The following is a 57,671-nucleotide window of genomic DNA, read 5'->3' as shown; positions in this document are numbered from 1 at the left end:
GTGCTCCGCCTCTCGCGGGTCACCCTCGACGCCGACGGCCGGTCCATCCAGGTCGACATGATGACCATGCCGGCCCACCGTCAGCGGCTGCGCTACGAGATGCGGATCGGATGACCGTGCCCAGGACCGAACACGACGCATACGACCGCCGTTCCCTCCACGAACGGATCGCCGCCGACCTGCGCGACGAGATCATGACCGGCGATCTCGCGCCCGGTGCCCGTCTGCCGTCCACCGCACAGCTCAAGGACCGGTTCGGCGCCTCGAACGCCACCGTGCAGAAGGCGCTCCAGCTCCTCAAGGACGAGAGGCTGATCGTGGGGCGGGCGGGAGCGGCCGTGACCGTAAGGGAACACCGGCAGCGCACCGTACGGCCCGCCTCGTACATGGCTCCTGCTGCCAACGGTGAGCCCTACCGCTGGCTGACCGAGACCGCGAAGCACGGTGGGGAGGCTCGGAGCCGGCTTCTCTCCGTGGCCGAGACTGCACCTCCGGCGGACGTCGCCGAGTCGCTTCGGCTGCCCGAGGGCGGTACGGCTCTGCTCCGGCATCAGGTACTGATGCTCGACGACGAGCCCGTCGAACTGGTCCATTCCTACTACCCACTGGACATCGCCCGAGGCACCGCGCTGATGGAACGCCGCCGTATCAAGGGAGGAACCCCGACGCTGCTGGCCGAACTCGGCCACCCGCCCCGGCTCAGCGTCGACCGCGTCTCCGCGCGCGTACCCACGCAGGAACAGTACGAAGCGCTCCGCCTGCCGGGCGATCTGCCGGTACTGCGGACGCTGCGCGTGGTGTACGGGGACGGCCGGCGGCCCATCGAGGCCACGGTCATGGCCAAGGCGGGCCATCTGTACGAGCTGCGCTACGAGTTCACGCCGGAGTGAGCCACCGACGGGCGCGTCGCACGCACGCGGCCGGAACCCTGGGGTGGGTTCCGGCCACGGGCGTCTTGTGCCGTACGGGATTCGGTACGGGCTCTCGGTCAGGCTGCGGCTGAGATGGGGACCTCCGCCGGGGACAGGGCCAGGTCCAGGACCTGGCGGACGTCGGTGACCGGGTGGACGGTCAGTTTGTCGAGGATTTCGGCCGGGACGTCGTCCAGGTCGGGCTCGTTGCGCTTGGGGATCACGACCGTTGTGATGCCCGCGCGGTGGGCCGCCAGGAGCTTCTGCTTGAGGCCGCCGATGGGCAGGACGCGGCCCGTCAGGGAGACCTCGCCGGTCATGGCGACGTCCGTGCGGACCAGGCGCCCGCTCAGCAGCGAGGCGAGTGCCGTCGTCATCGTGATGCCCGCGCTCGGGCCGTCCTTCGGGACCGCGCCCGCCGGGAAGTGGATGTGCACGCCACGGTCCTTGAGATCGGCCACCGGCAGCTCCAGCTCCGCGCCGCGCGAGCGGAGGAAGGAGAGCGCGATCTGCGCCGACTCCTTCATCACGTCACCGAGCTGTCCGGTCAGCGTCAGTCCGGAGCCGCCCGTCTCCGGATCGGCCAGCGACGCCTCCACGTACAGGACGTCACCGCCCGCGCCGGTCACCGCGAGGCCCGTCGCCACGCCCGGCACCGCCGTACGGCGCTCGGCCGGATCCTGCGCGGACTCGGGCACATGGTGCGGCCGTCCGATCAGCTTGCGCAGATGCTCGGCGCCGAGCGTGAACGGCAGCTCACGGTCGCCCAGCTCGTGCTCGGCCGCCACCTTGCGCAGCAGCCGCGCGATCGCGCGCTCCAAGTTCCGTACGCCCGCCTCCCGTGTGTACTCACCGGCCAGCTTGCGCAGCGCCTCGTCCTCCAGCGTGACCTCGCCGGGCTCCAGGCCCGCGCGCTCCAGCTGCCTGGGCAGCAGATGGTCCCTGGCGATGACGATCTTCTCGTCCTCCGTGTAGCCGTCGAGCCTGACCAGCTCCATACGGTCGAGCAGCGCCTCCGGGATGGCCTCCAGGACGTTCGCCGTGGCGAGGAACACCACGTCGGACAGGTCGAGTTCGACCTCCAGATAGTGGTCGCGGAAGGTGTGGTTCTGCGCCGGGTCCAGGACTTCGAGCAGCGCCGCGGCCGGATCGCCGCGGAAGTCGGAGCCGACCTTGTCGATCTCGTCGAGCAGGACGACCGGATTCATCGAACCGGCCTCCTTGATCGCCCGGACGATACGGCCCGGCAGCGCGCCGACGTAGGTACGCCGGTGGCCGCGGATCTCCGCCTCGTCCCGTACGCCGCCGAGCGCGACCCGGACGAACTTCCGGCCCATCGCGTGCGCCACGCTCTCGCCGAGAGAGGTCTTGCCGACACCGGGCGGCCCGACCAGGGCCAGTACGGCGCCGCCGCGACGGCCGCCGACCACACCGAGACCGCGGTCCGCGCGCCGCTTGCGCACGGCGAGATACTCGGTGATCCGTTCCTTCACGTCCTCCAGGCCCGCGTGCTCGGCGTCGAGGATCGCCTGCGCGCCGCGGATGTCGTACTCGTCCTCCGTGCGCTCGTTCCACGGCAGCTCCAGCACCGTGTCGAGCCAGGTGCGGATCCAGGAGCCCTCCGGGCTCTGGTCGGAGGCGCGCTCCAGCTTGTCGACCTCCTTGAGCGCGGCTTCACGCACCTTCTCCGGGAGGTCGGCCGCCTCGACGCGGCTCCGGTAGTCACCGGACTCGTCCTCGTCGCCCTCGCCGTTCAGCTCGCGCAGCTCCTTGCGCACGGCGTCGAGCTGGCGCCGGAGCAGGAACTCACGCTGCTGCTTGTCGACGCCCTCCTGGACGTCCTTGGCGATGGACTCGGCGACATCCTGCTCGGCGAGGTGGTGGCGGAGCTGCTCGGTGGCGAGCTTCAGCCGGGCCACCGGATCGGTGGTCTCCAGCAGCTCGACCTTCTGGGCGGTGGAGAGGAAGGGCGAGTAACCGGAATTGTCGGCGAGCGTGGACACGTCCTCGATCTGCTGGACGCGGTCCACCACCTGCCAGGCGCCGCGCTTCTTCAGCCAGTCGGTGGCGAGCGCCTTGTACTCCTTGACCAGCTCGGCCACCGAGCCGGGCAGCGGCTCGGGAGCGGTCTCGTCGACGCTCACGCCCTCGATCCAGAGGGCCGCGCCGGGCCCGGTCGTACCGGCACCGATCCGCACGCGGCCACGGCCGCGGATCAGCGCGCCCGGATCGCCGTCGGAGAGCCGGCCGACCTGCTCGACGGTCCCCAGCACACCGATCCCGGCGTAGGTCCCGTCGATGCGCGGCACGAGCAGCACCTTCGGCTTGCCCGTACCACCGTCGCCGATCCGCGCGGCGGCCTGCGCGGCCTCCACCGCGGCACGGACTTCGGTGTCGGACAGGTCAAGAGGCACCACCATGCCGGGCAGCACGACCTCGTCGTCGAGCGGCAGCACGGGAAGCGTGAGCGGTGTGGACATGGCAGCCATGATCTCCCCTTCGGCAGTCAAGTTGAGCTATACCGACTCAATGCTTGTGAGCCTCTGGATGTTCCCCCGGTCGCGTTCGCTCTGAGCGATCACGCTGCCGCTGTCCTGTATCGGTGAACCTTGCGAGGTCCGGTTCAACGTTGCGAGGGATCTTGCGGCCGTCCGAGGCGACCTTGCGAGATGCCAGGACGCCTCCACCGGACGCCGTCAGCCGAAGGTGCCATCGTCACGGGCAGAGAAACGCTCACAGCCGTCATGCTCGAAACGCACCCACCCGTCGAACGGCGAGCCAGCACGAGTGCAGGCTCCCCAGTCCAGGCCCAACTCTCCGCTCAGCGCGATCCAGAACCGGCATCCGCCGCACTGCTTGTCGAACCATTCATCCCGATAGCCGGGCTCTCCAGTGGAGCGATTCAGCAGCCGCAACCAGCGCTCATGGACCTCGCCGTCGCCTCCACCACCACCACCCGCCTGCGGTCTGCCGGACTCCATCAGCTCCCGCCCTTCTCGCCGAATTCGCAAGGTCAATCTGCACGGAGTCGACGCCCAGCCGCCAGCTGATTCCTGTGAACCGCAGCCCATCGGCTCAAGGCGTCGCAGACATCACATGCGAAGGACAGCACTGTCCTTGAGTCATGACCTTGCGAGGTCCGAGGTGACCTTGCGAAACGGGTGCTGTTAGGTCGGCGTGGGCCAGGGACTACGTGCTGTACCCGGCGGGGCTGTACCCGGCGGGGCGGCAAGCCCTCCCACCGAAGGTTTTGAGGTCGCGTACACCGATCCGGGCGGGTCGGAGATGCGGCGCCTGGAGCGCGATCATGTGATGCTGCTCGACTTCGCTCCGCCGGTGGTCGGGATGCCGGACCCGATCCGCGTCGGAAATGTGCGGTGGCCGGCGGGCTACCGGCATCCGCGGCACCGCCTGGAGCCCGTCGTCTCTTCTCCGAAGAAGAGCGGCGCAGCCCGATCGTGGTGACGGCCGTGGCGGCCTGTCAGGCGCGGCTCGGTGCCGACTCCGGCTCGGAGAGAGGGGCTGCCGCGCGGCGGGGGAGCAGCAGCGGGGTCGCCAGTAGGAGTACGCCGGCCAGGCCGATGGCTGTGCGCGGGCCGAGCAGGCTGCCCAGTACGCCCCAGACGGCCGTCAGGAGCGCGGTCGTGGCCTTGGTCGTCACCGCCCAGGCGGACAGTGTGCGGGCGGCCCGGTCGGTCGCGGTGCGTTCGAGGCGGTAGGTGGCGTGGACGGGGTTGAAGACCCCGCAGCAGAAGATGAGCCCGAGCTCGACGCCTATCACGAGCAGCAGCCCGCCGGTGCCCGGCCCCAGGAAGGCCAGGCCGACGGGCCAGATCGCGCGCAGCGTCCCGGCCACGACCAGGACCTGGTGCTGCCCGAACCGGGTGACGAGCGGCCGGGCCAGCCGCGAACCGAGCAGCCCGCCGATCGAGGGCACGGCGAAGGCGAGGCCGTACTGCCACGGTGTGAACCCGAGTCGGCCGAGCATCAGGACGGCCAGCAGCGGCTGGGCGGCCATCACCAGGCCGTTGAACAAGGCGGTGTTGAAGAACAGCGGACGCAGCGTCGCGTCGGCGAGGATGTACCGCCAACCGTCGAGCAGGTCCCCGACCCGCATGCGCGCGGCCTCCCGGCGCTCGGGCAGCGGTTCGTGCCCGCCCATCGCGCGGATACCCAGGGCCGAGAGCAGGTAGCTGACCGCGTCGGCCACCACCGTCGCCACCGGACCGAGGAGCCCGATCGCCGCGCCGCCCAGCGGCGGTCCGACGATCGTGGTCGTCCAGGCCGTGGACTCGAATCGGGCGTTGGCGACGAGCAGGTCCTCGGCCGGCAGCAGCGTCTTCAGGTACGCGCCGGAGGCGGCGCGGAAGGTGATGTCGGCCGCCGCGACGACGACCGAGACCAGCAGGAGCTGAAGGAAGGTGAGCACGCCGAGCGCGAACGCGGTGGGGATCGTCAGCAGCGCCGCGAACCGCACCAGGTCCATCGCGATCAGCACGGTCCGCTTGCGGCGGAACTCCACCCACGGGCCGAGCGGCACCGCCACGGCCGCGCCCACCGCAGCGCCCACGGAGGAGAGCGCGGCGACCTCGGCCGGTCCGGCGTGCAGCACCTGGATGGCGATCAGCGGGAACGCGCCGAAGGCGAGCCACGTGCCGAGGGCGCTGGTCCCGTACGCCCCCCAGAGCCACCCGAACCGCCGCCCCAGCCGATGTCCGAGCAGATGTCCCAGCACATGTCCGAGCACATGTCCCAGCCGGTACCTGCTCCTCATGCCCGACGCCCCTCACCACTCACCCTGCACAACCGATCCGCGATCGGAAGCATCAAACCGAGCGCCATAGCAGGGGATCAAACAACCACCGGGCCGCTGGCCACAACCAACGGTTGTGGCCATAGGGTGTCGGCGTGGACCTCGACACCGTCCGTACCTTCGTCGCCGCCGCCGACGCGGGGCAGTTCCGGGAGGCCGCTGCCGAGCTGGCGGTCACCCAGCAGGCCGTCTCCAAGCGCATCGCCGCGCTGGAGCGCACCCTCGGCGTGCGGCTGTTCACCCGCACCGCGCGCGGCGCCGAGCTCACCATCGACGGGCAGGCGTTCCTGCCCCACGCGCGCGAGCTGCTGCGCGTCGCCGAGCGCGCGGTCGCGTCCGTGCGCACCGGCCGCCGTCCGCTGCGCGTCGACGTGATCGCCTCGCGTGGCGCGGCGGCGGGCCTGATGCGCGGCTTCCACCGCGCGCACCCCGAGATCGAGCTCGACGTGCTGATGCTGTTCGACATCGAGACGGCCGTCGCCGCCATCCGGTCCGGTGCGATCGACGCGTCCTTCCGCGCCGTCGCCGTGCCCGGCCGGCCCCTTCCCGAGGACATCGAGTCCGTCCGGGTGCTCGACGAGCCGCTCCAGCTCCTCACCGGCCCCGCCCACGCGCTGGCGGGCGCCCGGTCGGTGACCGTCGCTCAGCTCGCCGGGCACCGGATCTGGATGCCCGGCATCGTCCCCGGTACCGAGTGGGCCGCCTACTACGACGACCTCGTCGCCGAGTTCGGCCTCACCATCGAGGCGACCGGCCCCAACTTCGGCTCCGACGCGCTCCTCGACACCATCGCCGACACCCCGGCCCTGGCCACCTTCATGGGCGGGCACACCCGCCTCGTCTGGCCCGCCGGCCACGGCCTGCGCCGTATCCCGGTGACCGACCCGACGCCCGTCTACCCGCACTCGCTCCTCTGGCACCGCGACAACCCCCACCCGGCGCTGGCCACCCTCCGCACCCACCTCGCCGCCACAGCGACCGCCCACGACGCCGCCGGGACCTGGGCGCCGAGCTGGGTGATTCCGCGCTGAACAGCCGCCGCGTCCGCGATCACCGTGGCCGAGCCGACAGCCGCCGACTGGAACAGGACCGATCGGTCCGGCACCCTCAGCCTCGAATGCTCGCCGCTCAGCTCGGCGCCGGTCATCACGGACGTGCGTCACTTGCTGTCACATGGCGCGGAAGGCTCAGCGTTCGACGGAGTTCACTGAGGAGGAGGGAATCCCGAATTCCGTCAGGCGAACCGCAGCGCGCTTCTCTCGTGTTGACCTGAGCCTTTTGGACACCTGTCGTTCGGACAGGTAAATAAACGAATAGGTGAATAATGGCCGGGAAGTGGTCGCCGGGTATCGGTGGCACTCCAATGCTATGGCATCACAGAATTCAGGGAAAACGCGAGACCCGGGTGCAGCCTTCACTGCTTTCCCAATCGAACGGCTACGCCGCGGAAGATGTCAGGGCACATTTCGTCAGGCGTTCCCACGCTGCCGACAGGTGCGCGTCAGTGAACATGCGCTGCTTGCGGGGCGTCCATTCCTTCACATACGCGGCGGCGGTGGCGTAGGTCACCGAGTGTGGCGTAAGTGCTTCCGCCGCGAAGAGCAAGGTACCGAGCAGTTCCATGCCGTAAGGATGCTCATATCCGTCGATGAGACGGTCAAGACGTTGGATCGCAGCATTGAATTGCACGTCTGCGCCAAGGAATTCAGCAGCCTGGGCAACAGCATCCGGCTCAGGTGACAAGGGAGCCGAGGATCCTCTCGTACCGTCTCCGTAACCACTGACGTAATGGCCCTCAAGTGCCGCGATGGCACGGTCCAGGCCGACCGAGTACGGGCCATAGTGCCCCTTGGTGAAGCCCAGGCCGAAATCGAATCCGACACGCTGCAGTAGGTACATAATTTTATGCGCCTCCAGCAGTGTCGCCTGCCGCTCGATAATGAATCCCCCCGCCAGTCCTCGTTTGATGTACCAGTCGAGGGCCACCAGGAAAGCCGCTCGCTCGCGGTTGAGCGCGGGACGCGTCTGGTTGTTCGGCATGGCGGTTGCCGACGGGGCGCCCTGCGGGGCGTAAACACGCACCTCGACGTCTGGCAGGTCCCCCAGTGCAGTGATGATCAACGGATGGACATCGTCCCAGGCCAACCCTCCATTGCCACACCCCAATGGAGGAACCGCAATGCTGCGGATCCGGAGGTCGACGATGACACGCCGAAGGTCCTGCAGTCCCTGCCGCACATCTTCCAGACGGGACGGCGAGCGCCAGTGCCTCTTGGTCGGAAAGTTCACCACATACCGGGGTTTGGCCAAAACACCTCGGTCGTGTACGTGCATGAAGCCCGGCTTCACTTCACCCGCCGTACACGCCTTCTCATAAGCCACGAAATTGTCTGGATAGGCTCGCTTGAACTGCAAGGCGATGCCCTTTCCCATGATCCCAACCGTATTGACGGTATTGACCAGGGCATCCACTTCCGCAGTCAGGAGGTTACCCTCCGCATAGTTGATCACGGCTGCCTTCCTCCTTCTCCCTGCTCGACAGCTTCAGTCTCAGTAATACCAAGTGGGTCTGACAACCACATCGAGCGTGCAGCCGTGGCTGCTCAGAAGCTGCCGCACGGCGTCCGCACGCGACTGCCTCCGCACCGCCAAGTGGATGACGGCGGTGACGGGGACACGTTCGTACACGAGGAACTCCGCCATGCGCCGCCGCATCCGGTCAGGATCCTCGGAAGTATTGTTCCACCGCTCCAGTCGCATCACCGGCCAGTCCACATGGCTTCCCAGGAGTGTCAGATCGCCTTCGATGGCAGTAATGTCCGCTGCACAGTTCCCGTCGCTGAACACACTGTCGCAGCCGGCCGCCGCCAGCCTGCGAGGCGTCGTCACCAGGTAGATCAGCGGATCCTGGCCGTCCGCATAGGTTGGCACCGATCCTTTACTGATCTTGTACAGCATGGGCGAGCGGGGTGCGAAGTAGAACGGCACATAGTCTGCGACTACTCCGCCTGGGGGCGGATCAACCTTCCGTGAGCGTCGCCGTTCCTTGATGTCCCGGTCCCCGCACTCGACCCGCAGACTGCCGTCCTCACGCACGATGCGGTCACAGTTCACGCAGCCCTGGTCCAGCACGCTGGGCAGGTTGCGCATGTGCGTGAAGTGATAGACATGGCGGTCCTCCGGAGGCAGCACAGCCGGAGGCTATCCGATCGCTTCTCCGGTCACTCATGCAATGCGCCAGTCCTCGTGTGTCTGTAACAACGTTCGCTGGTAGCGGAGTTCCTCGTTCCGTTGGCTTCGGGAGCGCACTTCACTCAACTGCACAGAGCCCGCTGACGCCTGTCGCTCACACGCGTCGACGGGCATGCTCGGTGGTGCCGGGACGGGATGTGGGCGGCGGACGGGGAGTTGGCGGGATGTGGCTGCGACGGGCAGGGCGGGCAGCGGGTGGAGTGCTGCTGGCGGGGCTGGTGCCGGCGGTGGTGCTCGTTGGGTGCGGTGGGAACGGTACGGACCGTACGGGCGGTACGGATACGCCGCCTGCCAGTGCGGCTCCTTCAGCGGCTACAGCCGCCCCGGCGAGCTCATCCGCCTCTCCGCCGCCGGCAGCCGACGGGACTCTTGTCGTCGTCACCAGGTCCGGTGGTATCGCGGGGCGGCACGACAGTGTCGTGGTGAGGAACGACGGTGGCTATACCGTCCTGTCCTCCGGCCGTGAGACCGGCTCGGGACGCCTGCGGGCCGCCGAGCTCACCGAACTGCGGCGGGCGCTCGCCGCGTCCGGTATTGAGCGGCTCCCTCGCGTGATGTTCGACCGGCCCGCGCCCGACGCGTTCATCTTTGCCGTCAACCACGCGGGCCACGAGGTCGCGATCTCCGAGGCGCAGCCCGTACCCGCCCTCCAGCGCGTCGTCGCCGCCGTGCCCCTCCCTTCGTAATCCCTCGTAATCCCTCGTAGTCCTCGCCGTGAACCGTCGGCGCCGGTGCCGGCGATAGAGAGGCGTGAGACTGTTCCGCCCCATGGAGGGTGACCGCGACGACGGCCAGCTGCTGCGTGCCGTCGCCAAAGGGGACGCCGAGGCGCTGGCCCTGCTGTACGACCGGCACGCCGGCTGGCTGCTGGCCCGGCTGACGCGGCGGTGCCCGGACGCCGAGACCGTACGGGAAGTCCTCCAGGACACCTTTGTGACCGTATGGCGCTCGGCCGCGAGCCATCACGGCGGCGAGGCGGGCGGCTGGCTGTGGGTGATCGCCGCGCGGCGGCTGGTCGACGCCCAGCGCGCACAGGCACGCGCCGAGCGGGCCGCCCGTACGGAGGCCGGGCGCGAGCCGGGCGACGTCGCGCCCTCCGCCGAGGAACGCGTGCTGGCCGGGCTGGAGTACGGAGACGTCGGCGCCGCGCTCGACCGGATCTCCCCCGAGCTGCGCGAGGTGCTGCGCGCCACGGTCGTCGACGGACTGACCACCCGCGAGACCGCGCGGCTCCTCGGCATACCGGAAGGCACGGTCAAGTCCCGTGCGCTGCGCGCCCGCAGAGAGCTGCGGGCCGCGTTGGCCCACATTGCCCCCACGGGAGGTACGGCGTGAACACCTGGCATGTGGATGACATGCTGGCCGCCGCCTACGCGGCCGGTTCGGCACCTGAGCCCGACGCCTGGTCGCTGGAGAAGCACATCGAGTCGTGCGGCGCGTGCGCCGTCGTGGTGTCGGCAGCGGTACGGAGAGGAGCCGCGGGTCCCGTACTCGCCGAGGTCCGGGAGGCGGTGCTCGCGACGGCGGTGAGGTCGCCGACCGCGCGGCCCGCGCCGCCCACGCAGCTCGCGCCGCCCACGCCGCAAATCGGGCTGACGGCCCGTGTCCTGTGGGCGGCCGGGCCCGCGCTGCGCGGTCCCTGGCTGGTGGCCCTGGTGCTGGTGGCCGCCGGTGCGGTCGGACTGGCGTACGGTGCCGGCTTCGCGGGCACGCGCCCGCTGCTGCTGGCGCTGGCACCGGTGCTGCCGCTGGCCGGCGTGGCGGTGTCGTACGGAGAACACGCGGACCCGATGCACGAGATCGGCGCGTCCACGCCGGGCGGCGGGCTGCGGCTGCTGCTGACCCGTACGACGGCGGTCCTGGCCGTGAGCCTGCCGCTGCTGACCTTGGCCGGAGCGCTGCTGCCGTCCTCGGCGTCCTCGGCGGCCTCCATGGAGGTGCCGGGCGCGGCGGCCTGGCTGCTCCCGGCGCTGGCGCTGACGCTGGCCACGCTCGTACTCGGCTCGTACGTGGGCTGCCGTACGGCGGCCGGTGCGGTGGCGGGCGCCTGGGCGGTGGCGATCGCCGGATCGCTGCTGAGCACATCGCGGCAGGGCAGCGGCGGCATGGAGATCGTGGAGTTCCCGACGGCCGAGCTGTCCGCGTATCTGACGCGCTTCCTGGCCGGCGCCGAGGCGCAGGGCGGCTGGGCCGCCGGCGCCCTGGTGTGCGCGGGACTGCTGGTCCTGCGGCGGCGGTCGTTCGACCGCCCGGCCCTCGGCGCTCCTGGGCACGTGTGAGGACGCCTGTACGCCCTGAAACGAAGACCGAAATGAAAGGAACGCGCGTGACAGCAACGAACACAGCGACAGACATAACGGCAGCGGCCATGGCGGTGGAGGTGCGCGGGCTGACCGTCAGACACCGCCGGACGGTCGCGCTCGACACGGTCGATCTCGGCCTGGGCCCCGGCGTACACGGACTGCTCGGTCCCAACGGCGCGGGCAAGACCTCCCTGATCCGGGTCCTCGCGACGGTCGCCGCGCCCGCCGAGGGACGGGTGGAGCTGCTGGGCCGGAATGTGTCCGAGCACGGGCCCCGCGCGGCCGTACGGCGGCGGCTCGGCTATCTCCCGCAGGAGTTCGGCTACTACCCGGGCTTCACGGTCCGCGAGTTCGTCTCGTATGTGGCCTGGCTCAAGGAGATGCCCGCGTCTCAGGTGCCGAGGGCCGTGGAGCGCGCGGTCGACCGGGTCGGGCTGATGGACCGTATCGACACCAAGGTGAAGACGCTGTCGGGAGGCATGGTGCGCCGGATCGGGATCGCCCAGGCGATCGTCAACGAGCCCGATCTGCTGCTGCTCGACGAGCCGACCGCCGGACTCGATCCGGAACAGCGCGTCGAGTTCAGGGCGCTGCTCCGGGACATGGGCTCCGCCTCCACCGTGATCGTCTCCACGCATCTGGTGGAGGATGTCGCGGCGGCCTGCTCGGAGGTGACACTGCTGGAGTCGGGCCGGATCGCGTTCCGCGGTACGACGGCGGAGCTGACCGCGCTGGGAGACGGCACGGGCGACGAGCCCGGCGACAATCCGATCGAACGCGGCTACACGGCGGCGGTACGAGCGGTACGGGCCGTACGGTCACACCGCGCCGCGTCCGAAACCGCCTCCAGGACCGCCACGGAGGCCGCCCGATGAGCGCCGTCGACACCTCCGACACCTCTGGCACCTCTGGCACCTCTGGCACCTCTGGCACCACCTCCCGTACCGCACCGTCCCTTCGCAGACCTCTCCGCGCCGAACTGCTGCGAGGCATCGGCCCATGGGCCGGTACCGCGGTCGCCGTGACCATCTGGGTGGTCATGTACTCCAAGGCGCCCCAATGGCAGGGGCGTTGGACGGAGACCACCGATCTGCTGCGCGTCGTGGGACTGCTGCTCTGCGGGCCCATCGCCGTCGCCGCAGGCTGCTGGCAGGGCGGACGGGAGCGGCGGCGCGGCACCGACGAGCTGTGGATGTCGTTCCCGCGCACCCTGCTGCGCCAGGCGCTCCATGCCCTGGCACCCGTCGCGCTCTGGCCGCCCGCCGGATATCTCGTCGGTGCGAGCGGCTGTCTGCTGGCGACCTGGCCGTACGCGAGCGGCCCGCCGCCGTTCGTGTCGCTGATCGCGGCGGACGTGGTGGCCCTCGCCGCCCTCGGTGTGCTGGGCTTCGTGGCCGGCCGGCTGATCCCGTGGCGACTGGCCGCACCGGTGCTGGCCGCCGTCACCTATATCGGGCTGGCCTTTCCGGCGTACACGCAGTGGGACATCCGCTGGCTGAATCCGGCCAACGACCACTTCTATCTCTGGGACCGGCCGGTGTGGTGGTTCGGACCGGCGAGCGCCGTATGGACGGGCGGTCTCGCGGCGGCGGCGCTCCTGGCGTACGCGGCCCGGCGCCGCGTCCTCGCCCTGCTCCCTCTCGTTCTCGCCGTCGCCGCCGCCGTACCGATCGCGCTGACCGGCGAGGCGGTGTGGCGCCCGGATCCGGAGGCGGCCCGGCTGGTCTGCGACAACGGCGACGACGGCACTCCGCAGGTGTGCGTGACGGCGGTCGACCGGAAACTGCTGCCCGCGACCTCGGCGGCGCTCGCCGGTACCAACGCCAAACTGCGCGGCATACCGGGCGCGCCCACCCGCTGGGTCGACGGCCGCTCGCACGGGCCGGAGGAAGTAGGGCTGCTGAGCCCTGCCTACCTGGCCGTACGCGGCCGGCTGCCCGATCCCGCCTACTACGCGAACTGGGCGGTCGGCGCTCTCCTCCACGCCGACTGCGGTCAAACCGAGTTCGAGGACCCCGGCGGGGAGCGGGCCTCCGCCGTCCATTCGGCCGTACGTCAATGGCTCGCCCCGCACCCGAGCTCGGCCCCGTCCTGGCCGGAGACCGTCGCGCACCTCAAGCGGCTCGAAGCCATGAACGCCGAGCAGGGCCGTGCCTATCTCACCCGCTATATCGCCGCCGACCGCTGCCGCGCCGACGAGGTGCCGATCCCATAAGCGGAGAACGCGGAACCCGCACGCGGGCGACAAAGGATTTGTCCCTCCCGCTCCCTCCGCACCAGGATGTTGGCGATGTGTTCCACCGACGGACACCGACGGAGAGGTCCGCATGCCCGTACCCGCCACTTCCGTACCCCCTGCGGTCCCCACCTCGGCGGTCCCTGTCCCGCTCCCCGGCCCGGACTCCGCTCCCGTCACCCTCGACCGCCGCGACGGACCGTACGGCGAGATCGTGCTGCGACAGCGCGGCGAACGGCTGGAAATCATCGCCAACGGATGCTTCCTGATGGACACCTCGGACGGCCGCTCCGAGCGTCTGCTGATCGACGCGGCGCTGGACACGCTGCTCGCGGCGCGTTCCGCACCGCAACCGGAACCGCAACCGCAACCGGAACCGCAACCGGAACCGGAATCCGAACCGGAACCGCCCGCGCCGAAGCCGTCCGTCCTCGTCGGCGGGCTCGGTGTGGGCTTCTCCCTCGCGCACGCCGCCGCCGATGCCCGCTGGGGCCGGATCGTGGTCGTCGAGCGTGAGCAGGCCGTCATCGACTGGCATCGCGAGGGCCCGCTCGGCCGGATCTCGGCCGCCGCGCTCGCCGATCCGCGGACCGAGATCCGCCGCGCCGATCTGGTGGAGTACGTACACACCGCCACGGAGCGTTACGACGCGCTCTGTCTGGACATCGACAACGGACCGGACTGGACGGTGACCGAGGGCAACGGGAATCTCTACTCGGCGGACGGTCTGGCCGCCTGCCGCGCGCGGCTGAAACCCGGCGGTGTGCTCGCCGTATGGTCGGCGCGGCCGTCGCCCGCCTTCGGCGAAGCGTTGCGGAATGCCGGTTTCACCGGGGTACGGGAGGAAGAGATCCGGGTTGCCCGAGGCGTACCCGACGTGGTCCATCTCGCTGTTCGCACTGCGTAGCCGGAATGCCGCCGCTGCCTCTACGCTGCACCACACACACATCGATCCACATCCGCATCGGGAACGTGGATCGCCGGAACAAGGATCGCGGAACGCGTACCAGGGGCGGGGCGATGGAGCAGACACACACCAGCCACAACGGAGTCGCGGCGACGCCCGGCGCCCAGCGCCGGGTCCTGGTCGTCGAGGACGATGCGACGATCGTCGACGCCATCGCCGCACGGCTGAGGGCCGAGGGATTTCTGGTGCAGACGGCGGTGGACGGCCCGGCGGCCGTCGACGCGGCCGAGGCCTGGCAGCCGGACGTGATGGTCCTCGATGTGATGCTGCCCGGCTTCGACGGCCTGGAGGTCTGCCGCCGGGTCCAGTCGCAGCGCCCGGTGCCGGTGCTGATGCTGACGGCCCGCGACGACGAGACCGACATGCTGGTCGGCCTCGGCGTCGGCGCCGACGACTACATGACCAAGCCGTTCTCCATGCGGGAGCTGGCGGCCCGGGTGCATGTGCTGCTGCGCCGGGTGGAGCGCGCGGCGCTCGCCGCGGTGACTCCGCGCAGCGGCATCCTGCGGCTGGGCGAGCTGGAGATCGACCACGCGCAGCGCCGGGTGCGGGTGCGCGGCGAGGATGTGCATCTGACGCCCACCGAGTTCGATCTGCTGGTGTGCCTGGCGAACACTCCGCGCGCGGTGCTCTCCCGGGAGCAGCTGCTCGCCGAGGTGTGGGACTGGGCGGACGCGTCCGGCACCCGTACGGTCGACAGCCATATCAAGGCGCTGCGCCGGAAGATCGGCGCCGAGCGGATCCGCACGGTGCACGGCGTCGGATACGCGCTGGAGACTCCCGCGCCATGAGCCGCGCCACGAGCCGCGCCATGGGCCGGTCGGGCTCCGGTGCGGACACAGCGGACACACACGGCACACACGACACAGACGCGCACGGCGGCGGTACGGAGACCACGGGCCTGCGGCCGTTCTCCATCAAGGCCAAGCTCGGCACCCTGGTCGTCGTCTCCGTCTTCATCACCACCGGTCTGCTGATGGTGGCCCTGCGCACCGAGACCGAGCTGCGCTTCATCACCGTCTTCTCGATGATCGCCACCCTGCTGATCACCCAGTTCGTGGCCCACGGTCTGACCGCACCGCTCGACGAGATGAACACCGTCGCCAAGGGCATCTCGCACGGCGACTACACCCGCCGCGTCAGCGGCGCCGACCGCCGGGACGAGCTGGGCGACCTCGCCTCCACGATCAACCGCATGGCCGACGATCTGGAGGCGGAGGACCGGCACCGCAGGGAGCTGATCGCCAATGTCTCGCACGAGCTGCGCACACCGATCGCCGCGCTGCGGGCCGTGCTGGAGAACGTCGTGGACGGAGTCTCCGCCGCCGATCCCGAGACGATGCTGACGGCCCTGCGCCAGACGGAGCGGCTCGGCCGGCTGACGGAGACACTGCTCGATCTGTCCCGGCTGGACAACGGCGTCGTACCGCTGAGGGCCCAGCGCTTCGAGGTGTGGCCGTATCTCTCCGGAGTGCTCAAGGAGGCCAATCTGGCGGCCTCGCAGCGCGCGACGAGTTCCGGCTCCGGCAACCACTCCCGTACGGACGTCCATCTGCATCTGGATGTCTCGCCGCCCGAACTGACCGCGCACGCGGACGCGGAGCGGCTGCACCAGGTCGTCGCCAACCTCATCGACAACGCCGTCAAACACAGCCCGCCGCACGGCCGGGTCACCGTACGCGCGCGGCGCGGCGCGGCGCCCGAGTCGCTCGAACTGGAGGTCCAGGACGAAGGTCCCGGTATCCCGGAGCAGGAGCGGTACCGGGTCTTCGAGCGCTTCAACCGCGGCACCGCGCCGTCGCCGCACGGTCCGGGCAGCGACGGCGGTACGGGTCTGGGACTGGCGATCGCGCGCTGGGCGGTGGATCTGCACGGCGGCCGGATCGGAGTGGCCGAATCGGCTCGCGGATGTCTGATACGCGTCACTCTTCCAGGAACAACCCGAGCGCACGGTTGACGTAGGCTTCGAACTGTTGAGGCACGTTCTCCGCACGATCCGGCACGTTCTCCATACGATCCCTCCGTACGATCCCGGAGATCCACGCCGGGACGTGTACCGCGAGAGCGCGGTGGAGGCCGGCCATCAAGGTGTGGCCCGGCCGTTACCCGCTCGTCGTATGCCCGCACGCCGCAGAACCTCGCTAGTTTCCCGCCATTTCAGCCACCGAAACCCGCCGTCGGATGTGACTTGCACGACGATGGCACGCCCGGTCTGCAACTGAAGGCCTGGTAGGCGTAGCCTTGATTCCCGCTGTCCATCACCTTGTGAAGCGGAAGAGGGCGGTTCACGCCGTGTCGTCTCAGTCCCCCAGTAACGCGAGCATCTCGACCGACGAAGACGGGCAGGGCAAGAACCCTGCCGCTGCCTTCGGAGCCAATGAGTGGCTCGTCGACGAGATCTACCAGCAGTACCTCCAGGACCCGAATTCGGTCGACCGTGCCTGGTGGGACTTCTTCGCCGACTACAAGCCGGGCACTCCCGGCACGGCGGGCGAACCCACACAGAACGGCGTGACCGCGGTCGCGGGGGCTGCGGTGACCACGACCCCGGCCGCCCCGGCCCAGGCCGCGCCCGCGGCTCCGGCGAAGCCCGCCACCCCGGCACCGGCCACTCCGGCTCCCGCCGCACCGGCCGTCGCCGTCCAGCCGCCGGCCGCACCCGTGGCGTCGGCTCCGGCTCCCGCTCCCGTACGGGCGGCCCCGGCAGCGGCTCCCGCCGCGCCCGCACGGCCCGCGACCGCCGCTCCCGCGGCTCCGGCCGCCGCCCCGGCCGCCAAGGCCGCTCCGGCCCCGGCGAAGCCCGCCACGGCGGCCGAGGGCCCGGAGTATGTGACGCTGCGCGGCCCGTCGGCCGCCGTCGTGAAGAACATGAACGCCTCGCTGGAGCTGCCCACGGCCACCTCCGTGCGCGCCGTCCCGGTGAAGCTGCTCTTCGACAACCGCATCGTCATCAACAACCACCTCAAGCGCGCACGCGGCGGCAAGATCTCCTTCACGCACCTCATCGGGTACGCGATGGTGCAGGCGCTCAAGGCGATGCCGTCGATGAACCACTCCTACGCGGAGCGCGACGGCAAGCCGACGCTGGTCAAGCCCGAGCACGTCAACTTCGGTCTGGCCATCGACCTGGTGAAGCCGAACGGCGACCGCCAGCTCGTCGTCGCCGGCATCAAGAAGGCCGAGACGCTCAACTTCTTCGAGTTCTGGCAGGCGTACGAGGACATCGTCCGCCGCGCCCGCGCCAACAAGCTGACGATGGACGACTTCACCGGCGTCACCGTCTCGCTGACCAACCCGGGCGGCCTCGGTACGGTCCACTCCGTACCGCGTCTGATGCCCGGTCAGTCGGTCATCATGGGCGTCGGCTCGATGGACTACCCGGCCGAGTTCCAGGGCACTTCGCAGGACACCCTGAACAAGCTGGGCATCTCCAAGGTCATGACGCTGACCTCGACCTATGACCACCGTGTCATCCAGGGCGCCGCCTCCGGCGAGTTCCTGCGGATCGTCAGCCAGCTCCTCCTCGGCGAGAACGACTTCTACGACGAGATCTTCCAGGCGCTGCGCATCCCGTACGAGCCGGTCCGCTGGCTCAAGGACATCGACGCCTCGCACGACGAGGACGTCACCAAGCCCGCGCGCGTCTTCGAGCTGATCCACTCCTACCGGGTGCGCGGCCATGTCATGGCCGACACCGATCCGCTGGACTACCTCCAGCGCAAGCACCCCGACCTGGACATCACCGAGCACGGGCTCACGCTGTGGGACCTGGAGCGGGAGTTCGCGGTCGGCGGCTTCGCCGGCAAGTCGATGATGAAGCTGCGCGACATCCTGGGCGTGCTGCGCGACTCGTACTGCCGCACCACCGGCATCGAGTTCATGCACATCCAGGACCCGAAGCAGCGCAAGTGGATCCAGGACCGGGTGGAGCGCCCGCACGCCAAGCCGGAGCGCGAGGAGCAGCTGCGCATCCTGCGCCGGCTCAACGCGGCCGAGGCGTTCGAGACGTTCCTCCAAACCAAGTACGTCGGCCAGAAGCGGTTCTCGCTGGAGGGCGGCGAGTCCGTCATCCCGCTGCTCGACGCCGTTCTGGACGCCGCCGCCGAGTCGCGGCTGGACGAGGTCGTCATCGGTATGGCCCACCGCGGCCGGCTGAACGTCCTCGCGAACATCGTGGGCAAGTCGTACGCGCAGATCTTCCGCGAGTTCGAGGGCAACCTCGACCCGAAGTCGATGCACGGCTCCGGCGATGTGAAGTACCACCTGGGCGCCGAGGGCACCTTCACCGGTCTGGACGGCGAGCAGATCAAGGTCTCGCTGACCGCCAACCCGTCGCATCTGGAGGCGGTCGACCCGGTCCTGGAGGGCGTCGTCCGCGCCAAGCAGGACATCATCAACAAGGGCGGCACGGACTTCACGGTGCTGCCGCTCGCGCTCCACGGCGACGCGGCCTTCGCCGGCCAGGGCGTCGTCGCCGAGACGCTCAACATGTCGCAGCTCCGCGGCTACCGCACCGGCGGCACGGTGCATATCGTGATCAACAACCAGGTCGGCTTCACCGCCTCGCCGGAGTCCTCCCGCTCCTCCATGTACGCGACCGATGTCGCCCGCATGATCGAGGCACCGATCATCCATGTGAACGGCGACGACCCGGAGGCCGTGGTCCGTGTCGCGCGGCTCGCCTTCGAGTTCCGCCAGACGTTCAACAAGGACGTGGTGATCGACCTCATCTGCTACCGCCGCCGCGGTCACAACGAGGGCGACAACCCGCAGTTCACCAATCCGCAGATGGTCCGGCTGATCGACAAGAAGCGCTCGGTGCGCAAGCTCTACACCGAGTCGCTGATCGGCCGCGGCGACATCACGCTGGAAGAGGCGGAGCAGGCGCTCCAGGACTTCCAGGGCCAGCTGGAGAAGGTCTTCGCGGAGGTCCGCGAGGCCACCTCGCAGCCCGCGCCGGCCCAGGTGCCCGACGCCCAGGCCGAGTTCCCGGTTTCCGTCGTCACCGGTGTCTCGGGCGAGGTAGTCAAGCGGATCGCCGAGTCGCAGGTCAACATCCCGGACACGGTCACCGTCCATCCCCGGCTGCTGCCGCAGCTCCAGCGCCGCGCGTCCTCGGTGGACGACGGCACGATCGACTGGGGCATGGGCGAGACGCTCGCCATCGGCTCGCTGCTGATGGAGGGCACTCCGGTCCGGCTCTCCGGCCAGGACACCCGCCGCGGTACGTTCGGCCAGCGCCACGCGGTCCTGGTCGACCAGGAGACCGGCGAGGACTACACGCCGCTCCAGTACCTCACCGGCGAGCAGGCCCGTTACAACGTCTACGACTCGCTGCTCAGCGAGTACGCGGCGATGGGCTTCGAGTACGGCTACTCCCTCGCCAGGCCGGACGCGCTGGTGATGTGGGAGGCCCAGTTCGGTGACTTCGTCAACGGCGCGCAGACGGTCGTGGACGAGTTCATCTCCTCGGCCGAGCAGAAGTGGGGCCAGACCTCCGGCGTCACGCTGCTGCTGCCGCACGGCTACGAGGGCCAGGGCCCGGACCACTCGTCCGCGCGCCCGGAGCGCTTCCTCCAGATGTGCGCGCAGAACAACATGACGGTCGCCATGCCGACGCTGCCGTCGAACTACTTCCATCTGCTGCGCTGGCAGGTCCACAACCCGCACCACAAGCCGCTCGTCGTCTTCACGCCGAAGTCGATGCTGCGTCTGAAGGCCGCGGCCTCCAAGGCGGAGGAGTTCACCGACGGCGGCTTCCGTCCGGTGATCGGTGACACGAGCGTGGACCCGAACGCGGTGCGCAAGGTCGTCTTCTGCGCCGGCAAGGTCTACTACGACCTGGACGCCGAGCGGCAGAAGCGCGGCATCACGGACACCGCGATCCTGCGTCTTGAGCGGCTGTACCCGCTGCCGGGCGCGGAACTCCAGGCGGAGATCGCCAAGTTCCCGAATGCCGCGAAGTATCTGTGGGCGCAGGAGGAGCCGGCGAACCAGGGCGCCTGGCCGTTCATCGCGCTCAACCTGATCGACCATCTGGACCTGGCGGTCGGCGCCGATGTGCCGCACGGCGAGCGGCTGCGGCGTATCTCGCGCCCGCACTCCTCGTCGCCGGCGGTCGGCTCGGCCAAGCGGCACCAGGCGGAGCAGCAGCAGCTCGCGAGCGAGGTCTTCGACGCCTGACGCTCGTACGTGCGGCTCGGCCCGGTTCCGCGGACTTCGCGGGGCCGGGCCTTCCGCGTATCCGTCGTATTCAGCCTTTCCGGGTCTCCGGGGTAGGCAGCGCTTCAGATGAGCAGCGGCTCGAAGTCCCAGTGCGGCCTGGCCCGTTGCCGTGCCTCGACCGTCACCGGGTGCTGCGGTCCCAGCGTGGCCGCCAGTCTGTTCAGCGCCTCCTCCTCCGCCCTCCCGGCCTCCTCGATCCGCCGCAGCGCCCGCAGATCGTCCGCGAGCCCCAGCAGGCAGAGGAGAGTCAGCGGATGTTCTCCGCCCCGCCCGCGGAGCGCCCGGCCCACGGTCTCGCGGCTCAGCGCCGCCGCGCTCTCCTCGTCACCGGTCCGGGAACGGGCGGCGGCGGTGTTGAGCGCGCAGCCGATGGCCCAGGGATGGTCCGCTCCGACCGCCTCGCACATCCCGGCGTACGTACGCTCGATCTCCTCGCGCCCCGCGTCCCGTTCGCCGAGAGCGAGGAGTGTCAGCCCTCGGTTGCCCCGGACGCCCACGGTGAACGGATGGGCCGGGCCGAGCATCGCGGTGTACCGGCGCTCCACCTCGTTGTGTCTGGTGAGCGCCGCGTCCAGGTCTCCCGTCTCGCGCTCCACCCAGGCGCGGCTCGTCGCGATCATCGTCGTGAGCGGATCGTCCTCGCCGAGCACCCGCTCACAGCGCGCCAGCACCTCGCCGAACAGTGGCCGGGCGCCGGCCCGGTCGCCCGCGTGGTACCGGCAGAGCGCCAGATTGTGCTCGGCGCGCAGCGTCTGCGGATTGTCGGCGCCGAGCACCTGCCGGTGCATACGGGCACTGCGCTCCTGCGCGGACTCGGCCTCGCGGTAGCGGCCCAGCAGCCGTAGATCGATGGCGTAGTTGATCTCGGAGAAGAGCGTCCAGGCGTGCCGTGGCCGAAGCCGTCTGGTCCGAAGGGCGAGAGTGCGCCGGTCGACCTCCAGCGCCTCCTCGTACCGGCCGAGCAGCCGCAGCGACACACCCAGGTTGTTCTGCGCGTTGAGGGTACGGGAGTCCTCCTCCCCGACGAGTGAGGCGAAGAGTCCGACCGTGGTGCGGGAGAGTTCAAGGGCGTCGTGGTAGCGGCCGAGACCGCGCAGATCGGCGGCGAGACCGCCGGCCGCGCGCAGATACTCCAGGTTCCCGGCACCGTGCTCGGCGCGCAGGTGTTCACTGGCCGCACGGTCGACGGCCTCGCTGCCGCGGTAGTCACCGATCGCGCGCAGCAGATTGCCGTAGTGATGGCTGAGGTCCCAGATCCGTGGATGGGTCGTGCCGAGCAGTTCCCGCCAGCCGGCCATGGCCCGCTCGGCCAGCCGGATACCGGCTCCGTACTCGCCCGAAAGGTACATGTAACGCAGGCAGTTGAGGACCAGGGTGTGGATCGAGGGATCGGTGCTCTTGAGTACATCGGCCCACTTGAGATGCGGCGTGATCTCCGCATACCGGGACCAGAGCCGCGGATCGGCCGGTCTGCCGGGATCCGCCGTCGCGAGCGCCCGCCGCGCCACCTCGATGAACTCCCGGTGGTCCTCCGCGGGCATGTCCTGGTGGACGACCTGATGGACCATCCGGTGCAGATAGAGCGTGTCACCGCCCGTCGTGCCGGAGAGTCCCGCGGCGCTCGCCTGATCCGGGACATCGCGCTCGTCGTCGCCCACGGCGCGCACCACCGCGTACTCGCGCAGCTTGCCGACCGCCCGCGCCCATGTCCCGGAGTCCTCGACCAGCGGGCGGAGCCGCTCCGGGAGCGCGTCCGGCGGCAAGTCCCGTATCAGCCGTACGGGAATGACACCGGGCGTGAAGAACGTGCACAGCCGCAGCAGGTCGACGGACTCGGGGACGGTCTCCCTGAGCGTGTTGAGCAGGATCGCCCAGACGGTCTGGAAGGCCATCGGGAAGTCGGCCGAGACCTTCAGGACCTCCTGTCCCCGGCCGCCGCGCAGCAGTTCGGTGTACTCGTCGATCGACATGCTGGACTCGTTGAGCCAGCCCGCCGTCTGGTCGAGCAGCAGCGGCAGGTCCTCCAGCGACTCCGCGAGCTGATCGGCCTCGGCGTGTGTCAGCCGCGGCGCGCGGCGGCGTACGAAGTCGACCGACTCGTCCCGGCCGTAGACCGGCACCTCGGCCACGGTGCTGCCGTGTTCGGCCCAGTTCGGGTTCCGGGAGGTGATCAGTACATGCCCCGTCCCGGTCGGCACCAGATCGGCGACCGCCTCGATGTCGTCGGCTCCGTCGAGGACCAGCAGCCAGCGTGCGTACGGATCGCCGCGCCGCAGCGCGTCCCGTACCGCGCGCAGCCGCTCACCGTATTCGGCGCCTGTCCGCAGCCCCAGCGCGGGCGCCAGGTCGGCGAGTTGCTGCCGGAGGATGGAGCGGCGGTCGGCGGAGACCCACCACACCAGGTCGTAGTCGGAGCTGAAGCGGTAGACATACTCCGCGGCGAGCTGTGTCTTGCCCACGCCGGACATGCCGACCAGGGCCACCTGGGCTGCCGATTCGCGCGCGTCCGCCAGCAGCCGGTGCGTCCGGCCCAGCAGCTCTTCCCGGCCGGTGAACCGGACGTTGCGGCGCGGCACTCCGCCCCATACCTCGGGAGTGTCGGCCGGATAGCGCGAGCCGGGCCCTGCCGCCTGGTCCGGCAGTGCGTCCATGGACATGCCGAGCCGGGCGAGCAGCCGGTTTTCGGCCTCCGTGGCTCCCAGATGGCGCAGATCCACCGGGGCGAGGACCGAGACGGCCGTGGGCAGTACGGAGCCCGTGACAGAGACGGCCGCGAAGCGCCCGGAGTGGGCGGCGGTCACCTCGCGCAGCGCCCTGTTCCACTCGTCGTGGCCGCTCGGGCCCAGTTGGAAGAACCAGTCGCTGAGAACGAGCAGGATCCGGCCCGGTGCCAGCGTCAGATCCCGCAGGGACTCCTCCAGCGAGGTCCTGGGAGGCGGATTCCACCGCTGATAGGCGACGCGCAGACCACGTCGCTCCAGCCGGTCGCCGATCCAGCTCGCCCAGGGCCGGTTGAAGCCCGCGAAGACGATCAGGAGTTCCTGGTCGGAGTGGCTTCCGGAACGCGCGGGCGCGGGCACGGGCTCAGGCGCGGGCTCCGGCTCGGCCTCGGATTCGGGCGAGGGACTCGATGGAGCCTCACTCAGTGGCGCCTCACTCCGTGGCGCCTCACGACGGGACTCGGCGGGATTGCGGAGTGCCCGGTCCAGGAGGGCGCGCAGCCTGCCGGGCCTGGGCCGTGGCGGAGCTTCCGGTACGGCTTCGGGCAGGGCTTCCGGTAAGGAGGCGGCGGGATCCTCAGCTGGGTCCTCAGCAGGTGCTTCCCCGGGCGCCTCCGGTACGTATCCCACGATCTCCGCGCCCGCGCCCTCGCCGGCACCCGACTCCCTGATCCGGCAGCGCAGTTCGGCCTTGCGTACGGGCATGCCCCACTGGTTGCTGATCGTCAGCCACAGCGAGGCCGGGCCCGCCGGCCGGCCCGCCGTCACGACGAAGCGCGCCGGTCCGTAGGTCCCGCCGAAGCGGTGCAGTACGACGCTGGGATCGTCCAGCACCTCGCAGACGAAGTGCGGAGAGCCGTCGAGCTCGACGGTGAACGTGAACTCCTCGTCCTGGTACGGCCAGTCGAAGCCGATGCCGACGCCGTCGGACTCGCCGTCCGGCCCGCCGCCCGGCCCCTCACCCGCCCCGAGCGGGCCCCGCAGATCGACCGTGACCAGATACGTACGCCCGGCCTCCGCCTCGCGCGGCCGGCTCACGACGGGCTCGATCAGCAGAGGCTGCTCCGCGCTGGTCACGGTCCGCCCCTTCCCGGTCCTTCGTCGCCCTGCCGGCCGGTGAGCAGGAGTGTGGTGAGCGGATGCCCGTAGTACTGGAACATGAAGCTGTACAGCAGCCGCAGGACCCGTTTCTGGCCGTCCGTGTCGAGTTTCCCGTCATCATGCTGGATACGCGGGATGTCCGACAGAGGGCCGAAGTCGTCCAGCGCACGGGCCCTGAAGGCGCGCAGCGAGTGGCTGACGGGCCGCTCGGGCTCCGCCGTCACCTCCCGTACCAGCCGCCCGATCAGATCACGGGCCTCGGTGTCGCCGACCTTGCCCGCGGTGACGATGGCACCGCCCGCGCCCTTGCGGAGGAAGAGTTCGGCGAAGCCGCGCAGCGCGTCCTCACCGCCCGCGCCGTTGTCCACGAACCGTCCGGAGTGACAGGCGTTGAGACAGACCAGTGCCTGGTCCTCGTGGAGTACGGCCATCGTCCGCTCGTCCAGCTCCGCCCAGGTCACCTCGGCGAGCGAGAGCGCGCTGAGCCGCTCGTCGTAGGTGCCGTGGGCGGCCATGTAGACGAGTCCGGTCGGTTCGCCCGGATGCTCGTCCAGGGCGTCGAGGAAGGAGCTCATCTTCAAATGAGGCTGGTGGGCGTAGGGCCGGAAGGCGGCGATGTCGTGCAGCATCTCCCGGTGGAAGTAGCCGAGCACCCGGCCGGCGCAGGCGCCGGGAGTGTGCGGCAGATCGTGGGCCAGCTCATGGATCGTCGTCCAGCGGGACATGACGACCAGCGCGCCCAGCAGCCCGCCCGCCAGGCCGTGTTCGGGCTCCGCGGGCAGCCAGAGCGTCTCCCAGGGAAGTTCGTAACCGGTGTCGTCCCAGATCAGCAGGTGCAGTCCGGCACCGTGCTCGGCGCGGGCCCGGTTGATCCAGTCGGCGAGCCGCCGCTGATTGGCCGACCAGCGGCGGATGGCGCGCAGGAGTTCGGACGGCGCCTCGCCGCCCGCGCGGGCGTTGCCGAGGCCGATCGCGGGCGGGCGCAGCTGGGTGGCGCCCGAGATGTACGGGAGCGGCGCGAGGCCCTCGCAGCGCGCGCTGAATCCGAACGCTTCCCGGCCGCTCGGATGGCGTCCCCGTACGACTCTGATCACCGCCATCCCGTGCGGGAGACGGGCGCCGGGATCCACCGGCGCCGCGCCCAGGGCCTCGGGCTCGCCCGGCTCGGCGTGCGCGGGTACGGGCGTACGGCGTGGCCGCTGCGCCTGCCCGGGCAGCCGCGCGCCCGCCGTACCGAAGAGCCGGCGGGCGAGCCGGCGCGGCTCACCACCCATCGTCGCTCACCGCCTCGGTGGTGATCCGTCCCTCGATCACACTGCCGCCGAGGGCGTCCGCGAGGAGATGAGGCAGCTCGGCGTACGGCCGGCACAGCGGATCGACGACGATGCTGTGCAGCCGGGTACGGTCCATACCGCCGATCCGGGCGGCCACGGCGAGGGCGTCCTCCACACCGCCGCGGCCGACCGGACCGTCCGCCGGCCGGCCACGGCGGCTCGCGTCCAGCGGCACATTGCCGCGGCCGTCGGTGACCACGACGAGCCAGGCCTCCACCAGACCGGCCCGATGGTGCTGGAAGGCGCGGCGCAGGGCCTGTGCCGCCTGGTCGAGGCCATGGGCGAGCGGAGTGGCGCGGCCGGGCGGCCGGACCAGCGCGGCGGTGATACGCGGATCGAGGACGCTGCGGGCGGCGAACGACTCGGCCCGTAACTCGCTCACCGCGTCCCGGCCGCCGATCTCCACCACATGCGCGGACGCCCGGCCGACATAGGCCCACTGGAGGAACGGTTCGAGCGCCTCCCGCCAGCGCCAGTCGCCTCGGCAGGTGTGATCGAGGACCAGGGCGAGCAGCCGCTCCGGCTCGGGAGCGCGCGCGTAGCCGCGCAGATCGCCGGGCGCGATCGCCAGCCGCTCCGGATTCCCGCGTACCGCCTGGTACTTGGCGGCCTCCATCGCCGTACGGACGAAGGCGAGATCGCGCAGATCGTGGGAGCGCCGTACGCCGATGACAGGTCCTCGCGCGGAGGCCGGTCCCGAGGCGCGGGGCCAGGGCGTGCGCAGGGAGGCCGACTCGGCGGAGGGCGCGGCCTCGTCCTCCGGATACGGAGTGGCCGCGGTGGCGGGCGCTCCGGCCTCCGGCGCGGGGCCGGGCCCGATGCTCTCCGCGGGCTCCGGCGCGAGTACGGGCCGGCCCGCGGGAATCCGGCGCTGCCCGTCGGGACCACGGTCCGTACGGCGCGGTGCGCGGCGGGGCCGGTCGCCGGGACGCGGCGGCTCGGGCGGTACGAGGCCGGATCCGGGCGCGGGCGCGGAGGCACCGGACGGGAGCGGCGCCGAGGGCAGTCCGATCAGCCGCGCGGCCTCGTCGGCCCGGGCGGCCGTCACCTCGGTGGCACCGTCGAGCCGGGCCAGCGCACGGGCGATCCGGGCCAGTGCGAGGGCCCGCCGATGACCGGTGTCGGGGCCGAGCAGCTCCAGTACGCGCGGCGCGAGGTCCTCGGCGAGCGCCGGAGGCGGCCGGTGCGCCTGCGGGCCCAGAGCGGCCCGCCAGGCGTCCGGGAGCGGGCCGAGAGGACCGGTGAAATTGTCGCCGGTGGAGTCGGCGCCCGGGAGCGTGCCGGGGCCCGGGAGCGTACGGAGTCCGGCGACGGAGAGGCGGACCGGGAAGCGGTCGAGGAGATGCGGCGAGACGCGTTCGGTGTCCTCGGCGCGGCAGACGGCCAGCCAGCGGGCGCGCGGCTGCCAGCGGTGCCGAAGGCCGGAGTGCTCGACGGTGGCGACATCGGCGCCGAGGAGCTGCACCACGGCCCGCATGCCGGACACACTGAGCCGGGCGAGATCGGGCACGACGACCAGGGAGGGCCCTGGGGGCGACTCGGTGAGCGGTCCGGGTACGAGCGTGAAGCTGATGCCGTCCGGGCCGCGCGCGAGCCGTGGCCGTATCCACAGGTCCTCGTCCCTGGTGGCCGCGCCGAGAGTGGTGAGGGACACGGCCCGGGCGCCCTCGTCGGCGTCCTCGGGCGTTCCGGCGGCCCCGCCGACCAGCCGGGCGAACACCTCGGTGACGGGAGTTGTCAGCTCGGGCGGCAGATCGAACAGCAGCACACCGGGCAGTCCGGGCTCGACGGCGGCACAGACCAGGGCGGTCAGCAGCCGCCGCGCGAGCTCGCCGGAGCCCGGGACCACAGCCGCAGCCGCAGCCAGGGACAGCGCCGCAGCCGGTGGATTCTCGGGTATCTCGGGTATCTCGGGTATCGCGGGCATGGGCGGTCAGCCGAACAGGTCCTCGACGCGCGCGTCGTCGTCGGGCCCCCACTCGAAGGTGCCGCCATGCATGGACTCGGGCCGCCGATGGCGCAGGGCGAACGGCAGTACGCGGCGGACATGTCCGGACTCGACCCGTGCGGCACCCTCCTTGGCGGCCAGGGCGCGGGCGGCCTGCACGGTGACGAGTTCACCGCGGTGGCCCACGGCGGAGACCCGGCCGGCGGCCTCGGCACACAGCCTGCCGATCTCTTCCGCCACCTCGACCTCGGGCAGCGCGGCCCTGGCGGCCAGCAGCGCGCTCCTCAGCGTGGCGCCCTCCGTCCCGGCGTCGGCCCGCCAGACGGACTCCGCCTTGGCCAGCTCCTCCTCGAAGGTCAGCACCGTCATGATCATGCGATGGCGTGCCTCGGTGTCCAGCTCGGCGGCGGTCACCATGAGCCCGAAGCGGTCGAGAAGCTGCGGGCGCAGCCCGCCCTCCTCCGGATTCATGGTGCCGACGAGCCCGAAGGAGAGATGCCTGGCCGCGGCGATGCCCTCGCGCTGGACGGAGAGCACTCCGGTGGAGACCACGTCCAGGATGATGTTGACGAGATGGTCGTCCAGGAGATTGACCTCGTCGACGTACAACAGCCCTTTCTCATGGGCCTCTTCGAGCAGCCCGGACTGTTCTCTGGCCTCGCCGCGCATCAGCGCGTCCAGCTCCCAGCCGCCGAGCACCCGGTCGTCGGTCGCGTTGATCGGCAGGGTGACGGGCAGCTCGCCACGGGACATCAGTGCGAAGGCCCGTACGACCGTGGACTTGGCGGTGCCGCGCTGGCCGGTGATCAGCACTCCGCCGATGCGCGGCGCGATGAAGTTCAGCTCCAGCGCCAGCTTGAGATCGTCCTGCCCGACAACGCGGCTGTACGGAAGGATCGGGATGGCCGGTACGGGCGCGGGCGCGGACGCAGCCGCGGGTACCGGTTCCGGCGCGGTTGGTTCGGGTACGGCCAGTTCCGGCGCGGCCAGTTCCGGCGCGGCTGGTTCCGGTGAGGCTGCTTCCGGTGAGGCCGGTTCCGGCGCGGCGGCTTCCGGTACGGCTGGTTCCGGCGCGGACGGTTCCGGTACGGCAGCGGCCGTCACAGGTCCGGAGCCGCCCTCGCCGTCGGTGGTCTCCTCGGTCACGGAGTCGCTCCCGCCGCGGCACCCGAGGCCTGTTCGCCCGTCGGCGCGGCCCCCGCGACGGCAGCCGGCGCGGCCCCCGGCTGCCAGCGGAAGGTGATCTGGAGCTGGGCCTCGGCACCGGCCTTCACGACCGCCGCCATGCCCGCGTCCAGCGTGATCGACACCTGTAACTCGACCTCGTCCGGGCGGAGTCCCTCGCCCAGGTCGCCGAGCCTGCGCATGGCCTGCGAGGCACAGCGCCGCGCCAGATCGAGACCTTCGCCGTACGAGTCCCTGGCCACCCGTAAGACCCGCTGGGCCGCGCCGTCCCGGGTGTCCTCGTCCTCGTACACGGCGTCGTACGCGGCGGCCGGACCTCCGGCCGGGCCCGCCGCGTATCCCGGCCCGCGCATGTCCACCACGACGGGAATCGGCCCGTCCTCCCCCGGTGCCGCAGGACCCACGATGACCGTCATGCGTCTCCCCCTCCACCGCTCAAGGGCCACTGTTCTACAGGACCGCTGACGGTGTTTCAGCGCTTTTCCCGAACCCGCCCACCACGGGCCCCGCCACACGCCCGGCCCGGGCCCGGCGCCCAGGACGCGGCCCGCCCGCCCATGCCACGGGCGGGACGCGTCCGGGCCCGAACCGGTCAGGTGGTCGGCGGTTCGAAGTCCCAGTAGGGCCGGGTACGGGAGCGGGCCGCGACGGTGTGCACATGCTGGGCGCCGAGCGTCCCGGCCAGATCGTCCAGCGCCTCTCCCTCGGCCTTCTCGGCGCGCTGCGCGTCGCCCAGAGCCCGCAGATCCGCCGCGTGCGCGATACGGGCGGAGAGCGTCAGCGGATGGCTACGGCCGAGGACCTCGGTGGCCCGGGCGATGGTGTCGCCGGTCAGCGCGGCGGCGCCCTCCAGATCGCGCACGATGTTGCGCAGCGCGGAGGCGTTGATGGCGCAGCCCAGTGTCCACGGGTGGTTCTCGCCCACGGCCCGTGTCATGTCCACGAGGGCGTCCTCGATGAGCACATGGGCCTGGTCCCGCTCCCCGACATTGCGCAGGATCAGGGCGTGGTTGGCGCGGGTGCCCGCGACAAACGGATGGTCCTCGCCGAGCATCGCCACATAGCCGTCGACGACATTGCCGCTTATGGCCAGGGCCTGGTCGATGTCGCCGTGCTCACGGGCGAAGCAGCTCTGGCTGGCCGCGAACATCATGGTCAGCGGGTCCTGTTCGCCCAGCACGCGCTCACAGCTCTCCAGGACCTGGGTGAACAGGGCACCGGCCTTGACGCGTTCGCCCGCACGGTAGAGGCACAGCGCGAGATTGTGCTCGGCGCGCAGCGTCTGCGGATTGTCCCGGCCGAGCACGATGCGGTGCACGCGCACGCTCTGCGACTGGAGCGACTCGGCCTCGCTGTAGCGGCCGAGCAGCCGCAGATCCGTGGCGTAGTTGATCTCGGAGAAGAGCGTCCAGGCGTGCCGTGGCCGCAGCAGCTGCCGACGGGCCTCCAGCGTGCGCCGGTTGAGATCCAGCGACTCCTTGTAGCGGCCGAGCAGCCGGTGCGAGACGGCCAGGTTGTTCTGGGCGTTGAGCGTACGGGAGTCCTGCTCGCCGAGGAGTTCGCGGAACGAGACCAGGACCCAGCCGGAGATCTCGAATGCCTCCTGGTACCGGCCGAGGCCGCGCAGATCCGCGGCGAGCCCGCCCGCGGCCCGCAGATGCTCCGGATCCTTCGGGCCCTTCTCCTCGCGCAGATGCTCGACGGCGGCCCGTTCGATGGCCTCCGTACCGGCGTAGTCGCCGACGGCGCGCATCACATTGCCGTAGTGGTAGCTGAGGTCCCAGATCCTCGGATGGGTCTCGCCGAGGAGCACCCGCCAGGTGTCCAGCGCGCGCCGGCCGAGGTTGATACCGGCCCGGTACTCGCCCGAAAGGTACATGTAGCGCAGGCAGTTGAGGATCAGCGTGTGCATCGCCGGATCGGTGCTCTGGAGTACATCGGCCCACTTGAGGTGCGGAGTGATCTCCGCATACCGGGGCCAGAGCCGGGTGTCGGTCGGCCGGCCAGGATCGGCCTGCACCAGCGCCCGCCGTACGACCTCGATGAACTCCTTGTGGTCCTGCGAGGGCATGTCCTGGTGGACGATCTGATGGACCATCCGGTGCATGTAGAGCGTGTCGCCCGCCACACCGGTGAGGCCCTCGCCGTTCACCGAGTCATGGACCTCGCGCTCGCCGACTCCGGCGGCGCGCACCACGGCGTACTGCCGCAGCTTGCCGATCGCCCGTGCCCAGCGCACCGGATCGTCGATCAGCCCGCGGAGCTTCTCCGGGAGCGTGTCCGGCGGCAGGTCCCGTACCAGCCGTACGGGGATGGCGCCGGGCGCGAAGAAGGTGCAGAGCCGGAGCAGGTCGACCGATTCGGGAACCGTCTCACGGAGCTTGTTGAGCAGTATCGACCAGCCGGTCTGGAAGGCGAGCGGGAAGTCGGCGGAGACTCTGACGACGTCCTGGTCGATGCCGTCCTCCAGCAGCTCGATGTACTCGTCCACCGACATGTCCGAGTCGTTGAGCCAGCCGGCCGTCTGGTCGAGCAGCAGCGGCAGGTCTTCGAGCGCCTCCGCGAGCTGGTCCGCCTCCGTGTGGCTCAGCCTGGGCGCGCGGCGGCGTACGAACGCCACCGACTCCTCGCGCTCGTAGACCGGGACCTCCATCAGCGCGCTGTTGTGCTCGCCCCACTCCGGATTGCGCGCCGTGATCAGCACATGTCCGGGACCGGTCGGCACCAGGTCCCAGATCTGGTCGGGCTCGTCGGCGCCGTCCAGGACGAGCAGCCACCGGCTGTACGGTTCGCCGCGGCGCAGCGCGTCACGCGCGGCGCGCAGCCGCTCGCCGTACTCCACACCGGTGGACAGACCGAGCGCCGGGGCGAGTTCGGCGAGTTTCTGCCGGCAGGTGACGCGCTTGTCGGCGGAGACCCACCACACCACGTCGTACTCCGCGCCGAAGCGGTACACATACTCCGCCGCGAGCTGTGTCTTGCCCACGCCCGACATCCCGTGCAGGGTGACCACTCCGGCGCCGCTGCCGGCCGCCTGGAGCGCGTGATAGGCGTCGTTGAGCAGGCCCTCGCGGCCCGTGAAGCGCGTATTGCGGCGCGGCACTCCGCCCCATACGTCGGGCGTGTCGGCCGGGTAGCGCGGGCCGCGCCGGGTGTCCACCGGCTCCGGGCGCGGATCGGCGGGCAGGCCGAGACGGGCCAGGATGCGCCTCTCGGCCTCCTCCTCGCCGAGCGTCGTCAGATCGGCGGCGGCGAAGACGGCGGTGGCGCCGGGCAGCGCGGAGGTGGTGATGGTGACGGCGGCGAACCGGTCGGACTCGGGAGCCACGACCTCACGCAGCGCCCTGTTCCACTCGTCGTGAGTGCGCGGGCCGAGCTGGAAGTACCAGTCGCTGAGGATCACCAGGACGGGACCGGGTGCGAGCAGCAGATCGCGCAGCGACGACTCCAGCGATGTCTCCGTAGGCGGGTCCCATCGCTGATAGACGACCGGGATTCCGCGCCGCTCCAGACGGTCCCCGATCCAGGCCGCCCAGGGCCGGTTGAAACCCGCGAAACTGATAGTGACAGCCTGCGGCCCGGTTGCTCCAACTGGCTTACGCACTGCGGGCATTCGGCCGTCTCCCTGCATCGTCATACGCCCTTTTAACATACCCCGGAGCGCCCTGATTCCATCCTCGTGCGCGCCGCTTCACGTTCCGTTCCTTTGGCGCCAGATCATCCGCGCGGTACGTACATATGCCACCGCCCGGGTGAGATGGCCGGGCGGCGGAGGAGTGTCCGCCAGCCGGTGGTAGACCGAGATCATCTCGTTGACGAGTACGCGGCCCTCCGGTGTCAGCGCTCCGGATCCGGCCAGCGCCGGCAGGACCGCGCCGACCTGTTCGCGGCAGCGGGCGTGCTCGGCCCAGGCCAGATCGCGGTGGGAGAGCCGCTCGGCGCCGAGCGCGAAGCGCTGCCAGTAGTCGGCGAGCGCGAGGTGCGAGTACGCGCCCTGGAGCAGTCCGTCGAAGGGCCGGGCGTCGGAGCGCCAGGGAGCGAAGTGCCGTGGCGTCGCGTCCTCGTGGTGCAGCGGGACGAGGGCGGCGAGCGCGGCGAGTTTGGTGTGCTGGAGCTCATGGACCAGCATGGACGCGAAGAAGGCGGCGGTGGCCGGGCGGCTGCTGAGAACCGCGCCGAACGCCTCGCGCCGGGTGCCGCTGGTGTGTGCCGCTCCCTCGCCGGTGGGCGCGGCGCCGGGCGGCGGCGCGAGCGGGACCACACAGTGCAGCAGGGCCGCCGCCTCGGCGGGACGGTGCGGTCCGCCGATCCGGAGCAGTGGCTCCACTCCGGCCCAGGACCGGGCCCAGGTCGTACGGTCGTCGTCGCCGAGGCTGGTGACGGCGGACAGACCGTGGCGCTCCAGGCCGCTGCCCGCCGTGCGGTACGGATCGAGGTCGTCCAGCGGTACGGGCGCGGCTCCGGGCCGTACGGCGGGCAGCGTGAGCACGGGCAGCCAGCGCGGATCGTCGGCGCGCGCGCCCTCGGCCGTGATCCGTACGGTGACGGGCGCGGCGCCTTTCTGACAGAGCGTCAGGCGCTCTTCCGCCAGCTCGGCGTCGACCGGCGCGGGCGGGCCCGGCTCGGTGCGCAGCGCGCCGAGCGTCGGCAGCGCGAGCAGCCCGTCGTGGGCGGTCAGCCGGGCGGTGAAGGGCAGCCGGGCGCGGATCGCGGCGGCGGCGGCGAGCGCGCTGAAGTGATCGAGATCGGCGCGGAGTTCGGGCGCGGGCACGCGGCCGGTGGCGGTGAGACCGGTGGCGGTGAGGCCGCGCAGACAGCTCTGCGCCCAGGGGCCCGCGAGTGGATAGAGCAGCACGGCCCGTACGGCGGCCCGGTCGGCGCGCTCGGCGGCCTCCAGCAGCGCCCAGTCCTGGCGCAGCCGGTCGAGCGCCTCGGGCGGACAGAGGGCGGGCGGTGCGGCCTCGGCGGCGTCGAGCAGGGCGCGCAGCAGGACCAGACGGCGGGTGTGCTGGTCGCGTACGAGCAGTCCGAGGGCCTCGGATCCGCCTTCGGTACGGCCGAGTTCACGCAGTACGGTCTCCGGAACGGCGAGGCTCACCGAGGACCTCCCGCGTGCGCCACGGCCGTTGCCGCCGATGCTGGTGCCTTCGATGCCGGTGCCGGTGCCGTCGTCGCCGTCGCTTCGGTGAGCCTGGCCGCCACATGGCGGATCAGCCGCTCCAGATCGGCGCAGTACACGGAGGGATGGCTGAAGCCGTCTCCCGCGCGGTAGCGATGCGCGTAGTTGCCGCCGCCGCAGACGGTGAGCAGCGGACAGCTCCGGCAGCCGGCCGCGAGCGCCGCCGCACCCGACTGCCGGGCGGCGACTCCGGGATGGCTCAGGGCCTCGTCGAAGGAGTGGCGGAAGATGTCGAGTCCGGTGGCGGCGGCCGTGTCGTAGGCGGACTTGAGCGAGTCGACCTGCTCGATGGCGCCGTCGGTCTCGACCACGACGGCGTTGACGGGATCGAGCCCGAGGGACTCGGTGGCGCCGGGCAGTCCCAGCAGCAGGGCGAGACACTCCTCGAAGAGCCGGATCCTGGTCTCCCGGCGGCCCGCCGACCACCAGCGGTCGAAGACCGCGCTCAGCCAGTCGCCGTACGGAGTCGGGCGGTTGACGCCAGGGCCGTGGCGGCGCGGGTCCATGGCGGGCAGACCGGGCGGCGGCACGGTCCAGTTGCCGTGCGGCAGCAGCAGATCGAGCGCGGGCGGGCCCAGTTCCAGCAGCGATTCGTACATCTCGACCGGCTCGGTCCGTGGATCGACCACGGTGAGGATGCCCGCGTACGCCTCGGGATGGTGCGCCGCGAGCAGCCGCGTACCGCGCACGGCGGCGGGCCAGGACGGGCGGCCCGCGTGGTCGGTGCGGAGTGTGTTGTGCGCGGGCCGGCCGCCGTCCAGGCTGACACCGACGCGTATGGAGTGCCGGGCGAGCGTGGCGATCCGGCGCTCGGTGAGCAGCGTGGCGTTGGTCTGTACGGTCGCGTGGACCGTACGCTCCCGGCCCGCCCGTTCGCGTACGAGACCGGCGAAGGCGGCCAGCCGTCCCGCGCCCGCGAGCAGCGGCTCACCGCCGTGCAGCACGAGGGCGAGTTCGCTCAGCGCGTGCGCGTCCGCGTGCTCGGCGATCCGGGTGGCGGCGCGGTCCAGGACCTCGGGCGCGGCTGCGGCGGGACGGTCGCGCCAGGTCCGGTCGGGGCCCTCGTACAGATAGCAGTAGCGGCAGGCGAGATTGCACCGGCCGTGCACCTTGACGATGAACTGCCCGAAGGGCACGGGAACCCCCATGAGGTACGGCGTCTGGGCAGCCGTGGCCGCCTGTCCGGGACAGCCGCGGGCGCCTGCGGACAACAACCTGGGGCCTGTCCGGCCGAGGTGTGGTTCCCGGGATGACCGGGCAGGCAAACCCATGGCGGCGAGGTTGTCCATTTCAGCGGTGTCCCGGACCGAAACGGTGTGCGAGGACCTTCTCAGGGCGTGCGAAATCCCTTCTCAGAAAGCGTTGGTGAAGCCCCACAGCATTTCGCGTGGCTGCTCCGCCCTGCCCCGCAGATCCGCCACCACCTCGGCCAGTACCGGGTGGTCCAGTGTCCGTAGTGTCTCCAGGTCCAGTGCCAGCAGATCGGGCAGCTCGCCGCCGCCGACCGCCGTCCCGTCGATCGCCGTCCCGCCGTTCAACGCCCGGTCGCTCAGCGCCCGGTCGTCCAGCGCTCCGTCCTCCGCCGTCCTGGCCGCGTCCGCCGCGGCGTACGTCACGTCGCTCATCGCATTCTCCCCGTAGCCCTGTCGTGGAGCGCCCGGCTCAGCGCTCCAGCTCGGCCAGTCGCTCCATGGTCGATCCGGCCGTCCCACCGCCGCCGTCCGGCAGCTTGCGCCATTCCGTACGGGCCGCCCGGTATGCCTCACGCGCGGCCCTGGGCCGTCCGGCCCTCTCGTATGTCATACCCCGCCAGTGGTACGCCTCAGCACGCAACGCGACGGCTTGAAGGCGCAGTTGTGGACTCTCCAGCTCCTCTTCCGCCGTCCTCGCCGCGTCCGCCGCGTCCCGGAACGCCTCGGCCGCGTCGTCCAGCCGGGCCGGCCGGTGCAGCGTCCGGTACGCGTCGAGATGCGAGCGCCCGAGCTCCAGCCAGCAGCGGGCCTCGGTCAGCGGTTCGTTCGCCTCCTGGGCCGCGAGACCGAAGAGATGCTCGGCCTCCCGCAGATCCACCCGGTCGTCGTTGATCCGGTGCCGCAGCATCAGCGCCCGGCCCAGCATCAGCAGCCGCTCCGCCTGGCGCGCGGTACCCGTCACCGTCTCCGTACGGCAGTCGCGCAGCACCCGTACCGCCGCGCCGGTGTACGGCGCTCCGTCCGGCAGTTCGGCGCGGTGCAGCAGCGCGGCGCCCCATTCGGCGAGCAGATCCGCGTGGGCGCGGGAGTCACGGGCGGTGCCGCGTGCCGCGCGGGCGAAGCACTCGGCGGCCTCTTCGAGATCGGCCGGATCGCCGGAGCGTTCGTACCGCGCCACGCGCACCCGTCCCGCGCGCGCCCTGAGCGAGGCGAGCAGCCGCTCGTCCCGTACCGTCGCCAGCGACTGTTCGATCAAGGTCCCGGCCTCCTCAAGTCCCTCGCCGGACCGCAGCAGGGCGTCCACCAGATCCAGCAGGATCCTGGCCTGCGTGGACACGGTGTGCGCTCCCGAGCCCGGCGCGAGGGCCTTGCGCAGCGAGCGCGCGGCCTGGGTCGCGTACACCTGGGCCTGTTCGATGTCGCCTGTCGCGCCGGAGAGCCGCAGCAGCGTGCGGCCGTGGGCCAGAGGCAGCCCGGCGGGACGGTTCTCCTGGTCGGGCCAGACGTCGGCGAAGGCCTCCAGCATGCCGATCGCGCCATGGAGCAGCGCGGTGTCACCGCCGAGCCGCCACTGCGCCTCCAGCGCGCGCACCCGCTCCAGAGTGAGCCGCAGCGCCTCGCCGGGCTCCAGACCGGGTGCCGCGAAGGCGTACTCACGGTCGGCGCGGCGCAGCAGCTCCAGCGCGCCCGGCCGGTCGCCACGCCGGCGCCGGTCGTCGGCCGCCGCGTGCAACACCTGGGCCAGCACGGCCCGTTCGCGTACGGCCCGTGGATGCGCGGCGGCCCGCTCGGCCGCCCTTATGGCTTCGCGCAGCAGCTCGCCGCCGCCCTGGACCTCCCACAGCCGCAGCAGACAGCGGGCGGTCTCGGCCCACAGCTCGGGATCGGCGGCGCCCGGTGCCTCGCGCTCGGTGGCACCGCGGAGCTGCTGTACGGCATCGATCAGATACTGGACCATCCCGTCCGACTCGAACTTGCGCAGCAGGTCACGGGCGCTCTCCACCGCGGCGTTGGTGGTCCGGTCCTCGGGCCCCGGCCCGCCCGTGTCGCCGTCGGTGAACTGCTCCGGCAGCGGCATGAAGCGCTCCAGCACCCGGGCCGCCACCTCGGCGAAGGGATGCGGGACCCGCTGTCCGTCCGCGCCCGGCTCACCGTTCTCACCGGTGTCCATGCCGTCGGTGCCATGGACGCCGAACGGGCCGTCGTCGTCCGGGCCGCCGTGCGGAAAGAGCGGGCCGTGGCTGCCGTCGCCGAGCTGGGCGAGCGCCAGCGCCGGGAAGTTCGGTCCGCCTCTGCCGAACCGCTGCTCTATGTACTCCGAGCAGTGCTTGAGCACAAGCATCGCCTCGTCCCGCCCGAGCGGTCCGAGCAGTGCCTCCTGCACTCCGGGAGCGAACTCGTACCACGGCCCGTCCTCCGCGCTGTCGCTCTTGGCGCGCGAGAGCAGCCCGCTGAGCAGCACCTCGGCGAGCTCCGAGGGACCGGAGTCGGGCAGCATCGTGCGCTGGACGAGCTGCATCACCGGCAGATAGAGCGGAGCCGCCGCGAGATAGACGGCGAGCTGTCCCGCGACCGGCGAGGCCGCCGAGCGGAACCGGCTGACGAGCTGGAGCGAGGACATCCGGTCGCCGGGACGCGGCGGAGGCGCGGCGGGATGGTCGGCGCGCACCCAGCCGACCGCGCCGGAGATCCGGCCCGCGCCGGTGCCCGAGAGCAGCCGGGCCCACGCGCCGAGCGCGCCCGCGACCGGCGGCAGTACGGGAATGGCAAGGGCGCCCGGATGCGCCGCCTGGCTCGCCGCCGTCTCGTCACCGACCTTCAGTACGGCGGCTCCCGCGAGCCCTTCGCCCCGGGAGAGCACACCGTAGGTGACGGGCAGCCGGGTGCGGTTCCACATGCGCTGCGGCAGCGGCTGGATGACGGCGGTGGGAGCCTGGCGGCCGAGCTGGTGCAGCAGCCGGTGGGCGCGTCCGCTGTGCCAGAGCGGTCCGGCGCAGTCGCTGACGACCACGGTGACACGGCGTCCGGTCGGATCGCTGAGCCGGTCGGCGGAGCTGAGCGGCGCGGCGGCCGGATCCGGGCTCCTGCTGACGGCGGGCGCTCCGTCGGGGCCCTGGTGCAGATAGCGCACCTGGACATCCCGGAAGGCACCCAACTGGGCGAAGATCTGCTGGAGTTCGCCGAAGAGCCGCTCCCACACCCGCATGGACGACGAGGTGTCCATGACGAACTGGAGGAGTGCGTCCGCCCGGGACACCCCGCGGAACACCGGGATGATCAGCCCGCCGGCACGGGCGCTGAGTTCAACGGTCGCCACCTCGTCAAGGGTACGGCGCAATGGCGGCGCGGCCGGACGGTACCGCTGGAGCGGGCGCAGGGCGCGCTGGAGCTCCAGCGGCGCGGGCAGCGCGGGCGCGGCGGGCACACCGAGCGTGAGCGCGGCGGACGCGCCGCCCGACCGGGTGCGCGGCCCGTCGTCGCGAGGGACGGGATGGAGCGCGATCCGCCGGTCGGGATCCGGGAGTTCGGGCCGCGGGAGCGGCTCGTCCGCCGGGCCGTCCTCGCCCGTACGGTCCTGCTCGCCCGGCCGGGTGACGGACAGCGGTCCGGAGTCCGTCGGCTCGGAACCGGCGCGCGTGTCGCCCGCCGTGCCCTCGGTGTGTTCGGCGTCCTCGCTTGAGGGCCGGCCGCTCCGGCCGCCGCTGGTCTGCTGGGCCAGCCAGATGGCGTCGCAGAGTTGTTCGGCGTCGGGATCGAGACCGGCCTCGCGCAGCCGGGCGACGAGCGCGGTGAGCAGCGCGCCGTCGTAGGGTGGCCGGCTCCCGGCCGCGGGAGGCCGCTCCGGGGCATGCCCGCGTCCCGGTTCCGGCTCGCTGTCCGGGCCGTGCCGTACCGTGACGTCGGGCATCAGCGCATCACCTCGGCCGGTCGAGTCGCTGGATGAGCAGGTCGGCGAGCCGGTCCCGGCCTGCCGGGGCGGCGGCGTCGGTGAGATAAATGGCGTTCAGAAGCTGGTCGGTGGAGATCAGTTCGCTGCGCGAGCGCTCCAGGAAGTGGGCGATGAGATCGTCGCCCGCGCGTGCCGCCTCGTCGCCGAGATGGGCCCGTACGAAGGTGGCGAGCCGCTGGTGGTCCGGGCGGCCCAGTTCGAGATGGATACAGCGGCGCATCAGCGGCGCCGGGAAGTCGCGCTCGCCGTTGCTGGTGAGGACGACGAACGGGAAGGCCTTGCACTGCACCCGGCCGCCCTTCACCTTCACCTTCGTACCGTCGTCGGTGAGCACCTCGGCCTCGCCGTCGGGCAGCCGGTCGGCGATGCGCTCCAGCTCCGGTATGCCGAACTCGCCCTCCTCCAGCACATTGAGCAGATCGTTCGGCAGGTCGATGTCGCTCTTGTCGAGCTCGTCGATGAGGAGGACGCGCGGCAGCGTGGAGGGCAGCAGGGCGGTGCCGAGCGGGCCGAGACGGATATAGCTGCCGATGTCCGCCGACGGATCCTGGTACCGCGCGCCGCCCGAGCCACCCGCACCACCCGTACCGCCCGCACCACTGGCACCACTCGTACCGTCCAGCTCCGACGAGGCGCGGTGCGCGGCGAGCTGCACATCCTGGAGCCGGGCGATCGCGTCGTAGTGGTAGAGCCCGTCCAGCAGCGTGGAGCGGCTGACGATGGGCCAGCGCAGCACGCGGCCGAGCCCCAGCTCATGGGCGACCGAGTGGGCCAGGGTGCTCTTGCCCGCGCCGGGACTCCCGGTGACCAGCAGCGGACGCCTCAGATAGAGCGCGGCGTTGATCATCTCCAGCTCTTCCGCGCCCGGCCGGTGCAGCTCCGCCTCGTGCCGGTAGCCGCCGAGCCGGCGGTCCGCGGAGCCGTTCGACGAGGTGTCGTCACCGCCCGCGAAGTCCCGCCAGGGCGGTGGCGGCGGAAGCTGGTTGATGCCTCCGTGCGGTTCGCCGGCCCCTCGGTAGATGAGCCACTCGCCGGGTTCACTCATCACGTGTTCCTCATCGTCACTCGTCCGCCTGGGCGGTCTCGGGCAGTCGGGAGGGCAGCCGGAAGGGCAGCCGGAAGGGCCGGACGCGCATCGCCGCAAGGACAACGTGCATCACCGTAGCGATCCGCCGCCGCGCCCGTAAGAGGACCGATAGGCCCTGAACGTCCGTCCGCGAGGCCGTTCACGGCGCCTCCAGGAGCTGTCCCGATCCGGGCAGAGGGTGGTGCGGGTCGTCGTAGTAGAGCGCCACGCCGTCCGACCAGAACATCTCCGTACGGCCCGCGCGCACTCCGCGTCTCAGCTCCTGGATCCTGCGCGGGAGCTGATCGGCGGTCCCTGCCTCGGCGACGGTGTCCAGCGCGCGGCGGTGGAAATCCGCGCAGACCATGCCCGGCCGGTCCTCGCCACGGCGCAGCAGGGCGATATGGAAGCCGCCCTGCACCACCCGGCCCAGCCCGGCCGCGGTCTCGCCGTCCGGCCGGTCGCCGTACCGGCAGAGCACCGGCACGGTCTCGTACGCCAGCGCCCGCAGATCCTCCTCCGTCGGTACGGGTACCCGCAGTCCGTCCTCGCAGTCGATGATCTCGCCGCGCATCGCCACGCTCCAGGTGCGGTTCCACCGGGCCCGGTGCTCACGCGTCTCGTCCTCCGAGAGCGGCGGACCGGGATTCGAGCAGCGGACCACCACCGGGCGTACGGTGCCGAGCGGCGGCTCGTCGGGCGACAGCTGCCAGCGGTCGACCTCCAGACCGAGCTGCGCCTGGACGACGGCGACCTGGAGCACGGCCGGGCTGTCCGGTTCGTCGCACCGCCGGAACGCCTCGGCCAGCGGCGCGGTGAGCCTGGCCGGCAGATCCTTGGCCACCGTGCCCCGGCTGTCCTCCTTGACGGGCACCACCTCGCCGGTGTGCCGGGCGACACCGACGCGCCAGTCGTAGCTGTCCCGCTCCCAGCCGCGCGGCTCCAGCTCCAGCAGGACGAAGGAGCCCTCGCCCTCCACGGGCCGCTCTCCGTACGCCGGCGACGCGCGCCGCTGCGCGCGGTCGGTGCGGTAGCGGGCCGCGGACCAGAGCTGGGTGATCTCGTTGCGGAACTCGCGCGAGAGCCGGTCGTCGGCGATCCACTTCACCCAGTTCCACAGCGCCTCCTCGGCCGCCGCCGTGGAGTGGGTGACGTACGGGCGCTCGGCGGAGATGACGCTCATGCAGTAGCGCAGGACCAGTTCGAGCGCGGCCTCGCCGCCTCTGGTCTCGTACAGCGCGCCGAGCCCGTCCCGCCAGCTCCGCGGCGCCGGATAGCGGTCGACCGAGTGCACGTTCGGCAGGCGGACCAGCAGATCGAGCAGGCTGCGGGTGGAGACCGGCGGCGGCAGCTCGGCGAGTCTGCCGAGCAGGATGATGCGCTGCTGCGGAGTGAGCGCGCGGTCGGCGCCCGCGCCGAGTCCGCTCTGGACATCGGCCCAGGTGCGGCCGGTGCCCACCCGGTTGGTGTGGCGGTCCGCGTGATAGCGGTCATGGGCATGGAACACGGCCTGGTAGTCGTCGTCCGACTCGGCCGTGGCCATCGTGGCGGGCACGGGCAGCGAACGGAGCTGCTCGATACCGATCGAGGTGCCGCCGAGGCCGCCGACGAGCTGCGACTTGAGCACACCGACCACCTCGCCGCGCGCCGGATCGATGGCGGGCCCGCCGGAGATCCCCGGCGGCAGCAGATCGCCGCCGAGCCGGATCTGCTCGTCCGGATCGCCCCAGCCGCCGAGCGTGCCCTGCACGGTGCAGTAGCCGCTGAGCCGCTTGAGCCGGCCGCCCACGTCCGTCCAGCCGGAGTAGAGCACCTGCCCGCCGCCGAAGAAGGCCGCGGGCCGCTCTGTGACATACACACAGGGATGCTCGACCGGCCGGCGGAGCCTGATGAGCGCCAGATCGGGTCCCGGCCAGCTCCCGGGCGTACCGAACGAGCGTGCCGCGAGCGCGTCGCGCGGCGGCTCGGGAAGTGCCGCGACCACGGAGCCCTGCACCGACGACTCGCCCTCGCCGCTGCCGGGGCCGATCTCGAAGACCACGGTCACCTCCCGCCCCTCCCCCTGCATCGCCACATGGGCGCAAGTGAGCACCCAGCTCGGGGCGATGAAGAAGCCGCTCCCCAGGAAGCCGCCTGGTTCTTCAGAGGGATACCCGGGCACCGGGCCATGGATGCGCACGGTCGCCGCCGCGACGAGGTCCTTGAGCGCACGCTGGGTCTCGCCCGAGGCGCCCGGCGCACCCCGGCCGAACCCGTCGATCACGGTCCGCTCCCGGCCGGAGGCGTGAGCCCGCCCGGATGCGCCGGTGCGCCCGGTGGTGCGCCCCCGGGCGCCTCCCCGTCGGACTGCGGCCCTCCGGAGGGCGTGCCGGGCGCAGTGCCGGACGGTGTCCCGGGCGGCGTGCCCGTGGACGGTGCCACGGCCTGCGGAGGTACGAGCGGCGGCGCCGACAGATCGGGCGGTCCGCCGTTGTTCCAGGTGAGGGTCACCTTGATCGCCCCCTTGGCCTCGCCGTCCGCGAGGAGTCCCACGACCTTGCCGGACTTGGCGGTCAGTTCGATACCGAACTCGATGCTGACCTCGTCGGGCCGCACCGCCCTCAGCGGTCCCGCCAGCGACCGCGCGACGCTGGTGACCACTCCGTTCAGACTCTCCACCCGCGCCTGCACCTGCTCGGCGAATCCCGTGTCCGAGTAGGTCAGGCCGCCGGAGGGCCGCCTCAGCTCCTCGGCACCCGAGATCCGTGCCCAGACGGGCGTGCCGTCCGGCATCTCGATGCGGGTGATACGGACCTCTCCGTCCTCCATGACGCCCCCGTTCCCCCAATTCCCCGCAGGTTAACGGCAGTACGGAGCCGAAGCGAGGCAATGGAGGAGGACGGCGATTCGCCGCCGCCCGGTTCCCGGCGGGCCCGGACGGCCGGGAGACCGGGCCCACGGCCACCGCACCGCCCTTCACCAGGCATTAGGCTGTTCGCCATGTACTTCACCGACCGTGGGATCGAGGAACTGGAGAAGCGGCGCGGCGAGGAGGAGGTCACTTTCGAGTGGCTGGCCGAGCAGCTCCGTACGTTCGTCGACCTCAATCCCGACTTCGAGGTGCCGGTCGAACGGCTGGCGACATGGCTGGCCCGGCTGGACGACGAGGACGAGGACGACGAGAACGGGTGAACACCTCGCACGGTCCGGCGCGCAGCCGGTCGTACGCGAGCGTCAGCATCCCTTGCGCGATCAGCAGGGCACCGGCGAAGGCCCAGCCGGCGCTGTGGCGGCGCGCCGCCCAGAGTGTGAGCGGGACACCGGCCGCGAGCTGGCCCGCACCGGCCAGCCGGGCCCGTGGTCCGCGCAGCCAGGGCCCGAGCGGCCCGTCCTCCACGACGTCCAGCTCGGCCCGTACGGTGTCGCGCCAGCCCGCCCACTCCACCTGCTCGGCGCCCGGCTGGACACGCGCCACCTCGCGCAGCCGGTCGGCCGGTTCACCGGGACCGAGCCCGACCGGGAGCACGACACCGGCCCGGGAGAGATACGCGGCGAAGGCGAGCAGCCGGTCCCGGGAGTCGGCCTCAGGGTCCTGACGCGTCAGCGGTTCCAGGGCCGGCAGGTCCAGTACGGGATCGAGACCGAGACGGGCCGTGAACGTACGCATCGCCTCGTCCTCGCCCACCGGTGTGCCGTCCGCCAGCCAGATGTAGCCGACCGTGCGCCGGAAGCCGGCCGCCAGGGTGTATCCGGCGCGGTCCGCGTCCCACCACAGCGCGAGCACCGGCCAGTTGACGCCCACGGCGAGCGCGGTGGCCCAGCCCGCGACCACCCGGTCGACCGGTTCGCCGTCGTCCCGCCAGGGCTTGCCCTCGGGCACCAGTACGCTCCAGCCGGGGCCCGCCGGGACGAGCAGCAGCCGTTCACGGAGCAGATGGGCGGCGGGCCGTACCACCACCGGCTCGGCCCGGCAGAGCAGCAGAGCCCCCACGGAAGTCGCGTTCATGCTCTTACGCTAGGACACTTCGCCCGGATATGAGCGCTATGCCCGTTCGAAGCCCTTGAGGTTCCTCCGGGTTCGGCCACCCGGCCTTGACTTCCCAGGACCGCGATATATCGTGTTTCTCAGGAGACGCGATATGTTGCGTCAAGGCAGGCCGGGAGGTCGCACCATGGCAGAGTCGACATGGGAAGTCAGCGGGCCGACGAAGCTCACCTTCGACGATCCGGTGACGGCGCTCCATGTGCGTATCGTCAACGGGACGGTGAATGTCGTCGGCTCGGACGATCCCGTACTGAACGAGCAGGGCGGCGCCCGGCTGGAGATCTCCGGTGTCGAGGGACCGCCGCTGACCGTGACACGGAGCGGTTCCACGCTCACCGTGGCCTACGAGGATCTGCCCTGGAAGAACTTCCTCAAGTGGCTCGACCGCAGAGGCCGGCGCCGCAGCGCCGTCGTCTCCCTCGCCGTCCCGTCGGGCGCGGCGGTGGAGGTCGGAGTGGTCGGGGCCGGGGCCGTGGTCTCCGGGATCCGCGGGCGGACGGAGGTGCGCGGAGTCAGCGGTGACACCACGCTCGTGGGACTGTCGGGCGAGGTCCGCGCCGAGACCGTCTCCGGGAGTCTGGAGGCGCAGGCCGTCACCGGAGACCTCCGCTTCACCTCGGTCTCGGGCGATCTGACGGTGGTGGAGGGCGCGGGCTCCTCCGTACGGGCCGAATCGGTCAGCGGCGACATGGTCGTCGATCTCGATCCGGGCGACCGGCCCACGGACATCAAGCTGTCGTCGGTCTCCGGCGAGGTCGCGATCCGGCTGCCGCATCCCGCGGACGCGAAGGTCGAGGCGAACACGGCGAGCGGCAAGGTGTCCAACGCGTTCGAGGACCTCCGGGTCAGCGGGCAGTGGGGCGCCAAGCGGATCACCGGCACGCTGGGGGCGGGCACGGGCACACTCAGGGCGACAACGGTGTCGGGATCGATCGCGCTGCTGAGAAGGCCGCCGATGGAGTACGAACCGGCCGACGGGGTACGGGCCGACGCGGTGCCGACCGATGCGGTACCGACCAACGCGGTACCGACCGACGCGAAGGAGTTCTGACATGGCCCCGGTCTTCGCCCATGGCCGACTCCGGCTCTATCTGCTCAAGCTCCTCGACGAGGCGCCACGCCACGGGTACGAGGTGATCCGGCTGCTGGAGGAGCGCTTCCAGGGCCTGTACGCGCCGTCCGCCGGCACCGTCTATCCCAGGCTGGCCAAGCTGGAGGCCGAGGGCCTGGTCACGCATGCCACCGAGGGCGGGCGCAAGGTCTACTCGATCACCGACGCGGGCCGCGCCGAACTGGCGGGCCGCAGCGGCGAGCTGGCCGATCTGGAGCTGGAGATCCGCGAGTCGGTCTCCGAACTGGCCGCGGAGATCCGCGATGACGTACGGGGCGCGGCGGGACAGCTGCGCAACGAGATGCGCGCGGCGGCCTCCGAGACCCGTAAGGGCGGCGGCACGCGGACGGACTGGGACACGGCGTTCACGGACAGCGAGTCGTGGCGCGAGGCCAAGGAGGAGCTGAAGCGCGCGAAGCAGGAGTGGAAGGAACAGGCCCGGCGCGCGAAGGACGAGTCCCGCCGGGCCCGCGAGGACGCACAGCAGGCGCGCCGCCAGGCCAAGGAGGCCCAGGAGACGGCCCGTCAGGAGATGCAGCGGATCGCGAAGCAGGTCCAGGACCAGGTACAGGACCACTTCCTGCGCGGCGACTGGCCCACGGGCGTACGGGAGGGCCTGTCGGAACTGGCGGGCCAACTGGGCGGCCTGACATGGGGCACCAAGTCCGACCCCACGGAACGCGAGACTGCCGAGCCCAAGGAGCCGCTCCAGGATCCCGCCTGGGCCAAGGACACCCCGGAGACCGGCGATCCGGCCCGCGATCTGGACCGTCTCCTGGACCGCTTCCGCGACGACATCCGCGACGCGGCCCGCGACCACGGCGTAACCCCCACCCAACTGTCCGCGGCCCGCCGCCACTTGTCCACAGCGGCAGCCCACATCAGCGCGGTCCTGCGCATGCCGGAAGCCTGACGAGCGCGTAAGAGCAGGCTCCGCCCGCGCCGACCGAGCCCTGGGAACGCCCGGCCCCGGTCGGGCGTGGCCGGGGTCGCGCGGGTGCTCGGCGCCGCGGTGGCGGCCACACTGCCCCCGGCACCGACGCCCGGCGCCGCCGCTGATCCGGATCTGCGTCTGGCGCTGGAGGCCCATAGCCCCGGGGCAGTAGCCGTCCACCCGCAGCCGCTCAGGCGTCGAAGTCGTACTCAAGTACGTACGAAGCGGAGTCGAGCGTCATCTCATTGACCTCGACCGGTCGGCCCTCGGCCGTGAATGCCGTACGGCAGACGAGCACGACAGGCGTACCCGCAGACAGGCTCAGCCGGTTCACCTCGTCCTGGGACGGCATGCGGGAGCGAATCTCTTCCCTGAAGCGCGCGGGCTCGAAGCCGAGTTCGGCGAGACGCGCATAGGTTCCGCCGGGACCGGTGTCCTCCCGGGTGATGGCCGAGCCCGCGACAAGGGCGGCGGGCAGGAAGCTGGTGGCCAGCAGGACCGGCTTGCCCTCCAGGACATAGCGCCGGTTCCGTACGCACACGGCGTCGCCCGGGTCGATGCCGAGAACCCTGGCGATCCGTTCCGGGGCAGGCTCTTCGGTCACACCGAGCTGGTCGACAACGAGTGGCCGGTCCTCGGTGTCCGTCGACCAGATCGAGCGCCCCTCGCCCCACCGGTCACCCGACAACCGCTCGACGCCGCGTCGCCTCAGCGGACGGAACGACCGGACGAACACCCCCGCGCCCTTGCGGGACTCGGCGATTCCCTCGCTCTGGAGCACCCCCAGCGCCTGCCGGGCGGTCATCCGCGCCACGCCATAAGCGGCCATCAGGTCGTTCTCGCCCGGCAACCGCGCCCCCGGCCCGTACTCCCCCGTCCGAACCGCGTCCCGAAGCGCATCCGCGATGCGCTGGTACTTCGGCCGACGGTCATCGCCCTCGGTCACCATGCGTAAACCTCCTGCCTCTTCTCTAGACACCCTAATTCACGCCCGCGCCAGCGCACTTCGACGGCCCGTCGGGCAGGAGTGACCTAGCATCTCTAGACATATTGATTGACATCTCTAGAGACGTAGGCTTCACTCAAGGTGCCTGGAGAGGTTGCCGCACAAGACAGGGCGGCCTCACGAGTGGGGAGGTCCCATGCCGTCATCAAGGGCCAACGCATCGACCGCAGCCGCGTTCAGCGGGCCTGCGACCGCAGTTCCGTACATCGCCAGATGGAGTGCGGAACAGGCGCCCCGCATGCGCGTTGTCGCACGCGGCAGAGGTATCGGCTACGCGGACGAGCGACCGTACGACCGCGACACCGATGGTGTGCTCTGGACCCGTGTCCCCTCACTGCCCGGCAAAGGCCGGCCCGAGTTCGGCAAGGTGCACGCCCTACGGCAGCGACGGGCCATGAGCGAACTGCTCTGCCAGATCTGCGCCCGGCCCGCCGACCGCAACGCCGAGGGCGTCCTCTGGATCATGGGTGAAGACCCGGACCACCCCGGCTCCTGGCCCGCCGACCTCACCACAACCCATCCTCCCCTGTGCGCGCCCTGTGCCCTCAACTCCGTGCGGGCCTGCCCCCATCTGCGCAGTCAGTACGCCGTACTCCGAGTCCGCACCTGCACTCCGGCAGGCGTACAGGGCGCGCTCTACCGTCCCGGGTACCCCGACCCGGTCCCGGTGGACGCCACGGGAGTGTCCTTCGACGACCCGCTCATCCACTGGGTCCGAGCCGGACAACTCGTCATGCGCCTGCACGACTACACGGTCACCGATCTCGAACCCGGATGCGCGTGAACCCCTCCCGGGTGAAACAGGAGACAAGCGCCGGCAGTGCGGCATCAGGGGGACTCGTCTCGTAACGGATGTCCGTGAGGGGGCAAGCCCCCGCCCCGGCCCCCTTACGGCTGCAGCGCCACCTTCCCTGGACAGGTCCGCGGCGCTCCAGTTGGCATCGGCCGACAGGACGGCGGGGCTGGTTGGGCTGGTTGGGCTGGTGACGCGCCATACCCCCTCCTGTTCACTGCTCTCGGACGGATTCCGGCCGATTTACATAAGGCGCAAGCGCGTTCAACGCGTACACGATCGATCACGTCGAGCCCCTGTCCCGACCGGCCGGACGGATGTCTGATGGGCTTAGGCCCACACGGTGCCGCGGGCGGCTCCGAAAGCATTACCCAGCTCGAGCCGCTGCTACGAAACTGCCTTCCCGAAGGACGCTCATGAGGACCGGCACTGCAGAGATGCCTTACGAAATCGTCCGTGGCCCTGTGGCCGACCCGTATCAGGCACGGGTCATAGAGACCTATGCCGACGACCCGCAGCTCTGGCAAGCCGTGATCGGCCCTGCCTTGTGGTTCCAGTTCGGCGTCTATGCCCCGCCCGAGAGGGCTGCCAATGCCGATTCTCCTGAGTCATTGGACGCCTCGGGGCGCCGCCATCTCGAACGGCAGCTGGACATCGCAGGAGTGGACATCTCTGGGACACGGAGGGGACGATTCCTCGATGTCGGATTCGGCTGGGGCACAGCGCTGGAGTATCTCGCCCGCCGCTTCCCCGACGGCCCCAGGCTGGACGGCGTCAACATCAGCCCCGCCCAGACCCAGTACGCCGCCCGCCGTCTCTCGGACCTGTCCCTGGCCGACCGCGTGAATCTGTACCTGTGCAACGCCCAAGATCTGTGGCTCTTGCCCGATCCCGGGCAACCCTACGATCTGGTCCTCCTGCGGGGGAGCATCACCCACTTCTCCGCCGGGGCCCTGGACGCGACCCTGCGTGCCCTGGCATCCCGGATGGCCATAGGTGGAAAACTGATCATTTCTGAAAGCCTGTACAACATTCCGCTCGACGTATACACCTCCGCCGTGCCCGACGATGAAGACCGGCTGGCCTGCGGACACCGCAAAACCCTGAACCTTCTGGTCGACGCCCTGATGAGGAACTCCTTCATACTCCAGGATGCGCGAAAACTCCCCACCGACGAGGACGTCATCCACTGGCTGCGGGCTGTGCGGTCCAACATCGAGCAAATTCTCCCGAGCGGAATCCCCAAACCGCTCAAAGAACTCCGGGACACAGCAATCAACTTGACAGCAGCCCTGCGCGAGAACACCTATTCCGTCTACAGCATCATCGCGAGCCGTTGACCGCAACCATCCGCCCGATCGGCTCACAGATGATCCGAGAAGAGGTTGAGAGGCGCATGAAGTCCCAAGGAGAGCAGACTCCAAAGCCCCAGGTATCCGACGCACCCGCCGCTCGGTACGAGAATACGGCTCCGGCTGTCAACCCACCCGCGGGCATCGTGCCCACCGTCGCCCCTGTGGGGCTGTATATGCCGACGATGTACTGTCCCATTACTCTGCACCTCCACCCCGGAGCGGACGAGGCCGACGCGCATACCGAAGCCTGGCTCGACCAGTACGGGCTCTACAGTGACACGACGCAACGCGCACGACTTCTCTCCACGCGATGCGGACGCCTCGCCGCCCACATGGCGCCTTTCTGCCCTTCGCCGGAACTCCTCAACGTCCATGCCGACTACTGCACTTGGGCATTTGCCTTCGATGACGAATTCTGCGACGAAGGGCCCATCCGTTTCCACCCTGCCGAGCAGACCGAGGCGTTCAACCGTATGCTGCGCGCCATCGAGGTGGTCGAGTACCCCATCGATCCCGATGACAACTACTCAAGCGCTCTCCGTGACATCAGAATCCGGCTGGACACCTTTGCCTCTCCAGCTCAAGGGGATCGCTTCGTTGAATGGATGCGCGGCTACTTCATGATCGAGTTGTGGAAGTCGGGCAACGCGGCACGCGGCATCCTGCCCAACCTCGACGACTATGCTGTTGCACGTCTCTATGGAGGCGGAGGTATGGTGTTCTCCCAGCTCCCGGCCTCTTACGAGGACCTCATGCTCGACCCTCGCACCGTGGCTCGACGTGACGTTCGCGCTCTGCTGGAGGCAGCGTCAACCCTCGTCTGCTGGGACTCCGACCTACTCGCCTTCGCGAAGGAACGCGAGCGAACCTCTGACGGAAACAACCTGATTGACATCATCGCGAACGAATTCGAGCTCCCACTCCAGGAGGCGATCAACACCGCGATGGATCTGCGCAACCGCGTCATGTGCTTCTACTTGAGACTGGGAAAGGCGCTACGGGAAGATACAAATCCCGAACTCCACCGTTACAGCATACTCTTGGACCAGTACGTACGCGGATTCCTGGAATGGGCTCTGGAAGCCTCCACTCAACATCGGTATCTCCGTTCGGACGGCACCCTTCCCTTCACATTCGAAGGATGGACGACGGATTCCCTTCCGGAGGAAGCAACCGAACCCGTAGCCATCCCATCCATCGCCTGGTGGTGGCAGCACGATCCCGTCAACCCTCAGAAAATATCTCGTGCGGTGAGTTCCGCGAACTGAACCGGGTGACCAGCATCGCCCGCCGTGCCTCGTCAGGGGCGGGCGGTTGGGAACGGGACTGGCGCCCGTCAGCCGGTGGCCGGGAGGTCGGGCGGGAGCGCGGCGGTGGACATCGTCCGTTCCAGCGTCGTATACGTCGCGCCGTGGGCCGCCAGGACCTCCGATACGACGCCCGGGCGCGCCGCCAGGGCCAGGAGGAGGTGTTCGTCGCCGATGTGGCGGTCGCCGCGGCCCACTGCGATGCGCAGGGACCTCTCCAGCGCGCGCTTGGCGCCCGGGGCGAAGGGCCGGTGGCCTGACCACCAGCGCCTCGGGCGGCCGGTCGTCTCGCCCGCACGCAGCGCGCCCTCGCCGTGCGTCTCCTCGACCGTCGAGACGATCCGGCCCACATCGATCCCGATATCGGCCAGCGCGTCGGCGTCCGCCTTCGACAGGCCGCCGTGCCTGCGGGCGTCCGCCAGGGCCTGTTCGACGGCGGCGCGGCGGTCCCGTATCCCGACCGCGGCGAACGCGAAGGACGCGCGCGTACCTTCCTGGTCGAGCAGAGCGAGCAGCATGTGCTCCTCGGTGACCGAGTCCGCCGCCATGCGCTCGGAGTGGCCGACCGCGCCGGTGACCACACCTCGGGCGCCCTCGGTGAACCGTTCGAACATCACTGCCTCCCGTGCTTCTTGTGCGCAGCCTGCCGGCTGACGCCCAGCACATCCGCGATCTCCTGCCACGACCAGCCCTGTTCGCGGGCGCTGCGCACCTGTACGGCTTCGAGCCGCTCCAGCAGCCGCCGCAGCGCGGCGACCGCCCTCAGCCCGACCCGTGGGTCGCGGTCGCCCGCCCGCTCGGCGAGATCCGTTGCTTCGGTCATGGTGTCAATCTACGTTGACAGACAGGGCGTGTCAATCAAAGTTGACACTTGCGCCGGGGCTTTACGGCGTCAGCACGACCTTCCCGAACAGATCGCCCGCCGCCATCCGTTCGAATCCCTCCCGCGCCCGGTCCAGCGGCAGCACCGCGTCGATCACCGGACGTACTCCCTTCGTCGCGCAGAACGCGAGCAGATCCTCCAGCTCGTCCTTGGTGCCCATCGTCGAGCCGACGACCTTCAGCTCCAGGAAGAAGATCCGGGTCAGTTCGGCGTGCGCCGGCCGGTCGCCGCTCGTGGCGCCCGAGATCACCAGCGTGCCGCCGCGCCGCAGACACTTGACGGAGTGCGACCAGGTCGCCGCGCCGACCGTCTCGATCACCGCGTCCACGCGGTGCGGCAGTCTCGCGCCCGGCTCGAACGCCTCCAGCGCGCCCAGTCCGACCGCGCGCGCCCGCTTGGCCGCGTCGCGGCTGGTGGCGTACACCCGTAGGCCCGCCGCGCTGCCGAGGGCGATCGCGGCGGTGGCGACGCCGCCGCCCGCGCCCTGGACGAGCACCGAATCCCCGGGCCGTACACCGGCGTTGGTGAAGAGCATCCGGTACGCGGTGAGCCAGGCGGTGGGCAGACAGGCGGCCTCTTCGAAGGTGAGCCCGGCGGGCTTGGGCAGTACGTTCCACACCGGCACGGTGACCTGCTCGGCGAAGGTGCCCTGGTAGTGCTCGGTGAGGATCGAGCCGGTCTCGCGCGGCCCGACGCCATGGCCGGTCTGCCCGATGACGGAGTGCACGACGACCTCGTTGCCGTCCTCGTCGAGCCCGGCCGCGTCGCAGCCGAGGATCATCGGGAGCCTCTCGGCCGGCAGCCCGACACCACGCAGCGACCAGAGGTCGTGGTGGTTGAGGGAGGCGGCCTTCACCGTGACGGTGGTCCAGCCGGGCCGTACCTCGGGCGCCGGGCGCTCGCCCAGCTCAAGGGCGCTGAGCGGATCGTTGAAGTCGGTACGCGCTGCGTAGGCGGCAAACATGGCCCCGACATTAGAGCGACCGGGCCGCGCACCGGAACCGCCACGGCCTGTGACGCGGGCCGCGCCGTACCCCGTTCAGGAGCAAAAGGGAGTACGACACGGCCCGTACGAATCCGAAACCGAAACCGACTGTCGACGCGGCCAGTTCAGCTCACCTCAGCTCACCGCCGCGCCACGCCCTCCGCCCGCGCCGCCGCGGCCACCGCCGCCGTCACGGACGGCGCGACCCGCTCGTCGAACGGCGACGGGATCACATAGTCCGCCGCGAGTTCGTCACCGACGACATCCGCGAGCGCGTTCGCCGCGGCGAGCTTCATGCCCTCGGTGATCCGGGACGCCCGCACCTGGAGCGCTCCCGCGAAGATTCCCGGGAAGGCCAGCACATTGTTGATCTGGTTCGGAAAGTCGCTGCGCCCGGTCGCCACGACCGACGCGTACTGGTGCGCGATGTCGGGATGGACCTCGGGATTCGGGTTGGCCATCGCGAAGACGAACGCTCCGGGCGCCATCGAGGCGATCGCCGGCTCCGGCACCGTACCGCCGGACACGCCGATGAAGACATCCGCGCCGGAGAGCGCGGACTCCAGCGAGCCGGAGAGCCGGGCCCGGTTGGTCAGCCCGGCGAGCTCCCGCTTGACATCGGTCAGATCGCCGCGGTCCGGGCTGACGAGGCCCTTGCGGTCGGCCACGGCGACATCGCCGATGCCCGCCTCCAGCAGGAACTTGGCGATGGCGACACCGGCCGCGCCCGCACCCGAGATCACGGCGCGCAGCTCGCCCAGGGCGCGCCCGGTCAGCTTCGCCGCGTTCCGCAGGGCGGCGAGCGTCACGATGGCCGTGCCGTGCTGGTCGTCGTGGAAGACCGGGATGTCCAGCCGCTCCTGGAGCCTGCGCTCGATCTCGAAGCAGCGCGGCGCCGAGATGTCCTCCAGGTTGACTCCGCCGAAGGAGGGCGCGAGCCGTACGACGGTCTCGATGATCTCGTCCGTGTCGGTGGTGCCGAGCGCCAGCGGCACCGCGTCCACACCACCGAACTGCTTGAACAGGATCGCCTTGCCCTCCATCACGGGGAGCGAGGCCTCGGGCCCGATGTCGCCGAGGCCGAGCACCGCCGTACCGTCCGTCACGACGGCGACGACCTGCGACTTCCAGGTGTAGTCATGGACCAGCTCGGGCCGGTCCGCGATGGCGCTGCACACCTTGGCGACGCCGGGTGTGTACGCGAGGGACAGATCGTCCTTGTCCCGGATCGGCACCGTCGCCCGGATGGCCATCTTGCCGCCGCGGTGCAGCGCGAAGGCCGGATCGAATGCCTGGTCGGCGTCGATGCCCGTGCCGGCGTCGGCATCCCTGCCGGCATAGCTGCCGACATCGCTGCCGGTGTCGGTGCTGCGAGGATTCACGATCTCCGCTGCCATGTGGTGGTAACCCCTTACGTCTTCATCGGTTGAGGGTGGCCGCTCCTGGTTGAGGAGGGGTGGGTGGGCACCGCGTCCGCGCCCCGCGAGGGCGGTTGACCTGCCCGGCGGAGTCCGTACGGACGCGCGGGCGCGCCGCACACGCGCCCTGGGCCCCGGATGAGGGGTGTGATCGTCCTTCTTACCCGACGGACCTCCGCGTCCACGAGTCCATATGGCCGCGGCGACACGGCCCATGGCCGCGCCTGCCGAGCATCTCCGACATCTCTCACATATGGCATGGATCATGACGGGGAACGGCAATGAACCGGAGATCCTCCGGCCGGAAGAAGGCATTCCAACAGAAGGTCCGGTCTTGCGGTACCGCCATGTTGGGGGTGGGGGGTGTCCCGTTACCCGATTTTGACATGCTCGGCCCCCTGAATGGGCCAGTCCGAATGGCAGGATGCCCTAATCACAAATGGTCGCGGCACTCGAAGACGCGTGCCCGGCCACTTGGCAGCTTTCCCTCACCGCCGGAGGATCCTGATCATGATCGCACGCACCACCCGCCGTACGACCGCCGCGAGGTCCCGCATCGCCACGGCCGGCGCGATCGCGGTCGCCGGCGCACTGCTGCTGCTGACCGCCTGCGGCGACCAGACGGACAGCGGCAACGGAGGCCCGAAGACCTCCGAGACGAACAAGGCGCCGCTCTTCGACCAGCTTCCCAAGGCGATCCAGGACAAGGGCAAGATCAAGGTCGGTTCGGACATCGCGTACCCGCCGATCGAGTTCAAGGACGAGTCCGGCAAGACGGTGGGCTTCGACCCGGACCTCGCGGACGCGATGGGCAAGCAGCTCGGGGTGACGTTCGAGTTCGAGAACGGCACCTTCGACACCCTGCTCACCGGTCTGCGCTCCAAGCGGTACGACATCGCCATGTCGGCCATGACGGACACCGCGGACCGGCAGAACGGCGTGGACGGCGACACCGGCAAGAAGGTCGGCGAGGGCGTCGACTTCGTCGACTACTTCACCGCCGGTGTCTCGATCTACACCAAGAAGGGCGACGACAAGGGCATCGCCGCCTGGTCGGACCTCTGCGGCAAGAAGATGGTCGTCCAGCGCAACACCGTCTCGCACGATCTGGCCAAGGCCGAGAGCGAGAAGTGTACGCAGGCCGGCAAGGGCAAGATCACGCTGGAGGCCTTCGACAACGACCTGGAGGCCCAGACCCGGCTGCGCGGCGGCGGCGCCGACGCCGGCTCCAGCGACTTCCCGGTCGCCGCGTACGCCGTGAAGACCTCGGGCGGCGGCAATGACTTCCAGCTCGTGGGCGAGCAGGTCGAGGCCGCTCCGTACGGCATCGCCGTGGCCAAGGGCAACGAGCTGTCGAAGGCGCTGCTGGCCGCCCTGGACGCGGTCATCAAGAACGGTGAGTACGGCAAGATCGTCGCCAAGTGGGGTGTCGAGGCGGGCGCTGTGACGGAAGCCAAGCTGAACGGCGGATCCTGAGCCCGTCCGCACACGGCTCAGGAACGGCTTCGGCGTCGGCTCCGGCTCCGGCTCCGGCTCCGGCTCCGGCTCCGGCTCCGGCGTGAGCGTCGGCGTCGGCGTCGGAACACGGCTCCGAAACACAGCCTCGGAACACGGCCGCGAAGGCTCTGAAAGGCGACATCCGTGACGGTTGACATCCACAAGTCGGACGGCCCGCAGGAGGGCCCCAAGGACGGCCCGGGCGACGCGGCGCCCGTCGCACCGGAATCCATCAAGGCGATTCCGGTGCGGCACTACGGGCGGTACGTGTCCGCGGTCGTCGCGATCGGCGTACTGGTCGCGCTCGTCTACGCGTTCGCGCAGGCCGATGTGAACTGGGGTGCCCTCCCCGACTACTTCTTCGACGGCCAGATCCTGACGGGCGTCAAGAACACCGTGGTCATCACGGTGCTGGCGATGCTGCTCGGCGTCGTGCTGGGCATCGTCCTGGCGGTGATGCGGCTGTCGAAGAACCCGGTGACCTCCGCCATCGCGTGGTTCTACATCTGGTTCTTCCGCGGCACACCGGTCTATGTGCAACTCCTGGTCTGGTTCAACCTGGGCATCGTCTTCGAGTACATCAACCTCGGCCCGATCTACAAGGACGAGTGGTCCTCGTTCATGACTCCGTTCCTCTGCGCGCTGCTGGGCCTCGGGCTCAACGAGGCGGCGTACATGGCGGAGATCTGCCGGGCCGGCCTCCAGTCGGTCGACGAGGGCCAGACGGAGGCGGCGCACGCGCTGGGCATGAGCCATGGCAAGACGCTGCGCCGGATCGTCGTACCGCAGGCGATGCGGGTGATCGTGCCGCCCACCGGCAACGAGGTCATCAATATGCTGAAGACCTCGTCGCTGGCGGTGGCCGTGCAGTACACGGAGCTGCTGCGGGCGACCCAGAACGTCTCGCAGACCTCGGGCGCCACGGTCGAGATGCTCTTCCTCGCCGCCGTCTGGTACATGATCCTGACCTCGGTGCTCAGCATCGGCCAGTACTACCTGGAGCGTTACTACGCGCGTGGTTCGAGCCGCAGCCTGCCGCCGACACCGTTCCAGCGCATCCGCGTCAATCTGTTCTCCCTCGGCCGGCCCAAGGGAGGCGTGGCATGACCCGGACGGTGAAGGACACGGTGAAGGACAGCGGCATGAACGGGACGCCGATGGTGCGGGCCGAGGGCGTCCACAAGTCCTTCGGTGCCGCGCACATCCTCAAGGGCATCGATCTGGAGGTCGCGCCGCGCGAGGTCTTCTGTCTGATCGGGCCCTCCGGCTCGGGCAAGTCGACCTTCCTACGGTGCATCAACCATCTGGAGAAGATCAACGCAGGCCGGCTGTCGGTCGACGGCGAGCTGGTCGGCTACCGCCAGAAGGGCGACAAGCTGTACGAGCTGAAGGACAGCGAGGTCGCCAGAAAGCGCCGGGACATCGGCATGGTCTTCCAGCGCTTCAATCTCTTTCCGCATATGACGGCGATCGAGAACATCATGGAGGCACCGGTCCAGGTCGCCGGTGAGACCAGGGCCGTGGCCCGCGCCCGTGCCGAGCGGCTGCTCGACCGGGTCGGTCTGGCCGACAAGGCCGGCCACTATCCCTCGCAGCTCTCCGGCGGCCAGCAGCAGCGGGTGGCGATCGCCCGCGCGCTGGCGATGGAGCCGAAGCTGATGCTCTTCGACGAGCCGACCTCGGCGCTCGACCCGGAGCTGGTGGGCGATGTCCTCGACGTCATGCGGGATCTGGCCCAGGACGGTATGACGATGATCGTGGTCACCCATGAGATGGGCTTCGCCCGCGAGGTCGGTGACGCCCTGGTGTTCATGGACGACGGTGTGGTGGTCGAATCCGGCCATCCGCGCGAGGTCCTGACGAACCCTCAGCACGATCGGACGAAGTCGTTCCTGTCGAAGGTGCTGTAACGGAAGGTGCCGTAACGAGAGCGATGGCCGGGGCGGCGGCGGGGGCGGTACGGACGATTCCGTACC

Annotated in this window: 45 protein-coding genes (1 of these 45 running past the window's edge); 21 read left to right on the top strand and 24 right to left on the bottom strand. The window is 70.7% G+C overall.

What is annotated here, in order from left to right; genetic code table 11:
* On the top strand, positions 1-114 hold the final stretch of the coding sequence (locus ACFV6H_RS00750) for a GntR family transcriptional regulator (protein ID WP_385536875.1). The gene continues 429 nt to the left of window position 1, outside the view; 114 of the gene's 543 nt are visible here — the last part of the coding sequence; its start codon lies off the left edge, out of view; the stop codon is at positions 112-114.
* On the top strand, positions 111-890 hold the full coding sequence (locus tag ACFV6H_RS00745) for a GntR family transcriptional regulator (RefSeq protein WP_385536872.1): 780 nt from the start codon (positions 111-113) through the stop codon (positions 888-890). Before ACFV6H_RS00750 ends, ACFV6H_RS00745 begins: the two co-directional genes overlap by 4 nt.
* Before the next feature lie 98 nt (positions 891-988).
* On the opposite strand, the gene lon is transcribed toward ACFV6H_RS00745, so the two are convergent.
* From lon to ACFV6H_RS00730, 3 genes are all read right to left on the bottom strand, one after another.
* Positions 989-3,400 (bottom strand): endopeptidase La, encoded by a 2,412-nt coding sequence (lon, locus tag ACFV6H_RS00740; protein ID WP_384976080.1) that lies wholly within the window; start codon positions 3,398-3,400, stop codon positions 989-991.
* 207 nt (positions 3,401-3,607) lie between these two features.
* Positions 3,608-3,892 carry a DUF3027 domain-containing protein gene (locus ACFV6H_RS00735; protein WP_385536868.1) on the bottom strand — a complete coding sequence of 95 codons (285 nt, stop codon included), beginning with the start codon at positions 3,890-3,892 and terminating at the stop codon, positions 3,608-3,610.
* A gap of 500 nt (positions 3,893-4,392) precedes the next feature.
* Positions 4,393-5,685: an MFS transporter gene (locus ACFV6H_RS00730; RefSeq protein ID WP_385536865.1), complete on the bottom strand. Its 1,293-nt coding sequence runs from the start codon at positions 5,683-5,685 to the stop codon at positions 4,393-4,395.
* 134 nt (positions 5,686-5,819) lie between these two features.
* On the opposite strand from ACFV6H_RS00730, the gene ACFV6H_RS00725 reads away from it, so the two are divergent.
* Entirely contained in the window at positions 5,820-6,755 is a 936-nt protein-coding gene (locus ACFV6H_RS00725; protein WP_385536862.1) for a LysR family transcriptional regulator, read from the top strand.
* Between the two features lie 406 nt (positions 6,756-7,161).
* Here the strand turns inward: ACFV6H_RS00725 and ACFV6H_RS00720 are convergent, their stop codons facing one another.
* Positions 7,162-8,235, bottom strand: a complete 1,074-nt coding sequence (locus ACFV6H_RS00720; protein WP_384976106.1) for a macro domain-containing protein — start codon at positions 8,233-8,235, stop codon at positions 7,162-7,164.
* Between the two features lie 39 nt (positions 8,236-8,274).
* Positions 8,275-8,916 (bottom strand): DUF4433 domain-containing protein, encoded by a 642-nt coding sequence (locus tag ACFV6H_RS00715; protein WP_384976107.1) that lies wholly within the window; start codon positions 8,914-8,916, stop codon positions 8,275-8,277.
* A 482-nt stretch (positions 8,917-9,398) separates the two neighbouring features.
* On the opposite strand from ACFV6H_RS00715, the gene ACFV6H_RS00710 reads away from it, so the two are divergent.
* From ACFV6H_RS00710 to ACFV6H_RS00670, 9 genes are all read left to right on the top strand, one after another.
* The gene (locus ACFV6H_RS00710) at positions 9,399-9,662 is read left to right on the top strand and encodes a hypothetical protein (RefSeq protein WP_385536858.1); all 264 of its coding nucleotides are present in this window, start codon (positions 9,399-9,401) and stop codon (positions 9,660-9,662) included.
* Positions 9,663-9,744: 82 nt separating this feature from the next.
* Complete coding sequence (locus ACFV6H_RS00705; protein WP_384976111.1) at positions 9,745-10,311, top strand: RNA polymerase sigma factor; 567 nt, start codon at positions 9,745-9,747, stop codon at positions 10,309-10,311.
* Positions 10,308-11,255: a zf-HC2 domain-containing protein gene (locus ACFV6H_RS00700; RefSeq protein WP_385536854.1), complete on the top strand. Its 948-nt coding sequence runs from the start codon at positions 10,308-10,310 to the stop codon at positions 11,253-11,255. The genes ACFV6H_RS00705 and ACFV6H_RS00700 overlap by 4 nt, the downstream gene beginning before the upstream one ends.
* Positions 11,256-11,344: 89 nt before the next feature.
* The gene (locus ACFV6H_RS00695) at positions 11,345-12,154 is read left to right on the top strand and encodes an ABC transporter ATP-binding protein (RefSeq protein WP_385537888.1); all 810 of its coding nucleotides are present in this window, start codon (positions 11,345-11,347) and stop codon (positions 12,152-12,154) included.
* A complete protein-coding gene (locus tag ACFV6H_RS00690; protein WP_385536851.1) occupies positions 12,151-13,494 on the top strand; it encodes a hypothetical protein in 1,344 nt (447 codons plus the stop codon). Before ACFV6H_RS00695 ends, ACFV6H_RS00690 begins: the two co-directional genes overlap by 4 nt.
* 112 nt (positions 13,495-13,606) lie before the next feature.
* The gene (locus ACFV6H_RS00685) at positions 13,607-14,422 is read left to right on the top strand and encodes a spermidine synthase (RefSeq protein WP_385536848.1); all 816 of its coding nucleotides are present in this window, start codon (positions 13,607-13,609) and stop codon (positions 14,420-14,422) included.
* A gap of 113 nt (positions 14,423-14,535) precedes the next feature.
* Complete coding sequence (locus ACFV6H_RS00680) at positions 14,536-15,273, top strand: response regulator transcription factor (RefSeq protein WP_066948181.1); 738 nt, start codon at positions 14,536-14,538, stop codon at positions 15,271-15,273.
* A 110-nt stretch (positions 15,274-15,383) separates the two neighbouring features.
* Positions 15,384-16,439 (top strand): ATP-binding protein, encoded by a 1,056-nt coding sequence (locus tag ACFV6H_RS00675; protein WP_384784301.1) that lies wholly within the window; start codon positions 15,384-15,386, stop codon positions 16,437-16,439.
* Positions 16,440-16,774: 335 nt separating this feature from the next.
* The gene (locus ACFV6H_RS00670) at positions 16,775-20,665 is read left to right on the top strand and encodes a multifunctional oxoglutarate decarboxylase/oxoglutarate dehydrogenase thiamine pyrophosphate-binding subunit/dihydrolipoyllysine-residue succinyltransferase subunit (RefSeq protein WP_385536844.1); all 3,891 of its coding nucleotides are present in this window, start codon (positions 16,775-16,777) and stop codon (positions 20,663-20,665) included.
* A 104-nt stretch (positions 20,666-20,769) separates the two neighbouring features.
* Here the strand turns inward: ACFV6H_RS00670 and fxsT (ACFV6H_RS00665) are convergent, their stop codons facing one another.
* The 13 genes from fxsT (ACFV6H_RS00665) to ACFV6H_RS00605 form a co-directional block, all read right to left on the bottom strand.
* Positions 20,770-24,261 carry an FxSxx-COOH system tetratricopeptide repeat protein gene (gene fxsT / locus ACFV6H_RS00665; protein ID WP_385537883.1) on the bottom strand — a complete coding sequence of 1,164 codons (3,492 nt, stop codon included), beginning with the start codon at positions 24,259-24,261 and terminating at the stop codon, positions 20,770-20,772.
* A gap of 239 nt (positions 24,262-24,500) precedes the next feature.
* Positions 24,501-25,802: a CHAT domain-containing protein gene (locus tag ACFV6H_RS00660; RefSeq protein WP_385536841.1), complete on the bottom strand. Its 1,302-nt coding sequence runs from the start codon at positions 25,800-25,802 to the stop codon at positions 24,501-24,503.
* Positions 25,792-27,789, bottom strand: a complete 1,998-nt coding sequence (locus tag ACFV6H_RS00655; RefSeq protein ID WP_385536838.1) for a hypothetical protein — start codon at positions 27,787-27,789, stop codon at positions 25,792-25,794. Before ACFV6H_RS00655 ends, ACFV6H_RS00660 begins: the two co-directional genes overlap by 11 nt.
* Before the next feature lie 6 nt (positions 27,790-27,795).
* Positions 27,796-28,956, bottom strand: a complete 1,161-nt coding sequence (locus ACFV6H_RS00650; RefSeq protein ID WP_385536835.1) for an AAA family ATPase — start codon at positions 28,954-28,956, stop codon at positions 27,796-27,798.
* On the bottom strand, positions 28,953-29,411 hold the full coding sequence (locus tag ACFV6H_RS00645; RefSeq protein WP_385536830.1) for a CU044_2847 family protein: 459 nt from the start codon (positions 29,409-29,411) through the stop codon (positions 28,953-28,955). The genes ACFV6H_RS00650 and ACFV6H_RS00645 overlap by 4 nt, the downstream gene beginning before the upstream one ends.
* 176 nt (positions 29,412-29,587) lie before the next feature.
* A complete protein-coding gene (gene fxsT / locus ACFV6H_RS00640; protein ID WP_385536827.1) occupies positions 29,588-32,608 on the bottom strand; it encodes an FxSxx-COOH system tetratricopeptide repeat protein in 3,021 nt (1,006 codons plus the stop codon).
* 78 nt (positions 32,609-32,686) lie between these two features.
* Complete coding sequence (locus ACFV6H_RS00635; protein WP_385536823.1) at positions 32,687-34,093, bottom strand: aKG-HExxH-type peptide beta-hydroxylase; 1,407 nt, start codon at positions 34,091-34,093, stop codon at positions 32,687-32,689.
* Positions 34,090-35,322 carry an FxsB family cyclophane-forming radical SAM/SPASM peptide maturase gene (locus ACFV6H_RS00630; RefSeq protein ID WP_385536820.1) on the bottom strand — a complete coding sequence of 411 codons (1,233 nt, stop codon included), beginning with the start codon at positions 35,320-35,322 and terminating at the stop codon, positions 34,090-34,092. The genes ACFV6H_RS00635 and ACFV6H_RS00630 overlap by 4 nt, the downstream gene beginning before the upstream one ends.
* A 204-nt stretch (positions 35,323-35,526) precedes the next feature.
* Positions 35,527-35,799 (bottom strand): FxSxx-COOH cyclophane-containing RiPP peptide, encoded by a 273-nt coding sequence (gene fxsA, locus ACFV6H_RS00625; protein ID WP_385536817.1) that lies wholly within the window; start codon positions 35,797-35,799, stop codon positions 35,527-35,529.
* Between the two features lie 37 nt (positions 35,800-35,836).
* Positions 35,837-39,274, bottom strand: a complete 3,438-nt coding sequence (locus ACFV6H_RS00620; protein WP_385536814.1) for an SAV_2336 N-terminal domain-related protein — start codon at positions 39,272-39,274, stop codon at positions 35,837-35,839.
* Between the two features lie 7 nt (positions 39,275-39,281).
* A complete protein-coding gene (locus ACFV6H_RS00615) occupies positions 39,282-40,361 on the bottom strand; it encodes an AAA family ATPase (protein ID WP_385536811.1) in 1,080 nt (359 codons plus the stop codon).
* Between the two features lie 181 nt (positions 40,362-40,542).
* On the bottom strand, positions 40,543-42,645 hold the full coding sequence (locus ACFV6H_RS00610; RefSeq protein WP_385536808.1) for a trypsin-like peptidase domain-containing protein: 2,103 nt from the start codon (positions 42,643-42,645) through the stop codon (positions 40,543-40,545).
* Positions 42,642-43,190 carry a CU044_2847 family protein gene (locus ACFV6H_RS00605; RefSeq protein ID WP_385536805.1) on the bottom strand — a complete coding sequence of 183 codons (549 nt, stop codon included), beginning with the start codon at positions 43,188-43,190 and terminating at the stop codon, positions 42,642-42,644. The genes ACFV6H_RS00610 and ACFV6H_RS00605 overlap by 4 nt, the downstream gene beginning before the upstream one ends.
* 171 nt (positions 43,191-43,361) lie before the next feature.
* Between ACFV6H_RS00605 and ACFV6H_RS00600 the strand changes: the two genes are divergently transcribed.
* Positions 43,362-43,553 (top strand): DUF6104 family protein, encoded by a 192-nt coding sequence (locus ACFV6H_RS00600; RefSeq protein WP_384976144.1) that lies wholly within the window; start codon positions 43,362-43,364, stop codon positions 43,551-43,553.
* Here ACFV6H_RS00600 and ACFV6H_RS00595 read toward each other — a convergent pair.
* The gene (locus ACFV6H_RS00595; RefSeq protein ID WP_385536802.1) at positions 43,465-44,367 is read right to left on the bottom strand and encodes a hypothetical protein; all 903 of its coding nucleotides are present in this window, start codon (positions 44,365-44,367) and stop codon (positions 43,465-43,467) included. The genes ACFV6H_RS00600 and ACFV6H_RS00595 overlap by 89 nt on opposite strands.
* Before the next feature lie 166 nt (positions 44,368-44,533).
* On the opposite strand from ACFV6H_RS00595, the gene ACFV6H_RS00590 reads away from it, so the two are divergent.
* Both ACFV6H_RS00590 and ACFV6H_RS00585 read left to right on the top strand, forming a co-directional pair.
* Entirely contained in the window at positions 44,534-45,457 is a 924-nt protein-coding gene (locus tag ACFV6H_RS00590; protein ID WP_385536798.1) for a DUF4097 domain-containing protein, read from the top strand.
* A gap of 1 nt (position 45,458) precedes the next feature.
* Positions 45,459-46,430 carry a helix-turn-helix transcriptional regulator gene (locus tag ACFV6H_RS00585; RefSeq protein WP_385536795.1) on the top strand — a complete coding sequence of 324 codons (972 nt, stop codon included), beginning with the start codon at positions 45,459-45,461 and terminating at the stop codon, positions 46,428-46,430.
* A 211-nt stretch (positions 46,431-46,641) separates the two neighbouring features.
* On the opposite strand, the gene ACFV6H_RS00580 is transcribed toward ACFV6H_RS00585, so the two are convergent.
* On the bottom strand, positions 46,642-47,400 hold the full coding sequence (locus ACFV6H_RS00580; RefSeq protein WP_385536792.1) for a GntR family transcriptional regulator: 759 nt from the start codon (positions 47,398-47,400) through the stop codon (positions 46,642-46,644).
* A gap of 295 nt (positions 47,401-47,695) precedes the next feature.
* On the opposite strand from ACFV6H_RS00580, the gene ACFV6H_RS00575 reads away from it, so the two are divergent.
* The 3 genes from ACFV6H_RS00575 (at position 47,696) to ACFV6H_RS00565 (ending at position 50,873) form a co-directional block, all read left to right on the top strand.
* Complete coding sequence (locus ACFV6H_RS00575; protein WP_385536789.1) at positions 47,696-48,241, top strand: hypothetical protein; 546 nt, start codon at positions 47,696-47,698, stop codon at positions 48,239-48,241.
* Positions 48,242-48,666: 425 nt separating this feature from the next.
* Positions 48,667-49,590 carry an SAM-dependent methyltransferase gene (locus tag ACFV6H_RS00570; RefSeq protein ID WP_385536786.1) on the top strand — a complete coding sequence of 308 codons (924 nt, stop codon included), beginning with the start codon at positions 48,667-48,669 and terminating at the stop codon, positions 49,588-49,590.
* A complete protein-coding gene (locus ACFV6H_RS00565; RefSeq protein ID WP_385536783.1) occupies positions 49,587-50,873 on the top strand; it encodes a hypothetical protein in 1,287 nt (428 codons plus the stop codon). The genes ACFV6H_RS00570 and ACFV6H_RS00565 overlap by 4 nt, the downstream gene beginning before the upstream one ends.
* 68 nt (positions 50,874-50,941) lie before the next feature.
* Here ACFV6H_RS00565 and ACFV6H_RS00560 read toward each other — a convergent pair whose 3' ends face one another.
* From ACFV6H_RS00560 to ACFV6H_RS00545, 4 genes are all read right to left on the bottom strand, one after another.
* The gene (locus ACFV6H_RS00560) at positions 50,942-51,526 is read right to left on the bottom strand and encodes a Clp protease N-terminal domain-containing protein (protein WP_385536780.1); all 585 of its coding nucleotides are present in this window, start codon (positions 51,524-51,526) and stop codon (positions 50,942-50,944) included.
* Positions 51,526-51,735, bottom strand: coding sequence for a helix-turn-helix domain-containing protein (locus tag ACFV6H_RS00555; RefSeq protein ID WP_384784116.1), 210 nt, complete (start codon positions 51,733-51,735; stop codon positions 51,526-51,528). The genes ACFV6H_RS00560 and ACFV6H_RS00555 overlap by 1 nt, the downstream gene beginning before the upstream one ends.
* Before the next feature lie 61 nt (positions 51,736-51,796).
* A complete protein-coding gene (locus ACFV6H_RS00550; RefSeq protein ID WP_384784114.1) occupies positions 51,797-52,759 on the bottom strand; it encodes a zinc-binding dehydrogenase in 963 nt (320 codons plus the stop codon).
* A 161-nt stretch (positions 52,760-52,920) separates the two neighbouring features.
* Positions 52,921-54,177 carry an NADP-dependent malic enzyme gene (locus tag ACFV6H_RS00545; RefSeq protein ID WP_385536775.1) on the bottom strand — a complete coding sequence of 419 codons (1,257 nt, stop codon included), beginning with the start codon at positions 54,175-54,177 and terminating at the stop codon, positions 52,921-52,923.
* Positions 54,178-54,708: 531 nt separating this feature from the next.
* On the opposite strand from ACFV6H_RS00545, the gene ACFV6H_RS00540 reads away from it, so the two are divergent.
* The 3 genes from ACFV6H_RS00540 (at position 54,709) to ACFV6H_RS00530 (ending at position 57,605) form a co-directional block, all read left to right on the top strand.
* Positions 54,709-55,674, top strand: a complete 966-nt coding sequence (locus ACFV6H_RS00540) for an ABC transporter substrate-binding protein (RefSeq protein WP_385536772.1) — start codon at positions 54,709-54,711, stop codon at positions 55,672-55,674.
* Between the two features lie 165 nt (positions 55,675-55,839).
* Positions 55,840-56,802, top strand: coding sequence for an amino acid ABC transporter permease (locus ACFV6H_RS00535; RefSeq protein WP_384976162.1), 963 nt, complete (start codon positions 55,840-55,842; stop codon positions 56,800-56,802).
* Positions 56,803-56,837: 35 nt separating this feature from the next.
* Positions 56,838-57,605 (top strand): amino acid ABC transporter ATP-binding protein, encoded by a 768-nt coding sequence (locus ACFV6H_RS00530; RefSeq protein ID WP_384784297.1) that lies wholly within the window; start codon positions 56,838-56,840, stop codon positions 57,603-57,605.
* The last annotated feature ends 66 nt before the right edge of the window (positions 57,606-57,671 follow it).

Source organism: Streptomyces sp. NPDC059743, assembly GCF_042732975.1.
Lineage (GTDB): Bacteria > Actinomycetota > Actinomycetes > Streptomycetales > Streptomycetaceae > Streptomyces.
The sequence above is the reverse complement of the archived record's forward strand: the minus strand, read 5'-3'. Positions and strand labels throughout refer to the sequence as shown.

What these genes read in the sequence shown, in the direction of transcription:
- ACFV6H_RS00545 (WP_385536775.1), bottom strand. Translation starts at nt 54,177, where the DNA reads ATGGCAGCGGAGATCGTGAATCCTCGCAGCACCGACACCGGCAGCGAT.
- ACFV6H_RS00600 (WP_384976144.1), top strand. Translation starts at nt 43,362, where the DNA reads ATGTACTTCACCGACCGTGGGATCGAGGAACTGGAGAAGCGGCGCGGC.
- fxsT (WP_385536827.1), bottom strand. Translation starts at nt 32,608, where the DNA reads ATGCCCGCAGTGCGTAAGCCAGTTGGAGCAACCGGGCCGCAGGCTGTC.
- fxsA (WP_385536817.1), bottom strand. Translation starts at nt 35,799, where the DNA reads ATGAGCGACGTGACGTACGCCGCGGCGGACGCGGCCAGGACGGCGGAG.
- ACFV6H_RS00550 (WP_384784114.1), bottom strand. Translation starts at nt 52,759, where the DNA reads ATGTTTGCCGCCTACGCAGCGCGTACCGACTTCAACGATCCGCTCAGC.
- ACFV6H_RS00730 (WP_385536865.1), bottom strand. Translation starts at nt 5,685, where the DNA reads ATGAGGAGCAGGTACCGGCTGGGACATGTGCTCGGACATGTGCTGGGA.
- ACFV6H_RS00560 (WP_385536780.1), bottom strand. Translation starts at nt 51,526, where the DNA reads ATGTTCGAACGGTTCACCGAGGGCGCCCGAGGTGTGGTCACCGGCGCG.
- ACFV6H_RS00590 (WP_385536798.1), top strand. Translation starts at nt 44,534, where the DNA reads ATGGCAGAGTCGACATGGGAAGTCAGCGGGCCGACGAAGCTCACCTTC.
- ACFV6H_RS00595 (WP_385536802.1), bottom strand. Translation starts at nt 44,367, where the DNA reads ATGAACGCGACTTCCGTGGGGGCTCTGCTGCTCTGCCGGGCCGAGCCG.
- ACFV6H_RS00620 (WP_385536814.1), bottom strand. Translation starts at nt 39,274, where the DNA reads ATGCCCGACGTCACGGTACGGCACGGCCCGGACAGCGAGCCGGAACCG.
- ACFV6H_RS00690 (WP_385536851.1), top strand. Translation starts at nt 12,151, where the DNA reads ATGAGCGCCGTCGACACCTCCGACACCTCTGGCACCTCTGGCACCTCT.
- ACFV6H_RS00580 (WP_385536792.1), bottom strand. Translation starts at nt 47,400, where the DNA reads ATGGTGACCGAGGGCGATGACCGTCGGCCGAAGTACCAGCGCATCGCG.
- ACFV6H_RS00555 (WP_384784116.1), bottom strand. Translation starts at nt 51,735, where the DNA reads ATGACCGAAGCAACGGATCTCGCCGAGCGGGCGGGCGACCGCGACCCA.
- ACFV6H_RS00705 (WP_384976111.1), top strand. Translation starts at nt 9,745, where the DNA reads ATGGAGGGTGACCGCGACGACGGCCAGCTGCTGCGTGCCGTCGCCAAA.
- ACFV6H_RS00660 (WP_385536841.1), bottom strand. Translation starts at nt 25,802, where the DNA reads ATGGGTGGTGAGCCGCGCCGGCTCGCCCGCCGGCTCTTCGGTACGGCG.
- lon (WP_384976080.1), bottom strand. Translation starts at nt 3,400, where the DNA reads ATGGCTGCCATGTCCACACCGCTCACGCTTCCCGTGCTGCCGCTCGAC.
- ACFV6H_RS00530 (WP_384784297.1), top strand. Translation starts at nt 56,838, where the DNA reads ATGAACGGGACGCCGATGGTGCGGGCCGAGGGCGTCCACAAGTCCTTC.
- ACFV6H_RS00570 (WP_385536786.1), top strand. Translation starts at nt 48,667, where the DNA reads ATGAGGACCGGCACTGCAGAGATGCCTTACGAAATCGTCCGTGGCCCT.
- ACFV6H_RS00745 (WP_385536872.1), top strand. Translation starts at nt 111, where the DNA reads ATGACCGTGCCCAGGACCGAACACGACGCATACGACCGCCGTTCCCTC.
- ACFV6H_RS00585 (WP_385536795.1), top strand. Translation starts at nt 45,459, where the DNA reads ATGGCCCCGGTCTTCGCCCATGGCCGACTCCGGCTCTATCTGCTCAAG.
- ACFV6H_RS00735 (WP_385536868.1), bottom strand. Translation starts at nt 3,892, where the DNA reads ATGGAGTCCGGCAGACCGCAGGCGGGTGGTGGTGGTGGAGGCGACGGC.
- ACFV6H_RS00615 (WP_385536811.1), bottom strand. Translation starts at nt 40,361, where the DNA reads ATGAGTGAACCCGGCGAGTGGCTCATCTACCGAGGGGCCGGCGAACCG.
- ACFV6H_RS00575 (WP_385536789.1), top strand. Translation starts at nt 47,696, where the DNA reads ATGCGCGTTGTCGCACGCGGCAGAGGTATCGGCTACGCGGACGAGCGA.
- ACFV6H_RS00695 (WP_385537888.1), top strand. Translation starts at nt 11,345, where the DNA reads ATGGCGGTGGAGGTGCGCGGGCTGACCGTCAGACACCGCCGGACGGTC.
- ACFV6H_RS00685 (WP_385536848.1), top strand. Translation starts at nt 13,607, where the DNA reads ATGCCCGTACCCGCCACTTCCGTACCCCCTGCGGTCCCCACCTCGGCG.
- ACFV6H_RS00630 (WP_385536820.1), bottom strand. Translation starts at nt 35,322, where the DNA reads ATGGGGGTTCCCGTGCCCTTCGGGCAGTTCATCGTCAAGGTGCACGGC.
- ACFV6H_RS00605 (WP_385536805.1), bottom strand. Translation starts at nt 43,190, where the DNA reads ATGGAGGACGGAGAGGTCCGTATCACCCGCATCGAGATGCCGGACGGC.
- ACFV6H_RS00680 (WP_066948181.1), top strand. Translation starts at nt 14,536, where the DNA reads ATGGAGCAGACACACACCAGCCACAACGGAGTCGCGGCGACGCCCGGC.
- ACFV6H_RS00645 (WP_385536830.1), bottom strand. Translation starts at nt 29,411, where the DNA reads ATGACGGTCATCGTGGGTCCTGCGGCACCGGGGGAGGACGGGCCGATT.
- ACFV6H_RS00655 (WP_385536838.1), bottom strand. Translation starts at nt 27,789, where the DNA reads ATGCCCGCGATACCCGAGATACCCGAGATACCCGAGAATCCACCGGCT.
- ACFV6H_RS00540 (WP_385536772.1), top strand. Translation starts at nt 54,709, where the DNA reads ATGATCGCACGCACCACCCGCCGTACGACCGCCGCGAGGTCCCGCATC.